Here is a 57,671-nt window from a genome sequence, read left to right as displayed (position 1 = left end):
ACGACTGATAAAAAACAGTTGTGTTTGTTCCGGGTCAGATAATAAAGCCGACCAATGAAAATCGGCAACCCCCACAGACATACTCAGAAGACTGAGAATTAAAAGCGAAAAAAAACTAAATTGAGTAAGCGAAAACATAGGCTAGTAAAAATTATCGCCCTCACATGAATGAGGGCGTGGTGAATTTATTTAGAAAATGCTTTTTTTATATTGATTAAATCGGTACGCATTTGCTCAATACCACCAGCAGCTAAATAGGCCGCACTGCTTAAATAAACAATTTGCCCGTTTTTCCAGGCTTTAGTTTGGTGCACAAGTTCATTATCTAAAATTTCTTGTGCTGTTTTACCTTCTTCACCAATAGCAGCCGTGCGGTCAAGAACAAATAACCAGTCAGGATTGATTTTTTGTAAAAATTCGTGCGAAATTGGTTCACCATGGTTTGTGCCTTTTTTATGTACATCGGCTTTTGCAAGTGGAATACCAAGTGCTGAGTGTACCCAACCTAAACGCCCTTTGTCACCAAATGCTGACATTTTTCCACCGTTAACAATGATAATCAAGCCGTTACCTTTACCTTTAACTGCGGCTTGAGTTTCTTTTAATAACGTTTCAATTTCAGTTTTATATTCGTTAGCTTTATCTTGCTTAGCAAATAATTTGCCTAAGCTGTCTAGATTTGCTAAACCGGCTTCAATTGTATTCAATTTAGGATTTGGCGTTAAATCAATGGCATTTGCAACCGTTTTCACATCATCTAATTTTTTGGCAGAGCGAGTAGCAACAATGATTAAATCTGGTTTTAAGCTGTTTAATGTTTCTAGATTAGGTTCAAAAACCGTACCGATATTGGTTGCTTGCGCTACTGCAGGTTTTAAGTATGGTAATGTTTTAGCAACATCAGGCGCACCAGCTACTTTGATTCCTAAATGTTGTAAAATATCAATGGTTGCTGCATCAAAAACTGCGACTTTGTGAGGCGTTTGTGTAAAGGTGACTTCTCCGCGAGCGGTTGGAATTGTCACATCTTTTGCAAATGCTGAGGTAGTTAATGCGGCTGCAAGAGTTAAAGTAAAGAATGCTTTTTTTAACATAGATCCTTCCTGTTTAAAAGTAGAGCTGTAAGTGAAAATTATTCTCAATGATTTTAACTGTATTTTCAATGATGTAAAGAGACTTTCATCAATAATCTGCTTGAATTTGATTAAAAATTGCAAATTTCAATTTAGATGAATTTCCGTTAAACTAATCTTTTATATCATTTGTCACGTAGAGTTTTAATAAAATGGCTGAGTACACTCCATCAAACAAAGAAAACGCAAGAGATAAACAAATCGAGCAAATTGCTATTTCACCTCATTCTATTGAGGCAGAGCAGGCAGTATTAGGTGGTATTATGCTAAGCAATGACCATTGGGATAATGTTGTCGAGCGTGTACAACCGACAGATTTTTATAACTATGCGCATCGGACTATTTTTGAGCAAATGGTGGAGTTGGTGCGTAATAATCAGCCGATTGATATCATCACCTTAGACCAAGCCTTAAAAGATAAAGGGGTACTACAGGACGTTGGTGGCTTCGCTTATTTAGCCGAACTCTCCAAAAATACTCCAAGTGCAGCCAATATTCTTGCTTATGCAGATATTGTGCGTGACCGTTCCGATTTGCGTGGTGTGATTACGGCAGGTAATCAAATTGCTGAGATGGCATATCATACGAAAGGCAGAAATGCGAAAGAAGTCTTAGATGAAGCGGAACGTATCGTATTTGAAATTGCCGAAAAACGTAATACCAGCAATGAAGGCCCGCAAAAAATTGATGACATCTTAATTAACACGCTTGCTCGTATTGAGATGCTTTCAAAAAACCGTAGCAATGGCGGGGTAACGGGGGTTTCAACTGGTTTCATCGATTTAAACAAAAAAACTGCAGGTTTGCAGCCATCGGATTTAATTATCGTTGCGGCACGTCCGTCTATGGGTAAAACCACTTTTGCAATGAACTTATGCGAAAATGCCTCGTTAGTAGATGTGGAAGATCCGAATGATTTAGATGAATACGGTAATCCTCGTAAAAAACCGGCAAAACCAGTATTGATTTTCAGCCTTGAAATGCCGGCAGACCAAATTATGATGCGTATGCTTGCTTCGCTTTCTCGCGTAGATCAAACCAAGATTCGAACCGGACAGATTCATGACGATGAAGATTGGGCGAAAATATCCAGCACGATGGCAATTTTGCAAGAGCGCAAAAATATCTATATCGATGATAGCTCAGGCTTAACACCGACAGAATTACGTTCGCGTGCAAGACGAGTGTATCGTGAGAATGGCGGGTTAAGTATGATCATGGTGGATTATTTGCAGTTAATGCGTGCGCCGGCGTTTTCTGATAACCGAACCCTTGAAATTGCAGAGATTTCCCGTTCTTTGAAAGCGTTAGCGAAAGAATTACAAGTGCCGGTGGTGGCGCTTTCGCAGTTAAACCGAAGCTTGGAACAACGTGCTGATAAACGTCCGGTAAACTCGGACTTACGTGAATCCGGCTCTATTGAGCAAGATGCAGACTTAATTATGTTTATTTATCGTGATGAGGTGTATAACGATAATTCTGATTTAAAAGGGATTGCCGAAATTATTATCGGTAAGCAGCGTAATGGTCCGATTGGACGAGTTCGTTTAACTTTCCAAGGTCAATATTCAAGATTTGATAACTATACAGGCGGAGCCTATGACGATGAGTACTAATCTTTGTGCAATTTATAAAAGCCCGAAAAGAGAAGAAATGTTTCTTTATGTGGCAAAACGCGATCAATTTGATAGCGTACCGGAGGAATTACGCCAAATGTTTGGTAAGCCACAATTTGTGATGCTATTTAATTTAAATGGTGAAAAGCAACTCAAGCGGTCAAAAAACGAAGAAGTTTTGCAAGCGATTCAAACACAAGGCTTTTTCTTACAAATGCCACCGCCACCAGAGAATTTGTTAAAAACATTTCTTGAACAAAATAGAGGAGAAACGTAATGCGTTGTCCGTTTTGTGCTGCAGAAGATACAAAAGTTGTTGATTCACGTTTAGCTGCAGATGGTTACCAAATTCGCCGTCGTCGTGAATGTATTAGCTGCAAAGAGCGTTTTACGACTTTTGAATCGGCTGAATTGGTTGTGCCTTATATTGTGAAAAATAACGGTAACCGAGTGCCGTTTGATGTGAATAAGTTACGAGTCAGTCTAAGCCGTGCGTTAGAAAAGCGTCCGGTAAGTGCCGATGATCTTGAACAAGCAATCAGCAAAATTATTATTCAGCTACAATCGACCGGCGAACGAGAAGTCCCAAGTAAATTGGTGGGGAATCTCGCGATGGATGCCTTAAAACAGTTGGATAAAGTCGCTTATATTCGCTTTGCTTCGGTTTACCTTAGCTTTGATGATATTGAAGAGTTTACCCAAGAAATTGAAAAACTCAGAGAGTAATAAAAATGCCACAATATTTGTTGTGGCATTTTTTATGGCATGAGTACAAGCGGTCGAATTTGTAAAAAATTTTGCAAATTTAACCGCTTGTTTAGTTGGGATTATTCGAATAAACCTGCGTGCAGTGAACGAACCACTTCATCCGCTTCTTCATTTTTCACGAGAGTACATACGTTATTTGTGCTTGCACCGTAGCTAATTAAACGGATATTGAAGTTTTCAATCGTATGGAATAATTGTTTCGCCACACCTGCTTGGGTATGTAAGTTGTTACCGATAATCGCAACAAGCGCTAGATCGTTTTCCACTTGTACGTGGCAATAAGCGTTTAATTCATCCAGAAGCTCTTTGGATAACATATCTGCGCCTGATGATGCCGAACCGGTTTTATCTAAAGTTAATGCAACGCTTACTTCAGATGTTGTAATCACATCTACTGAAATTTTGTGTTTTGCAAGAATTGCAAACACGTTAGCTAAAAAGCCTTGAGCGTGGAGCATTGAAAGGCTAGAAAGCGTTAATAAAGTTTGGTTACGACGTAACGCAATTGCACGGAAAGTCGGGCGAGGTTGTGGATCACGCGTTACCCAAGTACCGCCTTGTTCCGGCGCTTTGCTTGAACCGACATATACCGGAATGTTGCTACGCACAGCCGGTAATAAAGTTGCAGGGTGTAATACTTTAGCTCCAAAAGTTGCCATTTCCGCCGCTTCATTAAAGGCCATCGTATCAATGCGTTGTGCATTTGGTACGACACGTGGGTCAGTTGTGTAAATACCCGGTACGTCCGTCCAAATTAAAACATCATTGGCATTTAGTACTTCCGCTAATAATGCTGCTGAGTAGTCTGAACCGCCACGACCTAGTGTGGTTGTTTTACCTTCATCATCTCGACCGATAAAGCCTTGGGTGATCACGACGTTACCTGCAGCGATTAATGGCTTAATTACTTCGTCAGATTGTTGTTGAGTCTTCTCATCATTTGGTACAGCCTTGCCATAATTACTATTTGTTGCTACAACGTCACGCACGTCCACCCATACTGCCGGGAAATTACGTTCTTTTAATAATTGAGTGAAAATTTTGGTCGACATTATTTCACCGTGACAAATTAATTCATCGGTTAAAGCATTAGATGTCGCAAGGCTTGCAGATTCCGCTAATGCGCTGATATGTTGTAATAATTCGTCGATTTCAGCAGAAATTTCGCTTTGGTTTTGTAATTTTTCAATAATGTTATATTGAATTGTACGCACTGCATTTAAAATTTCGTCACGGCGTTCTTTTTCGCAACCGTTTGCCAATTCTATTAAATAATTAGTTACGCCCGCAGATGCAGAAAGTACCACAACACGTGTATTAGCGTCCGCTGTTACGATGTTTGCACAAGAAGTCATTGCTTCAAAATTAGCTACGCTAGTGCCACCAAATTTAGCAACCGAAAGATGAGACATAATAAGAATTTCCTATAAATCAAAAAATAATAGATGACGTTGTGTAGTGGATATTCGAAAGGAAATTTGAGTAGATTAGGCGGTTTGATTTAGGAACCAATTAATCAGAGCACTCCATTTAAACTTGTGTTAAATGACAGCTGATAGGATTCAACCTGACTCAGCCGATGTTCATTCCAGTCTAGTGAATTCACACCTCGGCAAGCACTCCCATCATTTAATCCTCAAACGGCCCTAGTTGCCTTGGATTAAACTGCCTGAGTGTTGCGCCTCTCCCGCAATGAATAAATTCATTACTTCTTTTCAATTCTGAAAAGCCTGTATAGAAATACCTTTTTATTAAAGTGGTGTCAAATGATATTTATTGCGAATGGAAGGAATGATTAAGGAATGGGCTAATTTAAGGATTATTTCAGATAAAAATAAAAGAGGTCAGATCTTTAAACTTAATTTGTAAAAACTTAAGTGGATCTGACCGCTTTCGGGGAGATTAATTATTTCTCGTCTTTTACCAGAGCAGCACTTTTATGTGCAGCCATTTTTTGACGAATTTCACGGCGTTGTTTTGATAGTTCCGCATTGCGAATCATGTAATCATCAACACGATTTTCGTAGTCGTCACGCATATTAGCGATAATTGCTCGGATCTCTTCAACGGTCATTGAATCATTGATGTATTGATTTAAGTTATCTAATAACAATACACGTTTTTGGTTATCACGGATTTTACGATCATTATCCGCTGTTTCACGATGTAATTTATTTTTTAAACGATAAAGATGAACATAATCCAACATATCTTGGAATGCTTGTTTTTTTACATCAGCCATTTGAGAGTCCTCTTGGTTAGTGAAAATAAATCTGTATAAATCCTAGACCTTTTAAACAAATTCGTCAAAATGTTTCTCAAGGGTTTGTTTATTTGCATAAATAAACATCAAATTTTTTAAAATAATGAAGAATTTGTCGATAGATTTGTATTAAAAGTGATAAAATCTTGATATTTATTCGCACGGTTTATAAGGATATTTTATGTCATCTTCAATGCAATCGCCAGTTAAACAGTCTGTGCCTAGAGAATTTGCCGCTATTGATTTGGGCTCGAACAGCTTTCATATGATTGTTGCGCGCATTGTAAATGGCTCGATCCAAATACTTTCGCGTTTGAAACGTCGAGTGCGTTTGGCGGACGGTTTAGATGAACACCGAATCTTGAGCCAAGAGGCTATTACGAGAGGCGTGGAATGTTTAGCGTTATTTGCAGACCGTTTACAAGGTTTTTCGGTGGAAAATGTGAAAGTGGTCGGAACTTATACCTTGCGCCGGGCGATCAATAACGATGAGTTTTTAAAACAAGCGGCGCAAGTGTTTCCTTACCCGATTCAAATTATTTCCGGGCAAGAAGAAGCACGTTTGATCTATTCCGGTGTGAGTCATACTCAGCCGGAAAAAGGCCGAAAATTAGTGGTTGATATTGGCGGCGGCTCAACGGAAATGACGATCGGTGATGATTTCACTCCATTAAGAGCGGAAAGCCGTCATATGGGTTGTGTAAGCTTCGCTAACAGCTTTTTCCCTCATGGCGAACTGACGATTGAGCGCTTTGATAATGCTTACCAAACAGCGATGGAGAAAATTGAAGATCTTGCGTGGGAATATCGTCAGTTAGGCTGGCAGAATGTGCTGGGATCTTCGGGTACGATTAAAACCGTACAAAAAGTGTTGATTGCCAACGGGTATCGAGACGGGTTAATTACGGAAGAAAGATTGCAAAATTTAATCGATATTTGCTTGCAATTTAATTCATTAAACGAGATCCACTTAAAAGGTTTAATTGAAGAACGAGCGGATGTACTGATTCCAGGTTTAGCGATTTTATTAGCGCTATTTCATACCTTTAGAATTGAATCGATGCGTTATTCAAACGGGGCGATTCGTGAAGGCGTTATGTATAGCTTAGAAAAGAGCTTCCAAGTTAGGGATATTCGCCAAAGAACGGCAGAAGCACTGGCAGAGCAATTTAACATTGATCAACAACAAGCCAATAGAGTGGAACACACGGCACTGATGCTATTTGAGCAAGTTAAAAGTTGGCGCAATCGCCGCCAAGTTGCCGAGCTATGTAGTATATTGAAATGGGCGAGTTTACTGCATGAAATCGGTATCGTGATTAATCATAATAGTGTACATCGTCATTCCGCTTATATTATTGCACATAGCGATTTACCGGGTTTTGATTCTGAGCAACAGTATTTATTGGCGATGTTGATGCGTTTTCATCTAAAGAGCTTCAAACGGAGTGAAATTCGCAGTACTAACCGCTATCAACACCGAGATATTATGACATTATTGCGTTTATTTCGTCTGGCGGTATTGCTTAATCGCCCTCGCCAAGCGACGGTAGAACCGAAATCGGTGAAATTAACGATCAATAATAATGAGTGGTTATTGCAGTTTGAACCCGGCTTTTTGACTCAAAACCCGCTGATTTTAGCTGAGCTGGAAGAAGAACAAAAATGCTTGATACAGCTTGATTTAGTATTAAAAACAGAATAAAAATATGATGAAGGCATAGACATAATAGGGTCTATGCCTTCATTTTTATAAAATTTGATCTAGTTCTCATTTTCTTATTTTCCCGCTTGTTATTTAGCGGATAAATCTTTACTCTATACATACTGGAGTATATCTTCATTTATGGAGTGGCTGTTGAACCAAAGCAGCATTGATAAATTTATTATTGTAAGGGAGCGATATGTTATTAGGTGATTTATCTCAAGCGGACTACGCTAAATCGTTACCGCCTGTATTTGTGCGTTTATGCGAAAAATTGAAGACGTTGGATTTAGTTAATCTTCCGCTAGGTTGGCAAGATCTTGAAGAGGGCGTTCGAATGAACGTGATGGAATTTGAAACCAGTCCGGCTGAAGAAAAGAAAGCGGAAATGCACCGCAAATTTATCGATATTCAATTATTAATTTCCGGCGAAGAAATGATTGAGTATGGCTTAGGCGAACCTAATTTAGCGAAATTTGATGAGTATCGTGACGAAGACGATTATCAGTTAACGGATGCGATTGAGCATAAAAATGAGCTTGTATTACAGCCAAATATGTTTGCCATCTTTTTACCTTATGAACCGCATAAACCGGGCAATGCAGTAAATGGTCAAAATAAATTATTGAAAAAATTAGTTGTTAAAGTCCCTGTCAGTTATTTGTAGGAGGCAGTTATGTCTGCTCGAGGAAAAATATTAGATACTATCGGCGCATTACAAACCAGTTTAACTAAAACAGAGAAGAAAATTGCTTCGGCGATTTTGGCTCAACCGGAGATCCTCAGTCAGAATTCATTATCTGAAGTGGCAAAGCAACTAGATGTTGGTGAAGCGACATTTATCCGATTTTGTCGTACTTTAGGTTTTAAAGGCTATACCGATTTTAAATTGGATTTAGCTATTGAATTGGCGACCCAAGAAAAGCAAAGTAACTCAATTTTTGATACGGATGTTTCGGAAACCGATACGCCGAAAGAAATTGCGATTAAATTGCAAAGTAGCTTGAACAATGTGATTGCCGAAACGATCAATCTACTTGATTTTCAAGAATTAGAAAATGTGGTGAAAGAATTGCAAGAAGCGCATCGCATTTTCTTGTTCGGGGTGGGTTCTTCGGGGTTAACCGCAGAAGATGCAAAACATAAATTGATGCGTATCGGCTTACAGACTGATGCGGTAACCAATAATCACTTTATGTATATGCAAGCCTCATTATTGCGTGAAGGTGATGTGGTGATTGGGATTAGCCATTCGGGTTATTCAGATGAGGTAATTAGTTCGTTGCGTATTGCGCGTAAAAATAATGCGAAAACCGTGGCGATTACTCACCATATTCGTTCACCCATTACCAATGTTGCCGATTATGTATTGATTAACGGCAATCGCCAAGGACATATGCAGGGCGATTCTATCGGCACTAAAATGTCACAATTGTTCGTGTTAGATCTTATCTACGCTTTATTAGTTAAAGCAGAGCCGGAAAAATCAATTCAACAAAAACAAAAAACTTTAGATGTGATTTTGGAACAACGTGTTCACGGCCGATAATTTTTGTTTTATAAGCGGTTAAATTTGCAGAATTTTTTGCAAATTTGACCGCTTTATTTTTTTATCTAAAAAAGTGCTTTCAAAATGACGAATGTTTTCGCTAGAATGATCGAATCCGTTTTAAAGAAACATAAGAGGCAAACACAATGACACAAGTTTATAATTTCAGTGCAGGTCCGGCAATGATGCCAAAAGCCGTGTTAGAACAAGCGCAACAAGAATTGTTAAATTGGCAAAACCAAGGTACTTCGGTAATGGAGGTTAGCCATCGCGGTAAGTTTTTTATGGAACTTGCAACGCAATCTGAGCAAGATTTTCGTGAGATTTATAACATTCCGCAAAATTATAAAATTCTGTTTTTGCAAGGCGGCGCACGTGGGCAATTTGCTGCGGTGCCAATGAACTTAATTGGTGCAAAGGGTAAAGCTCTTTATCTAAATAGCGGTCATTGGTCGGGGATGGCGGCAAAAGAAGCGCGTAATTTCTGTAAAATCGATGAAATTAATATCGTTGAAAAAGATAAAAATGGCGTGATTGCGGTAACCCGTACCGATTTTAGTGATATTGCCGAAAAGTATGATTATGTTCATTATTGCACAAATGAAACGATAACCGGTGTGCAAATTAAACAGATCCCAAATGTGGGTAATGCAGTGTTAGTGGCAGATATGTCGTCTGATATTCTTTCAACGCAAATTGATATCAGCAAATTCGGCTTAATTTACGCAGGTGCGCAAAAAAATCTGGGGCCGGCAGGTATTACGATTGTGATTGTACGTGAAGATCTGATTGGTAAAGCTCGCACGGCAACCCCTTCAATTTGGAATTACGAAACGCAAGTGAATGCTGATTCGATGATTAATACACCGCCTACATTCGCTTGGTATTTATGTTCACTAGTATTTAAACATTTAATTAAAGAGGGCGGTTTAAGTGAGGTTGAAAAACGTAATTCAGCAAAAGCTGAATTGCTCTATAACTACTTGAACAACAGTTCTTTCTATCGCAATTATATTGCGGAAGCGAATCGCTCGGTAATGAATGTGACATTTAGTACAGATAATGATGAATTAAATGCAAAATTTGTAGCAGAAGCGACCGCTTGTGGCTTGCATGCCTTAAAAGGACACAAAGTGTTAGGTGGTATGCGTGCCTCTATCTATAATGCGATGCCGATTGAAGGTGTAGAAGCATTAATCCAATTTATGGATAAATTTGCAAAAGAAAATGCATAATCTTTAAAAAATTACTGAGGCTATCCGATCGGATAGCCTTTTTTATACGGATATGATTTTACGGCAGCGAGCTGAAGAATTAACCATGTATTAATATCTTTCCATCTGTAACGTATTTTTTACTAGCAAAGATTAAAATTCTCTAATACAATCCAACAACAACTCAATAAAAATAATGTTACAGAGGTAAAAATGCAATTTCTCAACATCGCCAATCAGGGCGTGAAATTCCTTTCTCCTTACCAAGCAGGTAAACCGATTGAAGAATTGGAACGTGAGCTTGGTATCAGCAATATCATTAAACTAGCTTCCAATGAAAACCCGTTCGGATTTCCGGAAAGTGCAAAACAAGCGATTATTAATCAATTAAATGATCTTACTCGTTATCCGGATGCAAACGGCTTTGAATTAAAAGCGGCAATTTCAAAAAAATTCGGCGTACAAGCGAATCAAATTACCTTAGGTAACGGTTCAAATGATTTATTGGAGTTATTTGCACATACCTTTGCCGGTGAACAAGATGAAATTATTTATTCTCAATACGCATTTATCGTTTATCCATTAGTCACTAAAGCGATTAATGCAGTGGCTCGTGAAATTCCGGCAAAAAATTGGGGACACGATTTAGAGGCGTTTCTTGCTGCAATCAATGAAAAGACCAAATTGATTTTTATTGCCAATCCGAATAATCCGACCGGCAATTTCTTAACCGAAGCGGAAATTGATGCTTTCTTAGCAAAAGTACCGGCAAATGTGATTGTGGTATTAGATGAAGCATACACCGAATTTACAGATGCTTCCGAGCGTGTTGATTCATTCGGTTTATTGGCAAAATATCCGAATTTAATTGTTTCTCGTTCACTTTCCAAAGCTTATGGACTTGCCGGATTACGTATTGGTTATGCCGTATCTAATGCTGAAATTGCGGATTTACTCAACCGCGTACGCCAACCATTTAACTGTAACAGCCTTGCATTGGCCTCAGCGATTGCGATGATGAATGACGATGCTTTTGTGGAAAAAGTCGCGGAAAATAATCGCCAAGAAATGCAACGTTACGAAACATTCTGCCAAGCACAAGGATTGGACTATATTCCTTCCAAAGGCAACTTTATAACGATTGATTTCAAACGTCCGGCAGCACCGATTTATGAAGCTTTATTGTGTGAAGGCGTAATTGTTCGTCCGATTGCAGGTTATGGTATGCCGAATCATTTACGTATCAGTATCGGTTTACCGCAAGAAAATGACCGCTTGTTTGCCGCATTAGTAAAAGTATTAGGCTAATTTAAGAGAATACAGATGGAAAAAATTACATTAGCACCGATCAGCCGTGTTGAAGGCGAGATTAATTTACCCGGCTCAAAAAGCCTTTCAAATCGAGCGTTATTATTAGCTGCTTTAGCGAAAGGTACGACTAAAGTTACCAATTTATTAGACAGTGATGATATTCGCCATATGTTAAATGCTTTAAAGGCATTAGGCGTGAATTATTCATTATCGGAAGATAAGACCGTTTGTACTGTTGAAGGAATTGGCGGCGCATTTAATTGGCAAAATGGGTTATCGTTATTTTTAGGTAATGCAGGTACGGCAATGCGCCCGTTAACCGCTGCGTTGTGTTTAAAAGGTGCGGCTGAAGCGGAAGTTATTCTAACCGGCGAACCTCGTATGAAAGAACGCCCGATTAAACACTTGGTTGATGCCCTTCGCCAAGTGGGTGCAAGCGTTCAATATTTGGAAAATGAAGGTTATCCGCCGCTAGCTATCCGAAACAGTGGCCTAAAAGGCGGAAAAGTACAAATTGACGGTTCGATTTCCAGCCAATTTTTAACCGCTTTACTGATGGCGGCACCGCTTGCTGAAGGCGATATGGAAATTGAAATTATCGGTGAACTGGTATCAAAACCATATATTGATATTACTTTAGCGATGATGAAAGATTTCGGGGTAAATGTTGAGAACCAAAATTATCAGACCTTTGTGGTAAAAGGTAACCAAAGCTACATTTCGCCGGAGAAATACTTAGTGGAAGGTGACGCGTCATCCGCTTCTTATTTCTTAGCTGCTGGAGCAATTAAAGGTAAAGTGAAGGTAACCGGTATTGGTAAAAATTCGATCCAAGGTGACCGCTTGTTTGCTAATGTGTTGGAAGCAATGGGGGCTAAAATTACTTGGGGTGACGATTTTATCCAAGCGGAGCAAGGCGAGCTTAAAGGTGTAGATATGGATATGAATCATATTCCTGATGCAGCGATGACGATTGCGACTACCGCATTATTTGCTGAAGGGGAAACGGTGATTCGCAATATTTATAACTGGCGTGTCAAAGAAACCGATCGTTTAGCGGCGATGGCAACCGAATTGCACAAAGTAGGTGCAATAGTTGAGGAAGGTAAAGATTTTATTCGTATTCAACCTTTGCCACTCACGCAATTCCAACATGCAGAAATTGCCACTTATAATGATCACCGTATGGCGATGTGTTTCTCGTTGATTGCCTTGTCCGATACACCGGTGACGATTTTAGATCCGAAATGTACGGCGAAAACGTTCCCGACCTATTTCAATGAATTTGAGAAGTTGTCGGAAAGAACATAAAAAGCGATAATAAGCGGTTAAATTTGTAAAAAAATTTGCAAATTTAACCGCTTTTTTATGTGTAAATATAAGTGTTAATTCAATTAAATTGCATAAATATTCATTTCGATATACATTTGTCAGAAACAAAAAATAATGAGGAAGTTATGCGTAACACAGAATTAGTTCAATGGTTTAGACAATCCACGCCTTACGTAAATATGCACAGAGAGAAAACCTTTGTGATTATGTTAGACGGTAATGCGATTGCTCACCCGAATTTTATTAATATTACCAACGATATTGGATTGCTCCATAGCTTAGGCATCAAACTGGTCATCGTGTTTGGTGCTCGTTGCCAAATTGATGAACTACTGGCAAAAAATCAAATAGGTTCTGCTTATCATAATAATATTCGTATAACCGATAGCAAAACATTAGAAGTGGTGAAGCAAGCGGTTGGCGGATTGCATTATGATATTTTTTCTCGTTTGTCGCTGCGTTTACCGAATTCACCGGTATTGAATGTGGTGAGTAGCAATGCAGTATTGGCGCAGCCACTTGGTGTGATTGATGGTGTGGATTACGGTTTAAGCGGCAAGATTCGCCGAATTAATATCGAAGGGATTGAGCAGCAATTAGCACAGGATTCGATAGTGGTTATCGGCCCGATTGCCCCTTCAGTGACAGGTGAAATGTTTAATTTGCCGTTTGAGGAGATTGCAACGCAAATTACAATTAAGTTAAAAGCAGATAAGTTAATCGGCTTTTGTGATCAGCGAGGGATCTTAGATTCGGAAGGTAATGTGTTATCGGATTTACATCCACGTGAAGCTAAACGTTATTTAACGCAATTTATTGAATCCGGGCAATATCACAATTCTGCCGCTCGCTTTTTACAAGCGGCAATTGAAGCCTGCCATGCTGGCATTAAACGTTCGCATTTGCTGAGTTATAAAGAAGACGGTTCATTACTTCAAGAGTTATTCTCTCGTGACGGTATCGGTACGCAGTTATCGGAAGAGAGTTCGGAAAATATTCGTTTGGCTACTTCATTTGATATTCCGAGTTTGTTAAATCTGATTCGACCGCTTGAGGAACAGGGTATTTTAGTAAAACGTTCACGTGAACAGCTGGAAATGGAGATTAGTCATTATACGATTATTGAACGTGACGGTATTGTGATTGCCTGTGCGGCACTGAATCACTATCCGGAAGAAAAAATGGCGGAAATGGCGTGTGTGGCGGTGCATCCTGATTATCGAGATTCATCAAGAGGTGATGTGTTATTAGAGGCGATTAAACGTAGAGCTTATAAATTACAGGTCGAGAAATTGTTTGTATTAACCACTCGCACAACACAGTGGTTCCAAGAGCGAGGCTTTGTGGTATCTGGTACGGAAGATTTACCGAAAGAGAAACGAGAACATTACAATTACCAAAGAATGTCAAAGATTTTGATTTTAGATCTTAATCAATAAGCGATTAAATCTATCACCAATATAATGAAAGTGCGAGAGTTCTTCTCATGCCATTTTATCTCCTCAAAAATGGCAAAGGCACGAGTGAAGGCACTTGCGCCGGCAGGTGTAGATAGCCTCAATTTTGCAAAAAATTATATAAATATGACCGCTTGTTACTTCATTAAATATTGTTGTCTTTCTTGCATTAATTTACTAAGAAATTCAATTAATACTTTTACCTTTGGTGATAAGTAGCGGCGATGCGGATATAAAAGACTAATATCAATCGGATGTTGTTTGTACTGGGGCAAGATCTCGACTAATTGACCAGCACTTAGTTCTTCTTTGGCTAAAAAGAGCGGTAAATTGACAATACCTTGTCCGGCTTTTGCCATTTGTAGCAGTGCATAACCATTATTTGACATGATATGCGGCGTGGGCTTGAATTTTATTTTTTGATCATTCTCTTCAAATAGCCATTGTTGATGGTTTTCATAGAGTAAGCAAGTATGGTGCGCCAGATGTTCCAGCCTTTCGGGTGTGCCGTGTGTGGCTAAATATTCTGGTGATGCAAGCAAAACTAGCTCTGATTGCGCAATACGTTTTGCAACAATTGAACTGTCTTCAAGCAAACCGATTCTTAATACTAAGTCATAGCCTTCTGCGACAACATCAACACGGCGATCACTAAATTCAATATTAAGCTGAATATTGGGATAAGTAGCGATAAATTGACCTAAATAAGGTGCAACAAAGCGCGAACCGAAGTCCATCGGCAGGGAAATTGTGATTTTTCCTTGTAATGTAGAGGTAATATTGCTTACACTATTCTCCGCATCTTTTAATTCGTTCAGAATTGGCAGACAGCGCTGGTAATAAAGTAACCCTGCTTCTGTTGGGGTAATCTTACGAGTTGTACGGTGAAGTAATCTTACATTAAGATGCTCTTCAAGCTGAGCAATAAGTTTGCTTGCCATTGCCAACGAAATTTGTTCAAGCTGAGCGGCTTGAGTGAAACTTTGTGTTTCTATCACTCGGCAAAAAAGATTAATTGCGTTGAGTTTATCCATAATTTCTTTCTCTAGATATTGTCTTTTACTATTAGGCTTGCTATTGTCGGCATATTTTGGTTCAAGTAGCACCAAATATCAACCAGAAAGAAATAAACTATAATATATTTCTTTAATTATTTACATTTTAGGTAGTTATTAATGGGAAAATCATTGGTTATTGTGGAGTCGCCAGCGAAAGCTAAGACGATCAATAAATATTTAGGTAGTGATTATGTAGTGAAATCAAGTGTCGGTCATATTCGTGATTTACCTAAAAGCGGTAGTGAAAGCGAAAAAAACGAGAAAGTAAAACCGATTTCCACCAAAGGCATGACTGCAGAACAAAAAGCAAAATTAAAAGCAGAAAAAGATCGTGCCGCATTAGTTAAGCGTATGGGCATTGATCCTTACCATGACTGGAAAGCGAATTATCAAGTGCTACCGGATAAAGAAAAAGTCGTATCCGAATTAAAGTCCTTAGCAAAAAAAGCTGATCATATTTATCTCGCAACCGACTTGGATAGAGAAGGGGAGGCGATTGCTTGGCATTTACGAGAAGTTATTGGAGGCGATGAGGCTCGTTTCAGCCGAGTAGTGTTTAATGAAATCACCAAAAATGCGATTCAAAAAGCGTTTGAGAAGCCGGATCATTTAAATTTAGACCGTGTAAATGCTCAACAAACACGCCGCTTTTTAGATCGTGTGGTTGGCTTTATGGTATCGCCGTTACTTTGGAAAAAAGTGGCGCGAGGCTTATCTGCAGGGCGTGTACAGTCGGTTGCGGTTAAACTTTTAGTTGAACGTGAACGAGAAATTAAAGCATTCCAACCGGAAGAATATTGGGAGATCTTAGCCAATACGTTGACGGCTAAAGGGAAATTACCGCTAGATTTAATTGGCTATAAAGGTAAAAAATTCTCGGCAAAAAATCAAAAACAAGCAGATGAAGCGGTAAAAGCATTACAAGGTAGTGAATTTATTGTTTCAGAAATTGATAAAAAGCCGACTTCCTCGAAAGCCAGTCCGCCATTTATTACTTCGACATTACAACAAACGGCAAGTACCCGTTTGGGCTTTAGTGTGAAGAAAACTATGATGTTGGCGCAGCGCTTATATGAAGCGGGTTATATTACTTATATGCGTACCGATTCAACCAATTTAAGCCAAGACGCATTAGCGATGGCGCGTGGTTATATTGAAAATCAATTTGGGGTCGAGTACCTACCGGCTAAACCGAATTTCTATTCAAGTAAAGAAGGTGCACAAGAAGCACATGAAGCGATTCGCCCGTCAGATGTAAATGTGAAAATGTCTGATTTAAAAGGTATGGAAAAAGATGCCGGGCGTCTTTATGAACTTATTTGGCGTCGTTTCTTAGCTTGCCAGATGACACCAGCTCGTTATGATTCAACCAGCCTTACTGTTACGGCAGGCGACTATGAATTAAAAGCGAAAGGGCGTGTATTACGTTTTGACGGTTGGACGAAAGCGTTACCGATACAAGGCAAAACCGCTGAAGATCAAGTGTTACCGGAAGTCGCACTCAATGAAAAATTAATGTTAGAAGAAGTGCTACCTAGCCAGCACTTTACTAAACCGCCGGCACGTTTCTCTGAGGCGGCATTAGTCAAAGAATTGGAAAAACGTGGTATCGGCCGTCCGTCCACTTACGCCGCGATTATTTCGACTATTCAAGAGCGTGGTTACGTGCGTACTGAAAATCACCGTTTCTATGCAGAAAAAATGGGTGAAATCGTCACCGATCGTTTAGATGAATCATTTAGCGATCTAATGAATTACGACTTTACCGCCAATATGGAAGAAACGCTCGACCAAATTGCGGAAGGTAATAAAAATTGGAAGGAAGCGCTCAATAATTTCTTCAAGGATTTCTCGGAGCAGCTTACCAAAGCCGAATTAGACGATCTGGAAGGCGGAATGAAGCCGAATAGTCTTGTGCCAACGGAAATTGGCTGTCCGACTTGCGCAAGAAAAATGGCAATTCGCACCGCTTCTACCGGTGTATTCTTAGGCTGTACCGGTTATGCATTACCGCCGAAAGAACGTTGTAAAACCACAATGAATTTGATTCCGGAAGCGGAATTACTCAATGTGTTGGATGAAGAATCAGAAGCGAAAGCATTATTAGCCCGTAAACGTTGTCCGAAATGTGATTCGGCAATGGATAGCTATGTGATTGATCCGCAACGTAAATTACATATTTGTGGTAATAATCCGAATTGCGACGGATATGTGTTAGAACAAGGGACATTCAAAATTAAAGGCTATGATGGTCCGATTGTTGAGTGTGATAAATGCGGTGCAGATATGCATCTCAAACTTGGTCGTTTCGGTAAATATATGGGCTGTACTGCTTGCGATAACACCCGTAAGATTCTGAAAAACGGTGAAGTGGCTCCGCCTCGTGAAGAGCCGACTCATTTCCCGGAGCTCAAATGTGAGAAATCGGATGCGTATTTTGTGTTACGTGATGGCGCAAGCGGTGTATTTATGTCAGCACATAATTTCCCGAAATCACGTGAAACACGTGCGCCGAAAGTTGCCGAATTAGCACAATACCGTGATCGTTTGCCGGAAAAATTACAATATCTTGCTGATGCTCCTCAGCAAGATCCGGAAGGGAATGAAGCGATTATCCGCTTTAGCCGTAAAGAAAAACGTCAATATGTGACTTCTGAAAAAGACGGTAAGGCGACTAAATGGATCGTGGATTACGTGGATGGCAAATGGCTAGAACGTAAAAAATAAAATCTCTTAAACAAAAAAACACCGAACAAACGGTGTTTTTTTATAGCGATTTGCAACTAATTAGCGTGCGTATCGCAAGTAACTGGCAAGCAGGCTACGCAAGTTTTCCAACCATTCTTTTTTACCTTGAATACTCTCAAATTGTTGCCAGAGATTGGCTAACACGCCGTGATTGCGAGGATCTTGCCAGTAAAGGCGCGTTAGGCTGACATAACTTGCTGCCAGCGAACGTTGCGCTAATGCGAAACCTTCTATATTACGCCAATCTTGTTCGTTCATTTGCAGTCGCACAAGCGGTCGAATTGGCAAAATATTTTGCAATTCTGCATAAAAAGGCTGTAGCGCTAAATCTCGCTCAAATTGGGCAGTAGCTTGTTGTACAAATTGTTGACCTTGTTCCGAAATCGGGTAGAGCATCATTGCGCTGTGATAGCCGCTACTGGCTTCTTTAGTCGGGGTAATTTGCACTAACTGGAAACCACATTGTTGCCAAAAATGCAACAGATGTTCCGTGAGTCCGAAGCTGACCGAAATATAGTCTACAAGCGGTCGATTTTGCCGAATTTTTTGCAAAATAAAGTCAGAAATTAACCGCTTGCCAATCCCTTGCTTTTGCAATTCAGATTGCACCGCAATACGAGAGATTCGTACCGAACGTAGCTGACAGGCTTCGAGTAAGTTGCCTTGGAAACAAAGGTATTGTGCGACTAAATTGCCTTGTGGGCGGCGTTCTCCTCGCCAAATGGCTTCGGCTAATTCAGGTTCCAAACCACCTTCTGGTACAGCCCAAATACCACCGACTAAACGCTGATGCTCAGAGCGAGAATGTAGTAACTGATCTTGTGCATCAAATAATCGGCGTAAATCGCTCGGTGTCGTTTTGTAATGCGCTTCCGCCAGTAAATGATAAAATTCAGCATATTGATTGACTTCGCTTGGTGGCGACATAATCAATAATTCATCAATAAATTGTTCCAACGGATCATGTTCGTCCCAACGTAGCGGCTTACTCAGTTGCCATTCTCGATACGGCTTTGTGAGCTGTTGAGGGAGTTTCAGGCTAAAGCCTCGCCCAGTACCTTCATAATTATGTGTGGTAGTGGTTAACACCACTTTATCGAAGTAAGTACAGAGTTGATGTAACATCGGCAATGGTAAACTTGCTGCTTCATCAATAAATAGCCAACTCTTTGCTGCAATTTGGTTTGCCGAGATTTTTTGTAATAGATGATCGGGGGCAAAAAAAGGAATATGCTGCGCAGCAGACTTCCAAAAACTGGGTAAGACTGAGTGACTTCTTGCGGTAATTAGTACCGATTCCGTTTGGGCTAACTGCTGAGCTAATTTACCTGCAATGGTCGATTTGCCTCGCCCACGAGGTGCGGTAATCAAGTGAATAGCTGACGAATCAAGCGGTAATTTTTCAAAGATTTCTTGTTGCTGTAGCGTAAGATGTTCTGTAGTTGAGCTTTGATTTAGTGATGGTGGCAGACTAAAATCGGTTTGTTGCATCGTTTGAAATTGGAAACCGAATTTTTGTGCTAATACCTTAAAGTAGCGATAGAAATTCGGTGTGGTAATCACTTTACCGCTATTCCAACGTTGCGAATCAAAATCAAATTGCTGCTCAAGCGTATCCCAGTTTGGGCAAATGAGGTAGAGTGTGCCTTGTGCCTGAATCGTACCGGCAATAATCGCAAATGCGTCTAAGTTAAGACACACACCGCCTTCGGCGCGCATATCATAAATGGCATAGGGGTGTTCTTGCCCTAAATACTGTTTGGCTTGAGAGATATTGCCACTATGAATAACAATGCCTCCGTCAAGCGGAGGCATTTCAGCTAAAATCACCAGTTTACGCATTATTCTTCAATCACTTTTTCTGAAATATACGGATCTTCAAAACCTAAACTTTGCATAATCTCGGTTTCTAAGCCTTCCATTTCTTCCGCTTCCGCATCTTCAATATGATCATAACCGAGTAAGTGTAGCGTGCCGTGAATCGCTAAATGTGCCCAGTGCGATTCTAGTGAAATTTGTTGTTCTTGTGCTTCTTGTTCCACCACCTGACGACAAATAATCAAATCACCTAATAGTGGTAATTCAATGCCTTCTGGCACTTCAAATGGAAACGAAAGTACATTGGTCGGTTTGTCTTTATCACGATAAGTTAAATTTAACTCGTGGCTTTCCGCTTCATCCACGATACGAATCGTGATTTCCGTTTCAGGGAAATCTTCAGTTTGCGCTTCGTGCGCTAACGCACGTTGCACCCATTGGGTAAATTGTGCTAAAGACGGAAGATTTTCACTATTTTCAGCAGCAATTTGTAAATCAATAATTGGTGTTGTCATAAATTCTCAATATATAAAAAACGGAATGTTGTCGAATATTATAAACCTTCCGACACATTCCGTGAATCTAAGGGCGTGATTTATTGCCATTTATCCGCTTCAAGTTGGTCGCTTTCTCTGCCTTCTATCCAGCGGTCACCGTCTTGTGTGGTTTCACGTTTCCAAAACGGCGCACGGGTTTTAAGGTAATCCATGATAAATTCGTTAGCATGATAAGCATCGCCTCGGTGAGCGGAACTTACCCCAACCAACACAATTTCATCACCGGTATGAAGTTGCCCAATACGATGAATTACCGCTACACGTTGTAAATCCCAGCGGCTACGTGCCTCATCTACGATTTCTTGGAGTGCTTTTTTAGTCATTGCAGGGTAATGTTCCAGGTATAAACCTGACACATTATCACCTAAATTCATTTCTCGTACTTTGCCGACAAAAAGCGTGGTTGCTCCCACGCTATGATGCTCGCTTAGCCAGCGGTAAATCGCATTTTGATCAAAGGTTTCTTGTTGTACTTCGATTAATGTAGCGTGCATTTAGCCTCCTGTCACCGGTGGGAAGAATGCTACTTCATCGCCATCTTTGATTGCACTTTCCAACGGTGAAATGCTTTGGTTAATTGCCACTAATAACTTGCCTTTTTCTAATGCTAATTGCCATTTTTTACCTTGCTGGCTTAAATGTTCACGTAGCTGTTCGGCAGTTTCAAACTCAGCAGGAACGGTTAAAGCGTCAACGCCAACCAATTCGCGTACCTGTGCAAAAAATAAAACGTTAATCATATTTATCCCTAAATGTAATTCTTATTTCGCATTAAATTCGCCCGATTTACCGCCACTTTTGTGTAGTAAACGAACATTTTCAATTACCATATCTTTTTGCACCGCTTTGCACATATCGTAAATCGTGAGTGCAGCCACGCTGGCAGCAGTTAGCGCTTCCATTTCTACGCCGGTTTTACCGGTTAATTTACATAATGATTCGATTCGTACTTGATTGGTTTCCGGTAGGGCTTCAAGTTGCACTTCAACTTTTGAAAGGAGAAGTGGGTGACAAAGTGGAATGAGTTCCCACGTTCTTTTTGCCGCTTGAATACCTGCTATACGAGCAGTAGCAAATACATCACCTTTGTGATGGTTGCCGGAAATGATCATTTGTAATGTTTCGGTATTCATTGAAACGAATGCTTCGGCACGTGCAACACGGACAGTTTCTTGTTTCATCGAAACATCAACCATATTGGCTTCGCCGTTGGTGTTTATGTGAGTAAATTGAGTCATAAGAGTATCTTTTTAATTTTAAAGTATTTTGCAATAAATAAAGTAAAAATGACCGCTTGGGTTCCCTTCTGAACCGCCTGAGCGTGTTGCAATTTATAGGAACATTTTTCTTGAGCCGTAGGCGAATCTAAAATGTTCCGTTAAGCAAATTTCAACTAAGTAAAGAACAGCGGTGAAGTAGGGTTGCCTTTCTTTTGGTTACTTTTCTTTGGCAACGCAAAGAAAAGTAACAGAGAAACTAGCCGCCGATTGAGGCAAGATTATTCCGAACGCCGCTATTACCGATATGCAAATAATGATGTTCCCGCTTACCTTGTAATGCGGCTTTTAAACGTGCTTCCAATTGCGCTTGTTGGGTATCTTCCGAGAGTAAATCTCGCAAATTGATTCCTTCCTCACCGAATAAGCAGAGGTGTAATTTACCGAGTGCCGAAACACGTAGGCGATTGCAGCTGGCGCAGAAGTTTTTTTCATACGGCATAATCAAACCGATTTCGCCTTGGTAATCAGGGTGTGAAAGCACTTTTGCCGGACCGTCCGATAATGCTTTTGGCTGTAATTGCCAGCCTTCTTGTAACAAGCATTGCATCACCGACTGTCCGGATAAATGTTGCGCTTTGAAAAAACTGTCCATTTCACCGGTTTCCATCAGTTCAATAAAACGCATTTGAATCGGTTTATCTTTAATCCAAGCGAGGAATTTATCCAATTCCGAAGCAGTATATTGTTTCATTAACACCGCGTTTACTTTGATTTTGCGGTAGCCGATTTCAAATGCTCTATCAATGCCTTTTAGGATCGATTGTAGCTTATTTTCACCGGTGATTAACTGGAATTGGCGTGTGTCAAGGCTATCTACACTGACGTTAATATCGGTAATACCGGCTTGCTGCCATAAATCGATATCACGTTCCATGCGGTAGCCATTGGTAGTTAATGCCACTTTTTTAATGCCATTGGTTTGCGAAATGGTATGAGTAATTTCTAAAAAGTCTTTACGTAAAGTTGGTTCACCACCAGTAATACGCACTTTTTGCGTACCGAGATCGGCAAAAGTACGCACAATGCGCTGAATTTCAGACACGCTCAAAAATTGCTGCTTGTGGGAAGGCGGTTTATAGCCGTCTGGCAGACAATAATTACAGCGAAAATTGCAGACATCAGTCACGGATAAACGTAAATAAACATATTGTCGTTCGAAGCGATCAATAAGCTGAGAAACATTATCCGATCCAATGTTTTTAATTGGAATGGATTGCATTGGACACCTTTCTAAACACGAGAGGAACAACAATTTCTTGAAATTCCCTTGAATTAGCTACGTATAAGCTAATTACAGGCATTGCTACCATATTCTTACAGACAAGCGGTTAAATTTAACAAAAAATTTGCAAAACAAATCAGATAAGAAGTTAGGCTCACAAGCTCGGAGTCTGTTGATAAATATAAGTTATTGTAGAGGTCGGAGAGGTTTTTCGCAATAGTTAGAAAGTGGTATCGCATTCAGATGGCTAAATTTACATACAAAGCTGACCAAAATTGATTTGGCGCAAGTTAATCATTTGGAGACATGGTAATCTTCGCCCTACTCCTAAAGGAGTATTTTTTATTTATAAGTTGTGTGGGGTAAAAATGTCCAAATTTAAATTATCGCTAGTAAGTGGAGTGTTATGTGTTGTTTTAGGTGCTGCAGCATTGTTTGGCGTACAGTCAGTAATGAAAGCGACCAGTTCTACTGAGTTTTGCGTAAGTTGTCACTCTATGAGTCATCCGCAAGCGGAATGGGAAGGTAGTGTCCATTTTTCTAACCGAAAAGGGATTCGCGCCGAATGTTCCGATTGTCATGTTCCTCAAGACGGTTTGCATTATGTAAAAGCTAAAGTTGTTGCATTAAAAGATGTGTGGCATACCTTTGTAACCAATAAATTACCGGATCAAGAAGCCTATGAAGCGAATCGTTTAGAGATGGCGCAGCGTGTTTGGGCGGAAATGAAAGAAACGGATTCGGCAACTTGCCGTAGCTGCCATAGTTTTGATGCGATGATCATCAGTGAACAAAAAGAAACAGCGCAAAAAATGCACAATTTAGCGCAAGAAACCAACCAAACCTGTATTGACTGCCATAAAGGTATTGCACACTTTATGCCGGAAATGCAAGTAGATAACAGTGCGGCATTAGGTGAATTAACCAAACAAGCCGGACAATTTAGTGCGAGTGACAAAACATTGTATAACTTAGCGATGGCTCCGTCACAAGTCGCACAAGGCGGTGAAATTCGTTTATTACCGTTTGCAGAAGTCTCAAAATGGAAAGAATCCGGAGATAAAGTATCAGGTACGATTAAAGGCTGGCAACAAGTGGGGGCGGAAAGCATCATTTATATGGGGCTAGGTCAACGTATCATGGTGGGCTTAGTGGCAGATGAAGCGAAAGACAAATTAACCGTCCATCAAACTGTACATGATGATGTAACTAATTCAGATTGGAAAGATGTGAGCGCTGAAGTGACATTACCAAAAACAGCGTTAACAGCCGATATTCAAGCGCTTAATCGTTTTGGTGACAATTTAAATCAAACCCATTGTAGCGGTTGCCATGCACCGATCGGCGCAGATCATTATACGGCAAACCAATGGATCGGTGTAGTGAATTCAATGAAAGACCGTACTTCAATGACAGCAGATGATGTACGTGCGGTAACGATCTATCTACAACGTAACGCAAAAGATATTGCAGGTAGTTCACACTAATTTTATTTAACTTACAGAATACCGAGCTTGTATACCTAAGTCTTAGATAAGGTGTGCAAGCCTGTGGCAAGCGGTCAAAATTCACAAAATTTTTGCAAAATCAGACCGCTTACCACACCGGATAGTAAAGAAATGCGCTATCCCCTCGTGTTTAGAAAGGTGTCAAATTTAACTTAACTTTCAGAGGGTTATGTAGATGAAAACTCAAGAAAAAATTAATGCAAGTCGTCGTGGTTTTATTAAAAACACCTCTCTCGGTCTTGCAGGGGCATCTTTAGCGGGCGCTGGTGTAAATGCCTTAATTTCAACGGAAGCGGCAGCGGCAGAAATGCAAACTGTGATGACAGCGGCACACTGGGGGGCATTAGGTGTTGTTGTTGAAAACGGTAAAGTGGTTAAATCCGGCCCTGCGATGCCTTCGTCAATCGAGAATGAACTACAAACGGTTGTACCTGATCAAGTGCACGGTGAAACTCGTGTTAAATACCCAATGGTACGTAAAGGTTATTTAGAAGGTAATAAAGATACGACTTTACGTGGTCGTGATGAGTGGGTGCGTGTTTCTTGGGATAAAGCGTTTGAATTAGTTGCAAACGAAATGAAACGTGTGCGTGACGCACATGGTCCAAGTGCAATTTTCGGTGGTTCTTACGGTTGGTATAGTTCTGGTTCGTTACACGCTGCTCGCACATTATTACAACGTTATTTAAATATTACCGGCGGTTTTGTCGGCGTGAAAGGTGACTATTCAACCGGTGCGGCACAAGTGATTATGCCGCACGTATTAGGTACGATCGAAGTGTATGAACAGCAAACCAGCTGGGAAGTTGTTTTAGAAAGCACGGATGTTATTGTGTTATGGTCGGCGAACCCGTTAAATACATTACGTCTTGCTTGGACTTCAACCGATCAACAAGGTTTGGAATACTTTAAGAAATTCAAAGAAAGCGGCAAACGTATTATCTGTATTGACCCGGTAAGAAGCGAAAGTTGCGAATATTTAGGTGCGGAATGGATTCCGGTTCATACAGGTACTGATGTGGCATTAATGCTAGGTATGGCACATACTTTAGTAACTGAGGATAAACACGATAAAGAATTCCTCAAAAAGTACACTAAAGGTTATGAACAATTTGAGAAATATTTGCTAGGTACGGAAGATAAACAGCCGAAAGATGCGGAATGGGCAAGTAAAATCTGTGGCGTACCGGCAGAGACGATCAAAAAACTGGTATTAGAACTACAAAGTAAACGCACGATGCTAATGGCTGGTTGGGGTATTCAACGTCAACGCCACGGAGAGCAAGGTCACTGGATGTTAGTTACATTGGCGTCAATGCTGGGTCAAATCGGTTTACCGGGCGGCGGTTTCGGTTTTAGCTACCACTATTCAAACGGTGGTGCGCCGACTGCAACCGGTGGTATTTTAGGTTCAATTTCTGCTAATCCGGCTACGGAAGCGGGTGCAAAAACGTGGTTAGACGAAACCTCTAAATTCTCTTTCCCTCTTGCTCGCATTTCCGATGCGTTATTGAATCCGGGTAAAACAATTGACTATAACGGCACGCAAGTGACTTATCCGGATATTAAAGTGATTTGGTGGTCAGGCGGTAACCCGTTTACCCATCACCAAGACACCAATACCTTAGTTAAAGCATGGCAAAAACCGGACAGTGTATTTGTCACCGAATGTCACTGGACACCAACCGCACGTATGGCGGATATTGTTTTACCGGCAACCACAAGTTATGAACGTAATGACTTAACCATGTCGGGCGATTATTCAATGATGAATATTTTCCCAATGAAGCAAATTGTTCCGCCACAATTTGAAGCGAAAAATGACTACGATATTTTCGCAGAGCTTTCAAAACGTGCTGGTAAAGAACAAGAATTTACCGAAGGTAAATCGGAAATGGATTGGTTAAAAGGTTTCTATCAAACTGCATTTGATGCGGCACGTAAAAACCGTGTATTAATGCCTAAATTTGAACAGTTCTGGGCGGATAACAAGCCGATTACCTTTAAAGCGACTGAAAAAGCGAAAAAATGGGTACGTTATGAAGAATTCCGTAACGATCCGTTACTTAATCCATTAGGTACACCATCAGGCAAAATTGAGATTTTCTCAGACGTGGTGGCGAAAATGAATTACGATGACTGTAAAGGTCACCCGACTTGGATGGAACACGAAGAGTTCGCCGGTAATGCAACCGCAGAAGCACCGCTTGCATTAGTGACGCCACACTCAAAATATCGTTTACACAGCCAATTAGCTTACAGCTCATTACGCAAACTTTATGCAGTAAATGATCGTGAGCCGGTATTAATTAATACCGAAGATGCTGCCGCGCGTGGTATCGCAAACGGTGATATCGTGCGTATTTTCAATAAACGCGGTCAAGTGTTAGCGGGCGCAGTGGTAACAGACGGTATCATTAAAGGCACTGTCGCTTTACACGAAGGGGCTTGGTATGATCCGATGGATCTCGGTAAATCGGAACAACCGCTTTGTAAAAATGGTAACCCAAATGTGCTCACTCGTGATGAAGGTACCTCAAAATTAGCGCAAGGTAACTCACCGAATACGGCAACAGTACAAGTAGAGAAATTTACTGGCGTTGCACCGGAAGTAATGGTATTTAAAGAACCAAAATATACACAAGCATAGTGTTATAGAATAAGTAAACAAAACGCACTAAAGTGAAAGGCTCTAGTGCGTTTTTTATTTATACGATAATCAGTAAAAACAAGCGGTCATTTTCTCAAAATTTTTTGCAAAAAATTGCTTAAAATCGACCGCTTAGCCAGATTACCCTCCCGAGGTGACAGAATAACTGTTATAGTTAGCAAACATTTTAAGGAGAAATGATGAAAAATAAATTTATCTTATTTGCGGCAATCAGTGGTTTTTTCTGTATTGCTTTTGGTGCTTTCGCTTCGCACGGCTTGGCAAAAACATTAGATGCAAAAGCGTTAAGTTGGATTGATACTGGTCTTCAATATCAAATGTTTCATACATTAGCGCTATTGGCTTTAGGTCTGTTCCAATTGGTAAATTCCGCTCAAAATCCGCCCGCTTGCAGAGCGAAAGCCTTGAATATTATCGGTGGGAGTTGGATATTAGGTATTTTGTTATTTAGCGGTAGTTTGTACGCTTTGTCATTATTCGGTCAGCGATTGTTTGTGTGGAGTACACCGCTTGGCGGCGTATTTTTTATGATCGGTTGGGCAGCATTAATCTTTGTGAGTTTATGTGCTAAAAAAACCGCCTAATCGGTTAGAATAGGCGGAAAACATGGTTTTTTGTTTTATGGTGTCAGGTATTGACTTGCCAACGCAATCAAGGCTAGAATGATTCCGACATCAATTTTGATTGACAATTGCAATTTACCTTCGTTACAGGTTAATTTAAATTGCATTTTATAATTCCTGTCTAATGAGTTAATCAAAAGCAGGTCAAACGCAAAATCCCTGTTCCCGCAGGGATTTTTGCATTCTCCCTGCCACCTATTGTTTTCACATCACTGTAAAAACAATACCTGTTATTATATCCATGTTGTGTTTTTAATCAATTACTTGTTTTTCCTATCAAAATAGTGCGTAAAACGCTATACTAATTACATTTTTCACCAATTAGAAAACCTATGAATAAACTAGCATTATATTGTCGGGCGGGCTTTGAAAAAGAGACTGCCGGTGAGGTTACCGATAAAGCGGCACAACTTGGTGTGTTTGGCTTTGTGAATTTAAAAGAAAATAGTGGTTATATCATTTTTGAATGTTATCAAGCTGGTGATGCAGATCGCTTAGCCAGAGAATTAAAATTTGAACAATTGATTTTTGCTCGTCAAATGATTGTAGTCGGCGATATGCTACAAGATCTGCCTGTTGAAGATCGCATTTTACCGATTTTAGCCCAATACCAAGCGCTAAATCCTCGCCATAGTTCAGATATTTTTGTTGAAACACCGGATACTAACGAAGCAAAAGAATTACTGACCTTTTGTCGTAAATTTACCGTGCCACTCCGTAATAGCCTGAAAAAGCAAGGTTGGCTAACCAAATCGGATCGCGCAAAAGGCAGTATCAGCTTACATATTTTATTTGTTCGTCCGAGCTGTTGCTATGTCGGTTATGCCTATAACGCTAATAAATCGCCGTTTTTTATGGGAATTCCTCGTTTGAAATTCCCAGTGGGAGCCCCAAGCCGTTCGACCTTAAAATTAGAAGAAGCGATCCTCACTTTTATTCCGGAAGCGGAAGAGAAAAAACGTTTTACCGATGAAATGACCGGTGTGGATTTAGGGGCTTGCCCGGGCGGTTGGACCTATCAACTAGTTAAACGTGGTGTATTCGTGTATGCGGTGGATCACGGCAAAATGGCAGCAAGTTTGCATGAAACCGGACGTATTGAGCATTGTCCTGAAGATGGTTTCAAATTCCAACCGCCTAAACGTAAAACCATTGACTGGTTGGTGTGCGATATGGTGGAACAGCCAATGCGGATAAGCAAATTAATCGGTAAATGGTTAATTAACGGTTGGTGTCGAGAAACGATTTTCAACTTAAAATTACCGATGAAAAAACGTTATCAAGAAGTGCAATTATGTTTAGCGTATCTTGAAGAAGAACTCGAGAAACAAGGTTTTTGGTTTAAGATTCAGGCAAAACATCTTTATCACGATAGAGAAGAAATCACCGTACATATTGCGGTAATGGGACGTAAACCCCAATAAGCAAAATCAACATAAATAAGCGGTAAAATTTTCACAAAATTTTGCAAATTTATGGCAAAATCAGACCGCTTATTTTAATAAGAACAAGACGTTATAGAGGTAGACACAATGACATTAAAAATCGGAATCGTCGGTGCCGGCGGTCGTATGGGACGCAATCTGATTACTGCGGTACAAAATGCGGAAGGCGTGGAGTTAGGTGCGGCATTTGAACGTAAAGGCTCAAGTTTAGTCGGTTCGGACGCTGGTGAAGTGGCGGGCATTGGTGCAACAGGGGTAAAAATTAGCGATGAGTTAAGCCAAAATACCAATTTTGACGTATTAATTGATTTTACTCGCCCGGAAGGCACGCTCGAGCATATTAAATTTTGTGTGGTAAACGGCAAAAAAATGGTGATTGGTACGACCGGTTTTGATGATGCAGGTAAACAAGCGATTCAAGCGGCGGCAGAGCAAATTTCGATTGTGTTTGCCTCAAACTATAGCGTAGGTGTGAACCTTGTATTCAAATTATTAGAAAAAGCCACAAAAGTGATGGGCGATTATTGCGATATCGAAGTGATTGAAGCTCACCACCGTCATAAAGTGGACGCACCGTCTGGTACGGCACTTTCAATGGGCGAACATATCGCTAAAACGCTTGGACGTGATCTTAAAACACACGGTGTATTTGTTCGAGAAGGTATTACCAGCGAACGTAAACGTGATGAGATCGGTTTTGCAACCATTCGTGCCGGTGATGTGGTCGGCGAACACTCAGTATGGTTTGCTGATGAAGGCGAACGTGTTGAAATTGCCCATAAAGCTTCAAGCCGAATGACTTTCGCCAACGGTGCAGTGCGTGCTGCTAAATGGTTGAATACAAAAGAAAATGGTCTGTTTGATATGACGGATGTTTTGGACCTGAATAATTTATAGTTCGGATTGAATGTAGGGATGCACCGAGTGCGTTTAAAATGAATAATGAAAGGAATGAAAAATGACCAAATACAACAACATTGAAACCACGTTAGTACAGTTAGGTAACCGTACTGATCCTCGTACGGGTGCGGTAGCAACACCTATTATTTTATCGACCGCTTATGGTCGTGATGGTTTAGGTGAATCAACAGGTTGGGATTACACCCGTACTAAAAACCCGACCCGTGCCGTGTTAGAGCAAGGTATTGCAGATTTAGAAGGCGGTGATGCTGGTTTTGCAATGGCATCAGGTATGGCAGCAATTCAGTTAGTGATGTCGCTTTTCAAAGCACCGGATGAATGGATTATTTCAAGCGATGTATATGGCGGTTCTTATCGTTTATTCGATTTTAGCCATAAACACCATAATACGGTAAAACCGGTTTATGTAAATACTGCGGATTTGGCGGCGATTGAAGCGGCAATTACACCAAACACCAAAGCGATTTTTGTGGAAACGCCGTCAAACCCGTTAATGGAAGAGTGTGATGTTGATGCCATTTCTAAAATTGCGAAAAAACATAACTTAATGTTAATTGTGGATAATACTTTCTTAACTCCGATTTTATTCCGTCCGATCGAACACGGTGCGGATATTGTTATTCATAGCGCAACGAAATACCTTTCTGGTCATAACGATGTGTTAGCCGGTTTAATCGTTGCAAAAGATTCGGAAGCAACCAAAAACGAAGCGGGTCAAAATCTTTCGGAACGCTTATTCTACTTCCAAAACTGTGCCGGCGCGGTGCTTTCGCCGTTTGATTCTTATCTTGCGGTGCGTGGCTTAAAAACCCTTGCGTTACGTATGGAACGCCACCAGTCAAATGCGACCGAATTAGCGAAATTCTTAAGCGAACAGCCTGAGATTGATAGCGTACTTTATTCAGGTAAGAGCGGTATGCTTTCATTCCGTTTACAAAAAGAAGAGTGGGTGCCGAAATTCTTAAAAGCGATCAATTTGATTACCTTTGCGGAGAGCTTAGGCGGTACGGAAAGCTTTATCACTTACCCGTCAACTCAAACGCATATGGATATTCCGGAAGCGGAGCGTATTGCACGTGGTATCACCAATAACTTATTGCGTTTCTCAGTTGGCTTGGAACACGTTGAAGACCTAAAAGCGGATTTACGCCAAGCATTCGAGCAATTAAAATAAGTAAATTGGCATAACATTTTGGTATTATACCAAATTTACTTTGATTTTAGTATTAATTGTCATTATCATTACCCTCTATCTTTATTAAGAGAGCTTAAACATTATGAAAAAACATCACGTTGAAACCCTTATTTCTCGCGAAGAAGTTCAATCTCGTATTATGGAACTTGCTAAAGAAATTAATCATCACTATGCACACTCACATTGCGAGAATTTGGTTGTGGTAGGGTTATTACGTGGCTCATTTATGTTTATGGCGGATTTAGTGCGTTTAATTGATGTACCGGTTGAAGTTGATTTTATGACTGCATCCAGCTATGGTTCAGGTACGGAATCAAGCCGTGATGTTAAGATCTTAAAAGATCTTGATGGTGAAATTCACGGTAAAGACGTTTTAATTGTTGAAGATATTATTGATACCGGTTTTACCTTAAGCAAAGTGCGCGATATATTGAACTTACGTGACCCTCGTTCGCTGGCAATTTGTACTTTGCTCGATAAACCTTCACGTCGTGAAGTGGATGTACCGGTTGAATGGGTCGGTTTTGCAATTCCGGATGAATTCGTAGTTGGATATGGCATTGACTATGCTCAAAAATATCGCAATCTTGATTTTATCGGCAAAGTTGTGATGGACGAATAAACCATCAAAATAATATAACTAACCGCTTGCAGGAAACTTCAAGCGGTTTTTTGTGCCTAACTTGCTTAAGTAAAGAAAAAAGGGGAAGAAATAATGTGGAAAAAAACAGTTTTAGCTTTATTGGTTGCAGCTTCAGTAAATATAACTGTTGCAGCAAAGCCTAAAGCAAAAGTATACAGTGAAACAGAGGTCGTTCAACTACAAGCTGGACTGGAAAAATTAACTGACAAATGGCAAAAAGAGCAACAAGACGTAGCGGAACTCGTTAAGCAAAGAGCTTATTTTGAGCAATTAGAAGCAATTTTAAAAGCGGCACAAACAAAGAAAACATTAACGCCGAATGCATTACAGTTAAGTAATGTGTTACTCAAGGCATTAGCCGGCTATCCGCTGGAAATGGAAGCGGAATGGGAATTGCTGAAGACTAAGCTTGCAGTTAAGCAAATTTCAGAACAAGAAATGGCAGCGTTCTCCGAAAAATATCCGAATTCGATTTATCAGAAACGCTTAAATCAGCTCACATTTGAACAATTATATCAAGCGTCAAAATGGGCCGAGTTACTTGAGTATGCAAAGAAAGTGACTCCGGAGGGTAATGAAAATCAGTGTCGAGTCTTTTCGGCTCATTACCAACTATTTGCTAACCAAGCACAGCTCAATCCAGAAGCTGAACAGGCTGCAAAAGCAAACGTTTCAGCGAATACGGCAGCCAATAATGTCATGACGGATTTACTCGGACAGTTTGAAAAGTTTTGGCTAAAAACGGCAGAATTACCACAAAGTTGTGTGGATCTTGAGGCTTATTGGCGTGATCAAGGTGGTAAAACAGCGGAAAACATTCGTTTAAAAGCGGTTGAATTATTTAAACAAAATGCAGCTAAAGGCTTAGAAACTTTGAGTTTAAATACTCAAGATTCAGACCTTGCTTTATGGCTTAGCGAAGTAAGCAAATTACAGAGTAACGTAAATTATTTGCAAAATTTTATCCGAAATCAACCGCTTACCGAACATAATAAAGCATTAGTTATGCTTACTTTTCCTAAGCTATTGAAATCATTAGCCGAAGATATGCTGTCTCCAAATTTTGCGCCTTATCAAACTTGGGCAGAAAAATGGCAACTGACACCGGCAGAACTAAAAGAATGGAAAACGACTTTTATCAGCCGCTTTTTTGATAACCAATCCGGCGAATGGCAAATTTGGCGTGATAATGAGCTTCAAACATTAAAAGCGGATAATCTAACCGAGCGACGCCTACGTATGGCGCTATGGAAAAAAGAGAAGTTAGATACGTGGCTCGTGTTATTATCGGATGAGGCTAAACAAAAAGCAGAATGGCGGTATTGGTTAGCAAAAACAGAAAAAGATCCACAAAAGCGTACTCAACAGTTTACAAGTTTGGCGAAAGAGCGTGGTTTTTATCCGATGTTAGCCGCTCAGCAATTAGATACGAGGTATCAGTTTAATCAGCCTGAAGTTAAATCGTTAACAGATGAGCAGATAGCGCAATTTACCCCACAATTTATGCGTATTAAAGAATGGCGTGCGCTTAATCGTTTCGAATCCGCTAGAGGATTATGGGTTGAATGGCTGAAGACTCTATCGTTTGAAGAGCAATTAGGCCTAAGTGAATATGCTAAACAGCAAGAATGGTATGATTTAGCCGTTGAAGCTACAATTCAGGCAAAAGCATGGGATTATATCGATCTACGTCTACCGAATGCTTATGCACAATGGTTTGATTTAAATCTTACTGAAAAAGGCGTGTCTAAAAGTTTTGCGATGGCAATTGCTCGCCAAGAAAGTGCTTGGAACAACCAAGCTAAGTCACACGTAAATGCGATGGGGCTAATGCAGATGTTACCGAGTACAGCAGCATTAACGGCGAAAAATATGGGATTGCCGTTTGGGAACGATAAAGATTTGTTTGATCCGCTTAGAAATATTATGTTAGGTACAGCGCATTTAAATGAGTTAAATGTGAAGTATCCGAATAATCGCATTTTGATTGCTGCGGCTTATAACGCAGGTGCAAGTCGAGTAGATAAATGGTTAGCACGTAGTAGCGGCACGTTAGCAATGGATGAATTTATTGCTTCGATTCCGTTTTATGAAACAAGAGGATATGTGCAAAATGTAGTAACTTATGATTATTACTATCAAATGTTACAGGGTAAAACAAGCAAACAAATGTTTTATAAAGAGGAATGGCAGAAGCAGTATTAATCAGCTGATTAATCTCTTATTCCAATAAAATAAGCGGTTAAATTCTCAGAAGATTTTTTGCAAAAAATCCGAAGAATTTAACCGCTTGTTTATATATGAAGCTGTTAGTTTAATGAAAACTCTTTACTGGTTGATTCGTATTTAATGCCAGAATTCGAGCCTTCCGCACCGTTAAAATAAATGTTTTTAGATTGTGAACAAGCACTGATCACTAAAATGCTTGCCACTAAGAAGATAACTTTTTTCATATCTGTCCTCGAGTATGTAAAAAAGCGGTCATATTTGACTGCTTATCATTAAAATTAAGCTGTAAAACCTTCTTTTAAACTTACAGTTAAGTTAAATACTAAGTTTTCAGCCGAACCGTCTTTACTGTCTAAACAGTAATAGCCTTCACGTTCAAATTGGTAGCCTTGTTCCGCTTTCGCATTACCTAGGCTTTGTTCTACGAAACCATGTTTGATTACTAATGATTCCGGATTTAATACTGTATTAATATCGTCTTCTGCACCTGGGTTAGCTACCGTGAATAAACGGTTGTAAATACGGAATTCAGCCGGTTTATTATCTTCCGCTGATACCCAGTGTATTACGCCTTTTACTTTACGACCGTCTGCCGGATTTTTACCTAAAGTTTCCGGATCGTAAGTACAGAAAATGGTAGTGATTTTACCGTTTTCGTCTTTTTCTACTCGCTTAGCTTTAATTACATAAGCATTACGTAAGCGCACTTCTTTGCCTAATACTAAACGTTTGTATTGCTTGTTTGCTTCTTCACGGAAGTCCGCTTCATCGATATAAAGTTCACGAGTAAACGATAAATCACGCTCGCCCAATTCCGGACGATTCGGATGATTCGGTGCTTTTAAGATTTCTTTATCACCAAAGTTTTCAATCACAACACGAACAGGGTTGATTACTGCCATTGCACGTGGTGCGTTTTCGTTTAAATCTTCACGAATACAGGCTTCAAGTGCAGAGTATTCGACTACGTTATCTTGTTTGGTTACACCGATACGGCGACAGAATTCACGTAATGAAGCCGGTGTATAACCACGACGACGTAAACCTGAAATAGTCGGCATACGAGGGTCATTCCAACCGTCCACCGTACCATCTGTCACTAATTTCAATAACTTACGTTTAGAAGTGAGAGTGCCTTCTAAGTTTAAACGAGAAAATTCGTATTGGTGCGGTAGTGGATGCTCGATAGAAATATTTTCAAGTACCCAATCGTATAAACGGCGGTTATCTTGGAATTCAAGCGTACATAACGAGTGAGTAATGCGCTCAATCGCATCCGAAATACAGTGTGTAAAATCGTACATCGGATAGATGCACCATTTATCACCAGTTTGGTGATGGTGAGCAAATTTGACACGGTAGATTACCGGGTCACGCATTACGATAAACGGTGATGCCATATCAATTTTGGCGCGTAAACACGCTTTACCTTCTTCAAACTCACCATTTTTCATTTTTTCAAATAACGCTAAGTTTTCTTCCACGCTACGGTCACGGTACGGGCTGTTTTTGCCCGGCTCGGTTAATGTGCCGCGATATTCACGCATTTCATCCGGCGAAAGTTCGTCAACATAAGCTAAACCTTTGTTGATTAACTCAATTGCGTAGCCATAAAGTTGATCAAAATAGTCAGATGCATAACGTGGTTCACCTTCCCATTTAAAACCTAACCATTCTACGTCTTGTTTGATTGAATCAACGTATTCAACATCTTCTTTTACCGGGTTGGTATCATCAAAACGAAGGTTACATAGGCCTTTATATTCTTGGGCAATACCGAAGTTTAAGCAGATTGATTTTGCGTGACCGATATGTAAATAACCGTTCGGCTCAGGTGGGAAACGAGTGTAAACGTTATTGTGTTTACCGCTTTTTAAATCTTCATCAATAATATGAGTAATAAAATTCGCACGGGTTTCCGGCGCATTTTCTAAAATTTCTTCTGTCATCATTGTTCTCTGTTGCCTTTAAATAAAAATAACAGGGTATTCTACACTGTATTGTGAGCTTCATAAAGCAGCAAACGGCGAGAAATAAAAAAGCGGTCGAATTGTTTGCAAAATTTGCAAGAAATTCGACCGCTTGTACTCTTATCAGAGATTATTTTACACGTGAAACGTATTCGCCTGAACGAGTGTCAACACGGATTACTTCACCTATTTGTACGAATAATGGTACACGAACAACCGCCCCTGTGCTTAATGTAGCCGGTTTACCACCAGTACCTGCTGTATCACCTTTTAAGCCCGGATCTGTTTCAACTACTTCTAATTCAACGAAGTTTGGTGGAGTTACAGAAATTGCAGAACCGTTCCATAATGTGATGATACATTCAGCCTGGTCAACTAACCATTTGTCGTTATCGCCTAATGCTTTTTGGTCTACAGAGATTTGTTCGAATGTTTCCGGGTGCATAAAGTACCAGAAATCTTCATCTTTATATGAGTAAGTGTAGTTGTAATCTACAACGTCCGCCGCTTCAACAGAAGTACCTGATTTGAAGTTAATCTCTAATACTTTACCAGAGATTAATTTGCGGATTTTAGTACGGGTAAATGCTTGACCTTTACCCGGTTTAACGAATTCGTTTTCAACGATTACACAAGGTTCGCCATCTTGGATGAATTTTAAACCCGGTTTGAAATCATTAGTGCTGTAACTAGCCATTGTTTCCTCAATTATTTAACAATAAATTAACAAAAGTTGAAAACCCACTATTGGATTTGTCAAAAAGACCCATATAATACAGTAATTAGCGAAAGATCTCTAAAAGTTTTTACGCTATACTTCAAAAATCGTATGAATAAGGGAAACTCAATGAAAAAAGTTATTACTCTTTCTGCAATCATTGCTTTATCTATTGCAACAGTTGCGGAAGCAAAGCGTGGTGGTTCATCTCGTTCGGTAACAGGTAAACCGATTGCGGCACAAAAAACACAATCTATTCATTCAAATACGCAAAGAGATGCGACATTCGATAATACGCAAAACCGTGCGATCCCGAATCAACAGCCTCAAGCAAATGGTGGAAACCGTTTAGCGAGCTTTGCAACCGGTGCGGCAGCAGGTTATGTATTAAGTGAAATGCTTGCACCGACTCCAGCTCAAGCTCAAACACAGCAAGCAGCGGCGCCAGCGCAACCACAAGCGGTTGAAAATGCAAAAAATATTGCAAATAGTGTACCGACTACAGTGGCAACGTTTAAGAGCATTGGTGGTCAAGTTGATCCGTTTTTAGTGGAGAAAACCGATGGTTACCGCCGTTATTGTATTTCTGGCGTGCAATATTTAATTGCAGCACAAGGTAGTCCATCTGCACCTGTTGTAATGGTTAATCCAAATGGTTCACCACTTGCGTGTAATTTAGTACAATAATTTCTTATTTTGCGGAGGGGCGTAGCATTACGCCCTTTTTGTTTTTCTATCAATATTAGGGCGTACGTAGCACGCCTCTACGAATTATGCAACTAGTCCAAATTGAATCTTCCAACCCCCAATGGCTTATTGATTTAGCACAAGCATTCAATGATCCTATCGCTTTATTAGAACATCTAGAGCTTAATCCGAAAGAGTTTGAAACGGCGATAACGGCACGTAAATTATTCGCGTTGCGTGTTCCTCGTCCGTTTGTAGAAAAAATGCGAAAAGGTGATAAAAATGATCCGCTTTTTTTACAGGCAATGTCAGCGGCGGAAGAGTTTTTACAGGTGGAAGGCTTTGTGAAAGATCCGTTGGAAGAGCAATATAGCCCCGCACCGAATATTTTGCATAAGTACCATAATCGTTTGCTGTTTATGATTAAGAACAGTTGTGCGATCAATTGCCGTTATTGTTTCCGCCGTCATTTCCCTTATGATGAAGTAAAAAGCGGTAAAGCGGTTTGGCAGCAGGGATTGGACTATATTGCGGCGCATACGGAATTAGAAGAAGTTATTTTCTCTGGCGGCGATCCGTTAATGGCAAAAGACAGCGAATTGGATTGGTTGATTTCCGCTTTGGAACAGCTTCCGCATATCAAAACCTTACGTATTCATACCCGTTTGCCGGTAGTGATTCCAAGTCGTATCACCGAGCAATTATGTGACCGATTATCAAAATCTCGTTTAAAAGTTGTGATAGTGACCCATATCAATCATCCTAATGAAGTAGATGAGGTTTTAGCTGAAAGGCTCAATCAATTGCGCCAAGCAAATGTTGTGTTACTCAATCAATCCGTTTTATTGAAAGGGGTGAATGATAATGCACAAACATTGAAAGCATTAAGTGATAAATTATTTGATAGCGGTGTATTGCCGTATTATTTACATTTGTTGGATAGAGTGGAAGGCGCAAGCCATTTCTTTATCGAAGATCGACACGCAGCGGAAATTTATAAAGAATTGCAACGCATTAGTTCGGGTTATTTAGTACCGAAATTGGCCAGAGAAATTGCGAGAGAACCCAATAAAACCTTGATGGGGTAGATAGCGATACGGCATAAACAAGCGGTTAAATTTTGCTGATTTTTTGCAAATTTTGACTGCTTATATGCAAAAGGGCGAATAAGATTATTCGCCCTTTTTTGTTAGTTTCGATTAGAAATTCGCATTACGTGGTGCACGTGGGAACGGAATTACTTCACGAATATTTTGTAAACCGGTTACATAAACGATTAAACGTTCAAAACCTAAGCCGAAACCGGAGTGTGGAACTGTACCGTATTTACGTAAATCACGATACCACCAGTAATCTTCCGGATTTAAGCCCATTTCAACCATACGAGCGTCTAATACGTCTAAACGTTCTTCACGTTGTGAACCACCGATAATTTCACCAATTCCCGGCGCTAATACATCCATTGCAGCTACAGTTTTACCGTCATCGTTTAAACGCATATAGAATGCTTTAATGTCTTTCGGATAGTTTTTCACAACCACCGGTGATTTGAAATATTCTTCCGCTAAGAAGCGCTCATGTTCAGAAGAAAGATCGATACCCCAAGAAACCGGGAATTCGAATTCTTTACCTGATTTTAATAAGATTTCAATCGCATCGGTGTAATCAACTTGTGCGAATGGTGAAGCGATAAAGTTTTCTAAGCGAGTAATAACATCTTTATCAATGTGTTTTGCGAAGAATTGCATATCGTCTTTACGCTCTTCAAGTACCGCTTTAAATACATATTTGAGCATATCTTCCGCTAATTTTGCATTGTCCGCTAAGGTTGCGAATGCAAATTCAGGCTCAACCATCCAGAACTCCGCTAAGTGGCGAGTGGTATTTGAGTTTTCTGCACGGAATGTCGGACCAAACGTATAAACTTTGCTTAATGCACAAGCGTAAGTTTCGCCGTTTAACTGACCTGATACGGTTAAGAAAGACTCTTTACCAAAGAAGTCTTGGCTAAAATCGACTTTACCTTCCTCTGTGCGTGGTAAGTTTTCTAAATCTAATGTTGAAACACGGAACATTTCGCCCGCACCTTCAGTATCTGATGCTGTGATAAGCGGTGTAGCAACCCAGTAGAAACCTTGCTCATTAAAGAAACGGTGAATCGCCTGAGCTAAACAGTGACGAACACGTGCTACCGCACCGATTAAGTTAGTGCGAGGGCGTAAGTGTGCCACTTCACGTAAATATTCGATAGAGTGACGTTTTGCCGCCATCGGATAAGTGTCCGGATCTTCAACCCACCCCACCACTTCTACGTGCGTTGCGTGTAATTCAACTGCTTGACCTTCTGCCGGAGATTCAACCACTTTACCGGTTACGATAACGGAACAACCTGCGGTTAAACGTAAAACTTCATCATTATAATTTGCTAAATCGTTATTAATGATCGCTTGGATCGGATCAAAACAAGAACCGTCATAAACGGCTAAAAATGATAAACCTGCTTTTGAGTCACGGCGGGTACGTACCCAACCACGCACCGCAACTTCTTCGCCTACCGCAACTTTGCCCGATAGGATTTCCGAAACTGTTGGAAATTTAGACATTGAATACCTCAATTTTTATTGTGAGTTTTATAGAACATAATCATTCGGTATTTTACAAGAATAAGTAAGGAAATAAAGGAAATTGTCGATTTTTTTATATTTTCCATTGCTAGAACAAGAATTTGCTAAAAATGCTTGCTGTATTTATTCAGATTGTAATTTATTGATGCTTAAAAATAAGGCAACGTGAGAAAAAATTTAAAGAATCCACCACATTATGAGACAAAGTATAGATTTTACACAGGAGAGGTGGTGATAACTTATTGATATATAAAAAGAATAAAATAAATTCAAAAAAAATTAAAATTTTTTAATATTTTTATGAACTTTCTGAAATCCGTCCAGTCATACTTAACGCTAACTGAACAGAATTTATGTAAGTTTTTTTCATTTCCTTAGGTAAGACCTCCCCCGGCATCGCTTTCTTGGTGTCGGGTTTTTTTATGCTCGCAATTCTCGCATTTGTAAAATTTCCTGCAAATTTAACCGCTTAGCTATGTTACAATATGGCTAATTTTTCCTAAATTTGAAGCGATCAATGAATAAGAATCTTACTTTTTTCTTTTATGATTACGAAAGTTTCGGTGTGAGTCCGGCGCTAGATCGTCCGGCACAGTTTGCTGGTATTCGTACCGATAGTGATTTTAATATCATCGGTGAGCCGGTGATGTTCTATTGCAAGCAAACACCAGATTATTTACCTTCGCCCGAAGCTGTGATGGTAACCGGCATTACTCCGCAACAGTGTAACGCTGAAGGTGTGCCGGAACCGGAATTTGCTGCACGTATTCATGCTGAATTCAGCCAGCCGAACACTTGCATTTTAGGTTATAATAATATTCGTTATGATGATGAAATGACCCGTTATACCTTTTTCCGCAATTTCTTTGACCCGTATGAATATAGTTGGAAAAACGGCAATTCACGCTGGGATCTATTAGATCTTGTTCGAGCTTGTTACGCCCTACGCCCGGACGGAATTGAATGGGTAACAGATGAAAACGGTGTGCCGAATTTCAAATTAGAGAATCTCACCAAAGCTAACGGCATTGCTCATGAAAATGCACACGATGCAATGGCGGACGTTTATGCCACCATTGCGATGGCAAAATTAATTAAACAGAAACAGCCGAAACTTTTCCAATTTTTCTTTGAAAATCGTGGTAAGAAAGAAATCGAGAAAATGATTGATACCGGTGAAATGACCCCGTTAGTACACGTTTCCGGTATGTTTGGTAACGCACGTGGCAATACCGCATGGATTGCGCCGATTGCATGGCATCCAACCAATCAAAATAAAGTGTTATGTTGTGATTTATCAGGGGATGTTAGCGTATTATTGACAGATTCGGCGGAAGAATTACGTACCCGCTTATACACTAAAAAAGAAGAGTTAGCTGAAGATGTTGCACCCGTACCATTAAAAGGTGTGCATATCAATCGTTGCCCTATTATTGCACCAGCAAAAGTGTTGTTGCCAGAAAATGCGGCTCGCTTAGGCATTGATCGCGAGCGTTGTTTAGAAAATCTGAAATTACTGAAAGCGAATAAAAGTTTAGTACGTGAAAAAGTCACCGAAATTTTTATGGAAGAGCGTAGTTTCGAACCTTCAACTAATGTAGAAACCACGCTGTATGATGGATTTTTCTCGCCGGCAGATAAAAATAATATGGCGATCTTACGTACGTTACTTCCGCAAGAATTGGCGCATCACGGCTTACAATTTGCCGATGAACGAGTAGAGGCGTTATTATTTCAGTATCGGGCCAAACATTATCCCGAAACATTGAGTCGAGCCGAGCAAATTAAATGGCAGAAATATTGTCATCAGCAGATAGATGCCAAATCGGCACAATTTGCCGAAGCGATTGATAACTTATTCCAAATTTATCACGATAATCCGGAAAAGGTAAAATTATTAGAAAATTTGGCCGCTTACGCGGCACAAGTTGCTGAATTTCAAGTGATTAAACACACCGCTAATGCACAGAGTGATGAACAGCTGGTTTCAGCCTTAAATCAAGTGGCAGAACAAGGTGTGGATAAAGTAGCGAAGTTGGAAATGCTCAAAGCACTGATTAAATAAGTTGGAGAGAATGGTTATGCAACAACCTTTAGAACATCACCCATTTCAACCGGTGTTACCGGAATCTGCTACAGTAGTGATGATGGGGACTTTTCCACCAACAGGTGAAAAACGCTGTATGGAATTTCATTACCCAAATTTTCAAAACGATATGTGGCGTATTATGGGCGCTGTTTTCTACGATGATACTGACTATTTCCGTGTCGGTGATGAGAAACGTTTTGATCCCATAAAAATCGAAGCGTTTTTACGAGAAAAGGGTATTGCGTTGTGTTCCTCAGCGCAAACGGCAATCCGCTTAAAGGGTAACGCTTCGGATAAGGATCTAAAAATCGTTGCTCCGGTAGATATGACGCAATTGTTAAAAACGTTACCCCATGTAAAATGGATTTTTACCACCGGTGGTTTGGCAACAGATACACTACTCGGTTTATTAAGTGAGAAAACTAAAGCACCGAAAACGAACGAATGGATTAATTATCCGTATTGTGAAGAGCGTGAACTTTTCCTTTACCGTTTACCTTCCACATCTCGGGCTTATCCATTGAGTTTAGCCAAGAAAATCGAGGCGTATCGACAATTTTTTATTCAAGCAGGACTACTTTAACACATGAAATATGATTTACATTCACACAGTACCATATCGGACGGTATGTTTAGTCCGACCGAGCTGGTTCAGCGTGCGTTAGAGCAACAAATCGAAATGCTTGCTTTAACCGATCACGATACTGTAGCAGGGATCCAAGAAGCAAAACACGCAGCACAAGGGCAGCCGATTCGCTTTATTGCCGGCGTAGAAATTTCTATCGTTTGGGAGGGCAAAAGCATTCACCTTGCCGCTTTAAACGTGGATGAGACGCATCCTGCATTAGTGGCATTGTTAGATAAGCAAGCGTTACTTCGTGAGCAAAGAGCGGTCGAAATCGGCGAAAAACTTGCAAAAGCCGGTATTCCAAATGCTTATGAAGAGGCAAAGGCGTTAGCAAGCGGAGAGGTAACTCGCGCACATTACGGGCGTTTTTTACACGAAAACGGTCATGTACGAAATATTGAACACGCCTTTAAAAAATATCTCGGTGGTGGTAAATCGGCTTACGTTAAGCCAATGTGGTGTAGTTTGGAAGAGGCGATTGAAGTAACGCATCAAGCGGGCGGCGTTATTTGTATTGCTCATCCGTTACGTTATAAATTAACTGGACGTTGGATTCGCCGTTTAATCGCTGACTTTAAATTATTCAGGGGTGACGGTATTGAGGTTGCCGGTTGCGGACAAACGCCTGACCAACGTCAATTGATCGCACGTTGGGCAAAAGAGTTTGATTTATACGCTTCGGTCGGATCGGATTTTCATTACCCGACCAGTTGGATTGAACTTGGCAGAGGTCTAACACTGCCGGCAGATTGCAAACCAATTTGGGATTTGTTTTAGGAAAAAGGGCGTGTTAAACGCCCTTTGCTTTATCTGAAATTATTGTACTTTAAATTGGCTAAATTCAGCCATTACCTCGCCGAGTGCTGCCACTCGTTGTTCAATTTTAGCCATATTCGGTTTTTCAGCGGTGATTGCAATCCGCATTAAGCCAAGTGTACGCTCAAATTTGCCATAGTGAGTTAAACTCATTTCACGCACTGGTTTTTCATATTTTGCCCAATTCTTACCAAAATGACGTGCCGCTATTCTGATTTGCTTAATATCTTTGGTTTGCACTGCAAGTTGCAAATTTTGATAAAGTGGTGTCATTTGTTTAACGAAAGTTTGATGTTTAGCCTCATAGTCCACTGGGTTTTGTTCTTTTTCAAAACGATATAGATGTTTAGCGACATTTTCCAAGTGAGCTAGATCCGTAGTTTTAATTGCTTGGTTTAAAGCGTCCGTTACGTCTTTGCTCGCTTCCGAATCTACTTGAAACTGATTAAATGCTTGCTGTAAAGCGGTTAAATTTTGCTGAGATTTTGCAATTTCACCTTTTTTAAGTTCTGCCATTGCTTCGGAAAGCTGCACAAATAACGAGCTAACATCCACTTTCGCTAACGTTACTGAACTCGCAAAGAATAAAGGAATGATGATCAATTTTTTAAATGCCATTTGCTATTCCTTAGAGTAAATCAAACAAGGCTTTGCCTAGATAGTCGTTTTCGTCTTTTACGCCAGCAAAACAGGCAAATAAGCCACTACCGATATGGGTAATATATTCGTTCATTTTATCGAGATTGCCCAAGGCGTTTTGTACTTTAATAAATTGAGCGGGGCTTTGTTGGAACGAAATAAACAGTAAGCCCGAGTCAAATTGCCCTTTATCATCAATACCGCTGGCGTAAGAGAACGAACGTCTGAGCATTTTTACTCCCGTTTTATGGGCAAGATGTGTATGAGAAATTTCCGGTATGACCGGATTACCTTTGTCGTCTTTTTTCGCCAGATCGAATTTTTCAAATTCGTGCTTATAGCCGAGAGCTGCACCAGAATCGCGATAACGACCGAAGGTTTCTTCCTGTGATTTTAAATGCGTGCGATCCCAGGTTTCTAAGAACATTTTGATACGGCGAACCGCTAAATAGGAACCGCCTTTTAGCCACCCGTCCTGTATCCAGACCACATTGTCCTGATCTTTTAAACTTTCGGCATTTGCCGTACCATCTTTAAATGCAAATAAGTTACGCGGCGTTTCATTATTTAAAAATGAGTTAAAGCCCATTTGCGACCATTTCATTTTGACTTCACCACGAGCCGCTCGCACTAAATTACGCACTGCATGGAAGGTAACTTGAGGATCATCGGCACAGGCTTGAATACATATATCGCCACCGCTAAATTCGGCTTGTAATTGGTCGCGAGGGAAGTGCGGTAAATCTTGTAATTCGGTCGGCTTATGTTTTTCAATACCTAACTTTTTAAAGAAAGCGGCACTGACGCCAAAAGTGAGTGTAAGATGTTGTGGATCTAAGCTATCCGCTTCACCGGTATCCGCAGGCGGAACATAGGCATTATTGCTATAGGGTTTTACATTTTTACCTTGTGTCAAATTACGGCTATAACTTGTCCAAGTCTGAAAAATCGCTTTCACTTTTGCAATATCGGTCGTATCTAAATCTAAGACGAGGAAATAGATATGTTTTTGTGCAGGGGTGACGATACCGGCTTGATGTTGACCGTAAAAAAGATATTGATTCTGTGCGTGTGAGCTAAGTTGTTGTGATTCTAAAGCAAAAGTAGGAGCGGACAATAAGCCTGCTCCTACCAATGCGGTATTTTTTAGAAAATCACGGCGAGAATGTGTGTCTGCCATAATTTATTCCTACCTTATTTCTCTAATAGAACGCCTAATTGGGCTAATGGTTCGCCCAGTTGGTTTACCGCTTCGGCTAGTGCTTTAACATCCGCTTTTGACAGAGTGTTATAAGCTACGTAATCGTAACCGTTTTTCGCTTTATTGTGTTTTGCCAGTAAAGTATTAACCGCAGCAAAGCGAGCGGTAATTTCCGCTGAAAGTTTCGCATCCGTTTTATCTAATTGCGGTTTAAAGATTTCATAGATTTTTTCTGCCCCTTCAATATTGGCTTTGAAATCGTAAAGGTCGGTTTTAGAGAAAATTTCTTCCTCACCGGTTACTTTAGTGGTGGATACTTCATTTAATAAATCTACTGCACCGGTGATCATTAATTCAGGCGTAACTTCTGCTGTTGGAATTTTGGCTCGTAGTTCTTTAACGTCTTTTAACAGTTGTTCTGCAGCAGCTTTTGTACCTTGAGTGGTATTTTTCTCCCATAACACTTTTTCAATTTTATGGAAACCGGACCAATCTTTTTCTGTTTTGCCTTCTTCGGTTAAATCGGCAAGACGTGCATCAATGCGAGGATCTAAATCACCAAAACTTTCGGCAATTGGTTCGGAACGTTCAAAATACATTCGTGCAAGTGGGTAAATTTGCTTTGCTTTTTCCACATCTCCTTGGTTTAAGTAATCGACAAACTTTTCCGTATCCGCTACTAATTGATCAATCTGTTCAACCACAAATTGCTTATATGTTGCGGTTTCTTTCGTTAAATCTAAAGCAAAAGATTGAGTTGTGAGTAGTAAACCTGAAAGTAAAGCTGCTAATTTTGTTAACTGCATAAAAATATCCTTTTAGCTAAATATAATGTGGTAACTATATTCTTATTAATAATCATTATCAAATTAATACTGGTGATTTTGTGAACCAATTCACATTTTTATTGCAAATTTTCTTAAAAAATTCACCGCTTGCTTATGTTAAAATAACGATAAATTTTCTTGGATAGGATGTTATATGAGCAAGCAAGGCAAACCTTTTATTTTACACAGCCCATTTAAACCTTCAGGCGATCAGCCGTCAGCGATTGCCAAATTGACCGAAGGGTTAAATGACGGATTGGCGCATCAAACTCTACTTGGGGTAACCGGTTCGGGTAAAACCTTTACCATTGCCAATGTTATCGCCCAACTTAATCGCCCAGCGATGTTGCTTGCGCCGAACAAAACGCTTGCCGCCCAGCTGTATGCCGAAATGAAAGCATTCTTCCCTGAAAATGCGGTGGAATACTTCGTGTCTTACTACGATTATTACCAACCGGAAGCCTATGTGCCGAGTAGCGATACCTTTATCGAAAAAGATGCCTCAATCAACGAACAAATCGAACAAATGCGACTCTCGGCAACCAAATCTTTCCTTGAACGTCGCGATACGATTGTAGTTGCTTCGGTTTCCGCTATTTACGGCTTAGGGGACGTGGATGCCTATATGCAAATGATGTTGCATTTGCAAGTGGGAGCGATTATTGATCAACGTGAGATCCTCTTTCGTCTTGCCGAATTGCAATACACTCGTAATGACCAAGCATTTCAGCGTTCGACTTTCCGTGTACGTGGCGAAGTGATTGATATTTTTCCGGCTGAATCGGATGAAATTGCATTACGTGTCGAGTTGTTTGATGATGAAATCGAAAGCCTCTCATTATTCGATCCGCTTACTGGGCATAGTTTGGGTAAAGTACCTCGCTACACCATTTATCCAAAAACTCACTACGTTACCCCTCGTGAACGTATTTTGAATGCGATTGAAGAAATCAAGCAAGAGCTGGTGGAACGCCGTGAGTATTTCATCAAAGAAAATAAATTGCTGGAAGAACAACGCATTACTCAACGTACGCAATTTGATATCGAAATGATGAATGAGCTGGGCTATTGCTCGGGCATTGAAAATTATTCACGCTACTTGTCAGGCAGAAAAGAGGGCGAACCACCACCGACCTTGTTTGATTATATGCCAGCGGATGGTTTGTTGATTATTGACGAAAGCCACGTGACCGTACCACAAATTGGCGGTATGTATCGAGGCGATCGGGCGAGAAAAGAAACGCTGGTGCAATACGGCTTCCGTTTGCCATCTGCATTGGATAACCGCCCGTTACGCTTTGAAGAATTTGAACATCTTGCGCCACAAACGATTTATGTATCAGCAACACCGGGTAATTACGAACTAGAAAAATCCAATGGCGATGTGGTGGATCAGGTGGTTCGTCCAACGGGCTTATTAGATCCGATCATCGAAGTTCGCCCAGTCGCTACGCAGGTTGATGATGTGTTATCTGAAATTCATAAACGAGTGGCGCTAGATGAACGTGTGCTAATTACTACGCTAACCAAAAAAATGGCGGAAGATTTAACCGATTATCTCGATGAACACGGCGTGCGTGTGCGTTACTTGCATAGTGATATTGATACAGTAGAGCGGGTAGAAATTATTCACGACTTGCGGATGGGCATGTTTGACGTATTGGTCGGCATCAACTTATTACGTGAGGGCTTGGATATGCCGGAAGTGTCGCTAGTGGCGATTTTAGATGCAGATAAAGAAGGCTTTTTGCGTTCCGAACGTTCATTAATTCAGACCATCGGACGTGCCGCTCGTAACCTTAACGGCAAAGCGATTCTTTACGGCGACCACATTACCAACTCTATGCAAAAAGCGATTACCGAAACTGAACGCCGCCGAGAAAAACAACAAAAATACAACGAAGAACACGGTATTACCCCACAAGCTCTCAATAAGAAAGTAGGCGAATTGCTCGACATTGGACAAACCGACAAGCCGAAACGAGGTAAACAAGCGGTTAAAATCGAAGAAAAATCTGCAAATACCTACAAACCAAAATCCCGCAAAGAGCTGGAAAAAGAACTCAAACAACTTGAACAACAAATGCGAGATTTCGCTAAGGATTTAGAGTTTGAAAAAGCGGCGGCAGTAAGGGATAAAATTGGGCAATTGAGGGCGGTTTTGCTTGAGATATAGAAAATCTTTAGGGGCTGTTCTAGTTATCTAGGACTGCCCCAAAAATTTTGTTGACTATGCCTAATTTTCTTTTAATTCGCCCCAAGCTCTGAAAATAATCTCTTTGCCGGCCTGTAAAGCTAAAAATGCCAAAATAAAAGCCACAATTAAATCAGGATATTTTGACTGAAAAAAATAAACCGCTATACCAGCCAAAATAACCGCTACATTACCAATCGCATCATTGCGAGAACAGAGCCAAACGCCACGCATATTGCTATCTCCATCACGAAAATTCAACAGAATCAATAATGCCATTAAATTCACCAATAACGCCAATATACCAACCACACTCATTTCACTATAACTGGGCATTTCTCCATAAAACATACGGTAAATGGTTGTAATTAAAATAAATACGCCAAATCCACTCATTGTTAAGCCTTTAATTAAAGACGCTTTGGCACGATAGCTTAATGCCATTGGCAACACAATTAAGCTAATCATATAGTTAGCACTATCGCCCAAAAAATCCAAACTGTCCGACAACAGCGAAGTTGAACCTGATTTGAACCCCATTACGACTTCCACAAAAAACATCGTCAAATTCATCGCAAACACAATCCACAAGGCTTTTTTGTACTTGGGGGATTGATGAATGGGCTGATTTGAATCACAACAATTTTGGCACGCCATTTTTTACTCCTATTTTAAGATGAAATTTGCTACATTATAAACTCCGTAGTTATTACAGGGTCAAGCTAAAATGTCAAAATTTATTAAAATAAAACAAGCCAGTGAGCAAACAGGCGTGCATTTGGAAACTATTCGTTATTATGAAAAACAGGGCTTAATCGCCCCCATACATCAACAAAATGGCTATCGTGTGTTTGATGAACAAACACTTGCTCAATTATGCTTTATCAAAGCCTGTCGCAATATCGGTTTTTCTTTAAAAGACATTAAGGTTTTATTGGCATTTCAAAAAAAACCTAATCATCAATGTGATGGTGTTGATGAATTAACCAGAAGGCATTTATCATATATCAATGAACAAATTAAACAGTTACAAGGAGTTAAATCATTTTTGGAACAAATTATTGGTTGTCGAAATGAAAAGATTGAAAATTGCCAAATTATTCAAAGTATTAAAGATAAAGAATAAAATTTGCAAGAAATCAGACCGCTTGCTTGTGTTAGAATAAATACACATTTGAAGAGGAGAATAGTATGGATCTTGCCTACCTAGCCGAATTGCCGAGAGAAGAATTTGTTGAGCGTAGAAATCGAGTGTTTGAGCAAATGCAGGATAATTCTGCGTTGGTGGTGTTTACCGAAACCGAGAAACGCCGCAATAGCGATTGCGATTATTTGTTCCGTCCGGATAGTTATTTCTGGTATTTAACCGGTTTTGCCGAGCCGAAATCAGCGTTGTTGCTGATTAAAAAAGCGGGCAAAAATGAGAGCGTGATTTTTGTGCGTAAAAAGGATCCGCTAATGGAAACGTGGAACGGTCGCCGTTTGGGTATTGAAAAAGCGCCTGAAACCTTGAACGTGGATTTGGCGTTTGATATTGAGGATATTTCTCGTATTTTTGCAGGAAAAATGCAAAATTTGACCGCTTGTTACTATGCGAAAGGCTTACAGGAATGGGGCGATAGCATAGTGACGGAGCAGTTTTCCGAAGTGATTGACTGGCAGCCGATGTTGTCGGAAATGCGTTTGATTAAATCAACAGCGGAAATTTCTCTCATTCAGCAAGCATGTCATATTTCAGGCTTAGCACATATTCGTGCGATGAAGCAAACTCGCCCCAATCGTTATGAATTGGAAATTGAGGGCGAAATCCAGCACGAATTTACCCGCTTTGGGGCGAGATTTCCTGCTTATAATTCGATTGTAGCAAGCGGTGAAAATGCCTGTATTTTGCACTACAATGAAAATGATCAGGTACTAAAAGACGGCGATTTATTGCTGATTGATGCCGGGGCGGAATTTGCTCACTATGCCGGCGATATTACCCGTACCTTCCCAATTAACGGTAAGTTCTCCGAACCTCAGCGAGAAATTTATCAACTGGTGCTAGACGCAATGAAAGAAGCAGCTAAATGGCTAGTGCCACAAAGTTCGATTAAAATTGCTAATGAAAAAGCGGTGCAGGTGCTGACTGACGGTTTGGTTCGCTTAGGGATTTTGAAGGGCGAAGTGGAGCAGTTAATCACTGAGAAAGCCTATCGTCAATTTTATATGCACGGTTTAGGGCATTGGCTTGGTTTAGATGTTCACGATGTGGGCAATTATGGTACGGAGCGAGATCGACCGCTTGAAATCGGCATGGTGCTAACCCTTGAACCGGGTCTATATATTTCAAGTGAAGCGGACGTGCCGGAGCAATATAAAGGCATTGGCGTGCGAATTGAGGATAACTTATTGATTACCGAATATGGCAATAAAAATCTGACAAGCGGCTGCCCGAAAGAAATTGCTGATATTGAAGCGATTATGAATGTTCAATAGATAGGAAAGATTAAATAATCACAGAACGGAATACACAGAAATTTTTCGTATGACGTGAGAACTGTGGTTTTTTATTAACTAAAAGCATGAATACATAAAAATAACCACGAAATACATAAATTCATAGAATAAATTTTCCGTGTATTCAGTGTAGTCCGTGGTTTTACAAAATAGTGATTAAAGCACTTTTACAATCGCTTCACAAAGTACGTCAATGTTTTGGTCGGTGATACCTGCAACATTGATACGGCCGGAACGTACCACATAGATTGCGAACTCTTCACGTAAGCGATCCACTTGTTCCGGTGTTAAACCACTAAATGAGAACATACCGTTTTGTTGTGCGATAAAGTCGAAATCTTGTTTTGCACCCTTCTCTTTTAATAATTGCACCATACGGTTACGCATATCTTTAATACGATCACGCATTTCATCTAATTCCGCTACCCATTTCGCACGTAACACTTCATCACCTAATACACGAGCAACCGCATTTGCACCGTGTGATGCCGGGTTAGAGTAGAGCACACGAATAATTGATTTAATTTGGGTGAAGGCTTTATTTGCCACTTCGGCATTTTCTGCAACAATCGTGAATGCACCAACACGTTCATTATATAAGCCAAAGTTTTTCGAGTATGAACTTGCGATTAATAATTCTTTGTGGTTTTTCACAAACGCACGTAAGCCGTATGCGTCTTGATCTAAACCGTTGCCGAAGCCTTGGTAAGCAAAGTCAAATAACGGTAACCAGCCTTTTTCCGCAGAAAGTTTCGCTAATGCGTCCCACTGTTCAGGAGTTGGGTCGATGCCGGTCGGGTTATGGCAGCAGCCATGTAATAACACCACATCGCCGGCTTCCGCTTGGCTTAAATCGGCAAGTAAATTATCCCAATCTAAACCGTGCGTATCTTTATTGTAATAACGATAGCCTTTCACATTTAAACCGACCGCTTCTGCAATTGCATTATGGTTTGGCCAAGTTGGGTTTGAAATCCAGATATTTTTTGCTGACGTTTGGCGTTTGATAAATTCTGCCGCAATACGTAACGCGCCCGTACCACCCAAACTTTGTGCGGTTTTTGCACGACCTGATGCGATAATTTCTGCCCCTTTACCGAATAAAAGTTCTTGTGTATAAGCGTTAAATGCTTGTACACCGTCAATCGTAAGGTAGTTTTTATTCGTTTCTTGTTCTAACAATAACGCTTCGGCTTTTTTAACTGCTTTCACGATAGGCGTTTTACCTTCCGCATTCATATAAACACCGATACCAAGATTGATTTTCCCCGCACGTTGTTCCGCTTTAAACGCTTCACCTAAACCTAAGATTGGATCTGCCGGAGCAGCCTGAATATGGTTGAACATTGACATATGATTCCTCTATAAAGTTGTGTTTGAAATTAGAAATACTTATACAGTCCATTAGCTATTTTAGCAATAGAAAAGCGGTCTGTTTTCCTAAATTTTTTGCAAATTTCAGAAGAAAACAGACCGCTTGCACTTATTTGAGTTTATTAATCGCCCAATCTAACCCCGAATGGAAATCGTCGGTTAAATGCGGACGAAGCTGTTCGAGTAATTGAATCAACTGAGTTTGTTCCGGATGACATAAATTAATATGTCCGACTTTACGACCGGCACGTACTTCTTTACCATACCAATGTAATTGTGAGAACGGTACTTCCAGCCACGCGTTATTGTGTTCAATACCAATCAGATTCACCATCACACTAGGTGCAATTTGTTTGAGTTGCGGTGTTGGCAAGTCAAGCAATGCGCGTAAATGCAATTCAAACTGGTTGATTGAGCAACCTAATTGCGTCCAATGTCCGCTGTTATGTACACGAGGAGCAAGTTCATTAATTAATAATTTCTCTCCCACCACAAAACATTCCATTGCCATTACGCCGATATAATCTAAGTCTTGCATAATCGTGCCGAGCATTTGTTCCGCTTGGGTTTGATAAGTTTGTTGATTCGGTAAATTCACATTACAAACGGAGTAACGCAAGATGCCGTTTTGTTGCAAGTTATGATTAATCGGATAAAAACGGGTGGAGCCGTCACGGAAACGCGCACCGACAATTGAAATCTCGCCGTCAAACGGAATAAATTTTTCCGCAATGACTTCACCGAACAGATCCGGTGTGATTTGGTCAATGCTGTCTTGTGTCACAATCCATTGACCTCTGCCGTCATAGCCGCCGGTACGACGTTTTACCACCACTTTTTCGCCTACATTGCTGAATACGCTTTGCCATTGCTCGGCAGATTCCAATAATTGCCATGGCGAAGTGGAAAGCTGAAGTTTGTCTAACAGTGATTTTTGCGTGAAACGATCCGCCGTTGTGCCGAATACGTTTAAATTGACAAAATTTTTATGATTGCCGAGTAATTGTGTGAGTGGCGTTTCTGCCCAACGCTCGATTTCTGCGGTAATGATACTGTTTTGTTCAAGTTCAAAAACTGGCGCATCAAAAGCAAGCGGTTTTACTTCAATATCAAGTGGTGCGCCGGCATAGCGTAACATTCTGCCGAGCTGACCGTTACCAAGCACATAAACTGGAGGATAAATGGCACTTTTTTGCATTTTTTATGATTCCGTTTGACAAGCTCAAGGTCTGATTTGCAATTTTTTCGGCAAATTTGACCGCTTGTTCAGCAGTCTGACTTTGAACTTTTTCATTAATAAAAAGATTAAAAATATTCGGAGAGCGGTTTATTCAAACTTTGATTTAATAACACCAATAATTTAATGCGGGCTTTTTGACCACTTAAACCGGTAGTAAAAATCACGTTTTGTTGTTTAAGTTGTTTGCCGCCGCCTAAATAGTCATACACATCTTGGGTTACGCCATTAAAGGCACGAGAAACTAATACAACAGGAATATCAGCGCGTAATAACGCATCTAAACCAGCTAAACAGCTTGGCGGCAAATTACCTGCACCGAGCGCCTCAATCACGACACCGTCACAGCCGTGGAGGGCTAATTGTTCTAATAAGAAACTATCCATTCCGGCGTAGCTCTTGACGAGCTGCACGTTGGTACGTGTAATTGTTTGAGCTGGGAAGCGTTCATATTCGATTAATTGTTGGAAATATAACACGCGGTTTTTCGCAATTAATCCGCAAGGACCGAATGTTGGCGTTTGGAATGTCGCTACGTTGGTCGTATGCGTTTTAGTCACAAATTTAGCGTTATGAATTTCATCATTCATAACCACTAATACGCCTTTGCCTTGGCTTTCCGGACAAAGTGCAACCAAAATCGCACTTTGTAAGTTAATTAAACCGTCTGAACCTAATTCGTTGCTTGAACGCATAGCACCGGTAATTGCGACCGGCACGTTTACATCAAGGGCTAAATCAAGAAAATAAGCGGTTTCTTCTAACGTATCCGTACCGTGGGTAATTACGATACCATCATAGAGTTCTTCATTTACCGCTTTTTCAATACGTGCTTTCAATAGTAACCAATGTTGTAGCGTAATATGCGGTGAAGGCACATTAAGCACCGATTCTTGGCTAAGCTGAGCAGGGTGGTTTAAACGTTCTAACGCGGTAAGTAGCGGATTTTTTTCGGAAGGTGAAACTTTGCCGTCTTCACCTTCGCTCATGGAAATTGTACCGCCTGTATGTAGGATTAAAAGTTTCTTTGTCATGAGAAATAGATTAATTACGTGGATCTGGATTATCTAATACCAATTGCGTTTGTTCATTGCGGAATACGTGTAATTTTTTCGCTAATTCAGGATCAAAAGCTGCTAAAATTTGCATGGCTAATAAACCTGCATTGGCTGCTCCCGCAGGGCCAATCGCAAGGGTACCGACTGGAATACCTTTCGGCATTTGAACAATAGAATATAAACTATCTACACCACTTAGCATCGAACTTTTTACCGGAACACCTAACACTGGTACGATAGTTTTTGCCGCAATCATACCCGGCAAGTGCGCCGCACCGCCTGCACCTGCGATAATCACCTTATAACCGTTTTGTTCCGCACTTTCCGCAAATGAGAAAAGTTTATCCGGTGTGCGGTGTGCCGAAACCACTTCGACATGATAAGCAAGATTAAATTGATCTAAGATTTGTGTTGCTTCCGACATGGTCGCCCAGTCGCTTTTTGAACCCATAACAATCGCAATTTCAGGTTTTTGTGACATAGCTGTTCCTTTAGAAATGAATGGAGGAAATATTATTTTAAGTATAACACGCCAGGCAAACGATTGCTTGCGAAATTACGCTATACACTAACTGAAAATAATCTGAACAATGTAAAGAATTATTCACAAATCACAATTTAGCGCTATTAAATGGAAGATGAAATGTGTTACTATATACGACCATTTTTTTCAAATTCATGTAGTTAGTTGCAATCAGAATCGGAGATAGAATATATATGACGAGTAGTGCGAATAAACGTTCAGTAATGACCCTTTTTTCAGATAAAAATGATGTATACAGTCATCAAGTACGTATTGTATTAGCGGAAAAAGGCGTTCCTTACGAGATTGAAAATATTGGTTCCGATACGATTTCTGAAGATTTAATGGAAGTAAATCCTTACGGTAACGTACCCACATTAGTTGATCGTGATTTAGTGTTATTCAATTCACGTATCATTATGGAGTATCTGGACGAACGTTTTCCTCATCCACCGTTAATGCCTGTATATCCGGTATTACGTGGTAAATGTCGCTTAACTATGCACCGTATTGAGCAAGATTGGTATTCACTGATTAATATCGTGAATAAAGACCCTGCCTCAAAGGAGGCAAAAAAAGCTTTACTTCAATTACGTGATGAAATGTTAGCTTTAGGTCCGGTATTTGCAGCAACGCCTTATTTCATGAATGAAGAGTTTAGTTTAGTGGATTGCTATGTTGCACCATTGCTTTGGAAAATGCACAACTTAGGTGTTGAGTTTACTGGTGCTGGTAGTAAAGCTATCAAAGCATATATGACTCGAGTTTTCCAACGTGAAAGTTTTGTACAATCAATTGGTGGGGCAGCGCCTAAACACTTAATGGATGAAAAAGACTAATGAAACCTTTACGCCCTTATCTTTATCATGCTTATTACAGCTGGATTATTGATAATGACAATACGCCATACTTGCTAGTCAATACGGATTATCCGGATGTAGATGTGCCAACAGAATTTATTCGTGACGGTAAGATTATCTTAAATATTGCACCTCGTTCTATTGGACAATATGTTGTAACCGATGAAGCAATTCGTTTTAATGCGCGCTTCCAAGGAATGTTACGAGACGTATATATTCCACTTGGTGCATTAGAAGCGATTTATGCACAAGAGACGGGTGATGGTGTCATGTTCCAAGATGAGTCTTATTATAGTGAACAAGCCTACCATGAACGTAATACGGTTTTACATGAAGAAGTAAAGCCTAAAGTTGTGAAGAAAAAGGCAACCCATTTAAAACTCGTCAAATAATTTATTTTTTACTTTATTAAGCGGTTAAATTTCAGCAAACTTTTGCAAGTTTTGAGAGAAATTTGACCGTTTGTTTTTTATTAAAAGAGTTACTAGAGTTTATCGAATGTAATAAAAAAAAGCTACCGTTGAATGATCTGACCCCAAAAAGTTAGACTGTTTAATTTAAGGACTGAGTTCTGTATTGTACAGGGCTGAGTCCTTTTAATTTCACTTGAATACGCTCATTGTTGTAATAATGAATGTACGCATGAATCACTTTCTCAAGCTGTTCGAAGGTTTCAAATCGCTTACCAAAGTAACATTCCGTTTTCAGTCGCCCAAAGAAACTTTCCATTGCTCCATTATCCAAGCAATTCCCTTTTCTCGACATACTTTGTCTAATATTATGTTTCCTCAGCATGTCTTGATAGCCTGCCATCTGATATTGCCAGCCTTGGTCGGAATGTAAAATCGGTTTAGCATCCTGAGGCAGTTTTGTTACCGCTTGCTTTATCATTCGCATGACTTGCTCAAAGTTCGGGCTTCTTGCTAAATCATAAGTCAGAATTTCACCATGAAATAAGTCCTTAATCGGCGATAAATAGAGCTTGCACATTTAAACTCGGTAATATCCGTGACTAATTTTTCATTTGGCGCCGTTGCGTGAAAATCCTGTTGCAATACATTCTCGGCAATTTCACCTACTTCACCTTTATAAGAACGATATTTCTTCTGCTTACATTTTCCTTTTAAATCAAGCTGTTGCATTATCCTTTGAACTCGCTTATGGTTAATCGCATCAAAGAAATCGCGTAACTTTAACGTAATACGACGATAGCCATAATTGCCATCATTATCCTGATAAATCTCAACCACTTTCTGCCTCATCACTGCATTTTTATCAACTTTAGGCGGTAAGTGATAAAAGAACGTACTGCGTTTTAAACCTATCAAAGGGAGGAGGATGTCTAAGGGGAAATCTTCCCGCAACGTGTTCACGATGGCTGCTTTTGCCGCATTTTTTGTTGGTTGTATTCCCGCAACTTTTTTAGGTAAGCATTCTCCGCTTCCAGCTCTAAAATACGAT

52 protein-coding genes, 1 pseudogene and 3 riboswitches (1 of these 56 running past the window's edge) are annotated in these 57,671 nt (G+C 40.2%); of the genes and pseudogenes, 29 read left to right on the top strand and 24 right to left on the bottom strand.

Features of this window, described 5'->3' with window-relative positions; all coding sequences use genetic code 11:
* Both C228_RS0106960 and C228_RS0106955 read right to left on the bottom strand, forming a co-directional pair.
* Window positions 1–138, bottom strand: the 5' portion of a protein-coding gene (locus tag C228_RS0106960) for an ABC transporter permease (protein ID WP_018651950.1). Its footprint begins 816 nt before the window's first position; the window shows 138 of its 954 coding nt (coding positions 1–138); it begins with the start codon at window positions 136–138; the stop codon falls past the left edge of the window.
* Between the two features lie 47 nt (window positions 139–185).
* A complete protein-coding gene (locus C228_RS0106955) occupies window positions 186–1,094 on the bottom strand; it encodes a siderophore ABC transporter substrate-binding protein (protein WP_018651949.1) in 909 nt (302 codons plus the stop codon).
* A 191-nt stretch (window positions 1,095–1,285) separates the two neighbouring features.
* Between C228_RS0106955 and C228_RS0106950 the strand changes: the two genes are divergently transcribed.
* From C228_RS0106950 to nrdR, 3 genes are read left to right on the top strand one after another with little or no spacing between them, the layout of a single operon-like run.
* A complete protein-coding gene (locus C228_RS0106950; RefSeq protein WP_018651948.1) occupies window positions 1,286–2,749 on the top strand; it encodes a replicative DNA helicase in 1,464 nt (487 codons plus the stop codon).
* Window positions 2,739–3,026, top strand: coding sequence for a YcgL domain-containing protein (locus C228_RS0106945; RefSeq protein WP_018651947.1), 288 nt, complete (start codon window positions 2,739–2,741; stop codon window positions 3,024–3,026). Before C228_RS0106950 ends, C228_RS0106945 begins: the two co-directional genes overlap by 11 nt.
* Window positions 3,026–3,475, top strand: a complete 450-nt coding sequence (gene nrdR / locus C228_RS0106940; protein ID WP_018651946.1) for a transcriptional regulator NrdR — start codon at window positions 3,026–3,028, stop codon at window positions 3,473–3,475. The genes C228_RS0106945 and nrdR overlap by 1 nt, the downstream gene beginning before the upstream one ends.
* Window positions 3,476–3,576: 101 nt before the next feature.
* Here nrdR and lysC read toward each other — a convergent pair whose 3' ends face one another.
* Together lysC and C228_RS0106930 are read right to left on the bottom strand one after the other, a co-directional pair.
* Entirely contained in the window at window positions 3,577–4,929 is a 1,353-nt protein-coding gene (gene lysC, locus C228_RS0106935) for a lysine-sensitive aspartokinase 3 (RefSeq protein WP_018651945.1), read from the bottom strand.
* A 99-nt stretch (window positions 4,930–5,028) separates the two neighbouring features.
* Window positions 5,029–5,212, bottom strand: a riboswitch (Lysine riboswitch).
* A 211-nt stretch (window positions 5,213–5,423) separates the two neighbouring features.
* On the bottom strand, window positions 5,424–5,759 hold the full coding sequence (locus tag C228_RS0106930) for a DUF496 family protein (protein WP_018651944.1): 336 nt from the start codon (window positions 5,757–5,759) through the stop codon (window positions 5,424–5,426).
* 202 nt (window positions 5,760–5,961) lie between these two features.
* Here C228_RS0106930 and ppx point away from each other — a divergent pair, with 202 nt between their 5' ends.
* From ppx to argA, 7 genes are all read left to right on the top strand, one after another.
* Window positions 5,962–7,485: an exopolyphosphatase gene (gene ppx / locus C228_RS0106925; RefSeq protein ID WP_018651943.1), complete on the top strand. Its 1,524-nt coding sequence runs from the start codon at window positions 5,962–5,964 to the stop codon at window positions 7,483–7,485.
* A gap of 199 nt (window positions 7,486–7,684) precedes the next feature.
* The gene (gene nanQ / locus C228_RS0106920; RefSeq protein WP_018651942.1) at window positions 7,685–8,152 is read left to right on the top strand and encodes an N-acetylneuraminate anomerase; all 468 of its coding nucleotides are present in this window, start codon (window positions 7,685–7,687) and stop codon (window positions 8,150–8,152) included.
* A 9-nt stretch (window positions 8,153–8,161) separates the two neighbouring features.
* The gene (locus tag C228_RS0106915; RefSeq protein WP_018651941.1) at window positions 8,162–9,034 is read left to right on the top strand and encodes a MurR/RpiR family transcriptional regulator; all 873 of its coding nucleotides are present in this window, start codon (window positions 8,162–8,164) and stop codon (window positions 9,032–9,034) included.
* A 146-nt stretch (window positions 9,035–9,180) separates the two neighbouring features.
* Window positions 9,181–10,269, top strand: a complete 1,089-nt coding sequence (gene serC / locus C228_RS0106910) for a 3-phosphoserine/phosphohydroxythreonine transaminase (protein WP_018651940.1) — start codon at window positions 9,181–9,183, stop codon at window positions 10,267–10,269.
* Window positions 10,270–10,461: 192 nt separating this feature from the next.
* Window positions 10,462–11,556 carry a histidinol-phosphate transaminase gene (gene hisC, locus C228_RS0106905; protein ID WP_018651939.1) on the top strand — a complete coding sequence of 365 codons (1,095 nt, stop codon included), beginning with the start codon at window positions 10,462–10,464 and terminating at the stop codon, window positions 11,554–11,556.
* A 15-nt stretch (window positions 11,557–11,571) separates the two neighbouring features.
* Window positions 11,572–12,870 carry a 3-phosphoshikimate 1-carboxyvinyltransferase gene (gene aroA / locus C228_RS0106900; RefSeq protein ID WP_018651938.1) on the top strand — a complete coding sequence of 433 codons (1,299 nt, stop codon included), beginning with the start codon at window positions 11,572–11,574 and terminating at the stop codon, window positions 12,868–12,870.
* Window positions 12,871–13,016: 146 nt separating this feature from the next.
* The gene (gene argA / locus C228_RS0106895) at window positions 13,017–14,330 is read left to right on the top strand and encodes an amino-acid N-acetyltransferase (protein ID WP_018651937.1); all 1,314 of its coding nucleotides are present in this window, start codon (window positions 13,017–13,019) and stop codon (window positions 14,328–14,330) included.
* Window positions 14,331–14,485: 155 nt separating this feature from the next.
* On the opposite strand, the gene C228_RS0106890 is transcribed toward argA, so the two are convergent.
* On the bottom strand, window positions 14,486–15,382 hold the full coding sequence (locus C228_RS0106890) for a LysR family transcriptional regulator (protein ID WP_018651936.1): 897 nt from the start codon (window positions 15,380–15,382) through the stop codon (window positions 14,486–14,488).
* Between the two features lie 141 nt (window positions 15,383–15,523).
* Between C228_RS0106890 and topA the strand changes: the two genes are divergently transcribed.
* The gene (topA, locus tag C228_RS0106885) at window positions 15,524–18,133 is read left to right on the top strand and encodes a type I DNA topoisomerase (protein WP_018651935.1); all 2,610 of its coding nucleotides are present in this window, start codon (window positions 15,524–15,526) and stop codon (window positions 18,131–18,133) included.
* Between the two features lie 60 nt (window positions 18,134–18,193).
* On the opposite strand, the gene C228_RS0106880 is transcribed toward topA, so the two are convergent.
* The 6 genes from C228_RS0106880 to moaA form a co-directional block, all read right to left on the bottom strand.
* Complete coding sequence (locus tag C228_RS0106880; protein ID WP_018651934.1) at window positions 18,194–19,996, bottom strand: tRNA(Met) cytidine acetyltransferase TmcA domain-containing protein; 1,803 nt, start codon at window positions 19,994–19,996, stop codon at window positions 18,194–18,196.
* The gene (gene ybeY, locus C228_RS0106875) at window positions 19,996–20,487 is read right to left on the bottom strand and encodes an rRNA maturation RNase YbeY (RefSeq protein WP_018651933.1); all 492 of its coding nucleotides are present in this window, start codon (window positions 20,485–20,487) and stop codon (window positions 19,996–19,998) included. The genes C228_RS0106880 and ybeY overlap by 1 nt, the downstream gene beginning before the upstream one ends.
* Before the next feature lie 80 nt (window positions 20,488–20,567).
* A complete protein-coding gene (moaE, locus tag C228_RS0106870; RefSeq protein WP_018651932.1) occupies window positions 20,568–21,023 on the bottom strand; it encodes a molybdopterin synthase catalytic subunit MoaE in 456 nt (151 codons plus the stop codon).
* Window positions 21,024–21,269 (bottom strand): molybdopterin synthase sulfur carrier subunit, encoded by a 246-nt coding sequence (gene moaD / locus C228_RS0106865; RefSeq protein WP_005597031.1) that lies wholly within the window; start codon window positions 21,267–21,269, stop codon window positions 21,024–21,026.
* A gap of 21 nt (window positions 21,270–21,290) precedes the next feature.
* Entirely contained in the window at window positions 21,291–21,767 is a 477-nt protein-coding gene (gene moaC, locus C228_RS0106860) for a cyclic pyranopterin monophosphate synthase MoaC (protein ID WP_018651931.1), read from the bottom strand.
* A 238-nt stretch (window positions 21,768–22,005) separates the two neighbouring features.
* Window positions 22,006–23,028, bottom strand: coding sequence for a GTP 3',8-cyclase MoaA (gene moaA, locus C228_RS0106855; protein WP_018651930.1), 1,023 nt, complete (start codon window positions 23,026–23,028; stop codon window positions 22,006–22,008).
* Window positions 23,017–23,211, bottom strand: a riboswitch (molybdenum cofactor riboswitch). It overlaps the preceding gene by 12 nt.
* 188 nt (window positions 23,212–23,399) lie before the next feature.
* Between moaA and C228_RS0106850 the strand changes: the two genes are divergently transcribed.
* The 8 genes from C228_RS0106850 (at window position 23,400) to C228_RS0106810 (ending at window position 34,242) form a co-directional block, all read left to right on the top strand.
* The gene (locus C228_RS0106850; protein ID WP_018651929.1) at window positions 23,400–24,518 is read left to right on the top strand and encodes a NapC/NirT family cytochrome c; all 1,119 of its coding nucleotides are present in this window, start codon (window positions 23,400–23,402) and stop codon (window positions 24,516–24,518) included.
* 7 nt (window positions 24,519–24,525) lie between these two features.
* Window positions 24,526–24,696, top strand: a riboswitch (molybdenum cofactor riboswitch).
* A gap of 18 nt (window positions 24,697–24,714) precedes the next feature.
* The gene (gene torA / locus C228_RS0106845) at window positions 24,715–27,189 is read left to right on the top strand and encodes a trimethylamine-N-oxide reductase TorA (RefSeq protein ID WP_018651928.1); all 2,475 of its coding nucleotides are present in this window, start codon (window positions 24,715–24,717) and stop codon (window positions 27,187–27,189) included.
* A 200-nt stretch (window positions 27,190–27,389) separates the two neighbouring features.
* Complete coding sequence (locus C228_RS0106840) at window positions 27,390–27,794, top strand: DUF423 domain-containing protein (protein ID WP_018651927.1); 405 nt, start codon at window positions 27,390–27,392, stop codon at window positions 27,792–27,794.
* 371 nt (window positions 27,795–28,165) lie between these two features.
* Entirely contained in the window at window positions 28,166–29,257 is a 1,092-nt protein-coding gene (gene rlmM, locus C228_RS0106830; RefSeq protein WP_018651926.1) for a 23S rRNA (cytidine(2498)-2'-O)-methyltransferase RlmM, read from the top strand.
* A 108-nt stretch (window positions 29,258–29,365) separates the two neighbouring features.
* Window positions 29,366–30,175, top strand: coding sequence for a 4-hydroxy-tetrahydrodipicolinate reductase (gene dapB, locus C228_RS0106825; protein WP_018651925.1), 810 nt, complete (start codon window positions 29,366–29,368; stop codon window positions 30,173–30,175).
* Between the two features lie 61 nt (window positions 30,176–30,236).
* Entirely contained in the window at window positions 30,237–31,373 is a 1,137-nt protein-coding gene (locus C228_RS0106820) for a methionine biosynthesis PLP-dependent protein (protein WP_018651924.1), read from the top strand.
* Window positions 31,374–31,476: 103 nt separating this feature from the next.
* Complete coding sequence (hpt, locus tag C228_RS0106815) at window positions 31,477–32,016, top strand: hypoxanthine phosphoribosyltransferase (RefSeq protein ID WP_018651923.1); 540 nt, start codon at window positions 31,477–31,479, stop codon at window positions 32,014–32,016.
* Window positions 32,017–32,109: 93 nt separating this feature from the next.
* Entirely contained in the window at window positions 32,110–34,242 is a 2,133-nt protein-coding gene (locus C228_RS0106810) for a transglycosylase SLT domain-containing protein (protein WP_018651922.1), read from the top strand.
* Window positions 34,243–34,346: 104 nt separating this feature from the next.
* On the opposite strand, the gene C228_RS14455 is transcribed toward C228_RS0106810, so the two are convergent.
* From C228_RS14455 to efp, 3 genes are all read right to left on the bottom strand, one after another.
* Window positions 34,347–34,490, bottom strand: a complete 144-nt coding sequence (locus tag C228_RS14455; protein ID WP_018651921.1) for a hypothetical protein — start codon at window positions 34,488–34,490, stop codon at window positions 34,347–34,349.
* A 54-nt stretch (window positions 34,491–34,544) separates the two neighbouring features.
* A complete protein-coding gene (gene glnS, locus C228_RS0106800; protein ID WP_026313231.1) occupies window positions 34,545–36,215 on the bottom strand; it encodes a glutamine--tRNA ligase in 1,671 nt (556 codons plus the stop codon).
* Window positions 36,216–36,366: 151 nt separating this feature from the next.
* Complete coding sequence (efp, locus tag C228_RS0106795) at window positions 36,367–36,933, bottom strand: elongation factor P (protein WP_014991472.1); 567 nt, start codon at window positions 36,931–36,933, stop codon at window positions 36,367–36,369.
* 150 nt (window positions 36,934–37,083) lie between these two features.
* Here efp and C228_RS0106790 point away from each other — a divergent pair, with 150 nt between their 5' ends.
* Complete coding sequence (locus tag C228_RS0106790; protein ID WP_018651919.1) at window positions 37,084–37,641, top strand: hypothetical protein; 558 nt, start codon at window positions 37,084–37,086, stop codon at window positions 37,639–37,641.
* 86 nt (window positions 37,642–37,727) lie between these two features.
* The gene (epmB, locus tag C228_RS0106785; protein WP_018651918.1) at window positions 37,728–38,729 is read left to right on the top strand and encodes an EF-P beta-lysylation protein EpmB; all 1,002 of its coding nucleotides are present in this window, start codon (window positions 37,728–37,730) and stop codon (window positions 38,727–38,729) included.
* A gap of 111 nt (window positions 38,730–38,840) precedes the next feature.
* Here the strand turns inward: epmB and asnS are convergent, their stop codons facing one another.
* Window positions 38,841–40,244, bottom strand: a complete 1,404-nt coding sequence (asnS, locus tag C228_RS0106780) for an asparagine--tRNA ligase (RefSeq protein ID WP_018651917.1) — start codon at window positions 40,242–40,244, stop codon at window positions 38,841–38,843.
* A gap of 538 nt (window positions 40,245–40,782) precedes the next feature.
* On the opposite strand from asnS, the gene sbcB reads away from it, so the two are divergent.
* From sbcB to C228_RS0106765, 3 genes are read left to right on the top strand one after another with little or no spacing between them, the layout of a single operon-like run.
* Window positions 40,783–42,330, top strand: a complete 1,548-nt coding sequence (gene sbcB, locus C228_RS0106775) for an exodeoxyribonuclease I (RefSeq protein WP_018651916.1) — start codon at window positions 40,783–40,785, stop codon at window positions 42,328–42,330.
* Window positions 42,331–42,346: 16 nt separating this feature from the next.
* Entirely contained in the window at window positions 42,347–42,937 is a 591-nt protein-coding gene (locus C228_RS0106770) for a DNA glycosylase (RefSeq protein WP_026313230.1), read from the top strand.
* Window positions 42,938–42,940: 3 nt separating this feature from the next.
* Window positions 42,941–43,759 carry a PHP domain-containing protein gene (locus C228_RS0106765; protein ID WP_018651914.1) on the top strand — a complete coding sequence of 273 codons (819 nt, stop codon included), beginning with the start codon at window positions 42,941–42,943 and terminating at the stop codon, window positions 43,757–43,759.
* A gap of 39 nt (window positions 43,760–43,798) precedes the next feature.
* On the opposite strand, the gene C228_RS0106760 is transcribed toward C228_RS0106765, so the two are convergent.
* From C228_RS0106760 to efeO, 3 genes are read right to left on the bottom strand one after another with little or no spacing between them, the layout of a single operon-like run.
* Complete coding sequence (locus tag C228_RS0106760; protein WP_018651913.1) at window positions 43,799–44,416, bottom strand: hypothetical protein; 618 nt, start codon at window positions 44,414–44,416, stop codon at window positions 43,799–43,801.
* A gap of 10 nt (window positions 44,417–44,426) precedes the next feature.
* Complete coding sequence (gene efeB, locus C228_RS0106755) at window positions 44,427–45,617, bottom strand: iron uptake transporter deferrochelatase/peroxidase subunit (protein WP_018651912.1); 1,191 nt, start codon at window positions 45,615–45,617, stop codon at window positions 44,427–44,429.
* Between the two features lie 14 nt (window positions 45,618–45,631).
* A complete protein-coding gene (gene efeO / locus C228_RS0106750; protein ID WP_018651911.1) occupies window positions 45,632–46,444 on the bottom strand; it encodes an iron uptake system protein EfeO in 813 nt (270 codons plus the stop codon).
* A 175-nt stretch (window positions 46,445–46,619) separates the two neighbouring features.
* On the opposite strand from efeO, the gene uvrB reads away from it, so the two are divergent.
* Entirely contained in the window at window positions 46,620–48,641 is a 2,022-nt protein-coding gene (uvrB, locus tag C228_RS0106745) for an excinuclease ABC subunit UvrB (RefSeq protein ID WP_018651910.1), read from the top strand.
* A 60-nt stretch (window positions 48,642–48,701) separates the two neighbouring features.
* Here the strand turns inward: uvrB and C228_RS0106740 are convergent, their stop codons facing one another.
* The gene (locus C228_RS0106740) at window positions 48,702–49,316 is read right to left on the bottom strand and encodes a cation diffusion facilitator family transporter (RefSeq protein WP_018651909.1); all 615 of its coding nucleotides are present in this window, start codon (window positions 49,314–49,316) and stop codon (window positions 48,702–48,704) included.
* Between the two features lie 70 nt (window positions 49,317–49,386).
* Here C228_RS0106740 and C228_RS0106735 point away from each other — a divergent pair, with 70 nt between their 5' ends.
* Together C228_RS0106735 and pepP are read left to right on the top strand one after the other, a co-directional pair.
* Window positions 49,387–49,785: a MerR family transcriptional regulator gene (locus C228_RS0106735; RefSeq protein ID WP_018651908.1), complete on the top strand. Its 399-nt coding sequence runs from the start codon at window positions 49,387–49,389 to the stop codon at window positions 49,783–49,785.
* Between the two features lie 65 nt (window positions 49,786–49,850).
* Window positions 49,851–51,137: a Xaa-Pro aminopeptidase gene (gene pepP, locus C228_RS0106730; RefSeq protein ID WP_018651907.1), complete on the top strand. Its 1,287-nt coding sequence runs from the start codon at window positions 49,851–49,853 to the stop codon at window positions 51,135–51,137.
* A gap of 177 nt (window positions 51,138–51,314) precedes the next feature.
* On the opposite strand, the gene C228_RS0106725 is transcribed toward pepP, so the two are convergent.
* The 4 genes from C228_RS0106725 to purE all read right to left on the bottom strand — a co-directional run bounded on the left by C228_RS0106725 (window position 51,315) and on the right by purE (window position 55,308).
* Entirely contained in the window at window positions 51,315–52,511 is a 1,197-nt protein-coding gene (locus C228_RS0106725) for an amino acid aminotransferase (RefSeq protein ID WP_018651906.1), read from the bottom strand.
* A gap of 130 nt (window positions 52,512–52,641) precedes the next feature.
* Entirely contained in the window at window positions 52,642–53,730 is a 1,089-nt protein-coding gene (gene purK / locus C228_RS0106720) for a 5-(carboxyamino)imidazole ribonucleotide synthase (RefSeq protein ID WP_018651905.1), read from the bottom strand.
* A gap of 107 nt (window positions 53,731–53,837) precedes the next feature.
* A complete protein-coding gene (locus C228_RS0106715) occupies window positions 53,838–54,803 on the bottom strand; it encodes an asparaginase (protein WP_026313228.1) in 966 nt (321 codons plus the stop codon).
* Between the two features lie 10 nt (window positions 54,804–54,813).
* A complete protein-coding gene (gene purE / locus C228_RS0106710; RefSeq protein ID WP_018651903.1) occupies window positions 54,814–55,308 on the bottom strand; it encodes a 5-(carboxyamino)imidazole ribonucleotide mutase in 495 nt (164 codons plus the stop codon).
* A gap of 236 nt (window positions 55,309–55,544) precedes the next feature.
* Here purE and sspA point away from each other — a divergent pair, with 236 nt between their 5' ends.
* Entirely contained in the window at window positions 55,545–56,189 is a 645-nt protein-coding gene (sspA, locus tag C228_RS0106705; protein ID WP_018651902.1) for a stringent starvation protein SspA, read from the top strand.
* The gene (locus tag C228_RS0106700; RefSeq protein WP_018651901.1) at window positions 56,189–56,602 is read left to right on the top strand and encodes a ClpXP protease specificity-enhancing factor; all 414 of its coding nucleotides are present in this window, start codon (window positions 56,189–56,191) and stop codon (window positions 56,600–56,602) included. The genes sspA and C228_RS0106700 overlap by 1 nt, the downstream gene beginning before the upstream one ends.
* A 160-nt stretch (window positions 56,603–56,762) precedes the next feature.
* On the opposite strand, the pseudogene C228_RS13390 reads toward C228_RS0106700, so the two are convergent.
* Window positions 56,763–57,671 (bottom strand): annotated as a pseudogene (locus tag C228_RS13390) (IS3 family transposase); the annotation flags it as partial.

It is taken from the genome of Actinobacillus capsulatus DSM 19761, from assembly GCF_000374285.1.
GTDB lineage: Bacteria > Pseudomonadota > Gammaproteobacteria > Enterobacterales > Pasteurellaceae > Actinobacillus > Actinobacillus capsulatus.
This window is presented reverse-complemented; position numbering and strand designations above follow the sequence as displayed.

What these genes read in the sequence shown, in the direction of transcription:
- C228_RS0106955 (WP_018651949.1), bottom strand. Translation starts at nt 1,094, where the DNA reads ATGTTAAAAAAAGCATTCTTTACTTTAACTCTTGCAGCCGCATTAACT.
- C228_RS0106950 (WP_018651948.1), top strand. Translation starts at nt 1,286, where the DNA reads ATGGCTGAGTACACTCCATCAAACAAAGAAAACGCAAGAGATAAACAA.
- C228_RS0106945 (WP_018651947.1), top strand. Translation starts at nt 2,739, where the DNA reads ATGAGTACTAATCTTTGTGCAATTTATAAAAGCCCGAAAAGAGAAGAA.
- nrdR (WP_018651946.1), top strand. Translation starts at nt 3,026, where the DNA reads ATGCGTTGTCCGTTTTGTGCTGCAGAAGATACAAAAGTTGTTGATTCA.
- lysC (WP_018651945.1), bottom strand. Translation starts at nt 4,929, where the DNA reads ATGTCTCATCTTTCGGTTGCTAAATTTGGTGGCACTAGCGTAGCTAAT.
- C228_RS0106930 (WP_018651944.1), bottom strand. Translation starts at nt 5,759, where the DNA reads ATGGCTGATGTAAAAAAACAAGCATTCCAAGATATGTTGGATTATGTT.
- ppx (WP_018651943.1), top strand. Translation starts at nt 5,962, where the DNA reads ATGTCATCTTCAATGCAATCGCCAGTTAAACAGTCTGTGCCTAGAGAA.
- nanQ (WP_018651942.1), top strand. Translation starts at nt 7,685, where the DNA reads ATGTTATTAGGTGATTTATCTCAAGCGGACTACGCTAAATCGTTACCG.
- C228_RS0106915 (WP_018651941.1), top strand. Translation starts at nt 8,162, where the DNA reads ATGTCTGCTCGAGGAAAAATATTAGATACTATCGGCGCATTACAAACC.
- serC (WP_018651940.1), top strand. Translation starts at nt 9,181, where the DNA reads ATGACACAAGTTTATAATTTCAGTGCAGGTCCGGCAATGATGCCAAAA.
- hisC (WP_018651939.1), top strand. Translation starts at nt 10,462, where the DNA reads ATGCAATTTCTCAACATCGCCAATCAGGGCGTGAAATTCCTTTCTCCT.
- aroA (WP_018651938.1), top strand. Translation starts at nt 11,572, where the DNA reads ATGGAAAAAATTACATTAGCACCGATCAGCCGTGTTGAAGGCGAGATT.
- argA (WP_018651937.1), top strand. Translation starts at nt 13,017, where the DNA reads ATGCGTAACACAGAATTAGTTCAATGGTTTAGACAATCCACGCCTTAC.
- C228_RS0106890 (WP_018651936.1), bottom strand. Translation starts at nt 15,382, where the DNA reads ATGGATAAACTCAACGCAATTAATCTTTTTTGCCGAGTGATAGAAACA.
- topA (WP_018651935.1), top strand. Translation starts at nt 15,524, where the DNA reads ATGGGAAAATCATTGGTTATTGTGGAGTCGCCAGCGAAAGCTAAGACG.
- C228_RS0106880 (WP_018651934.1), bottom strand. Translation starts at nt 19,996, where the DNA reads ATGCGTAAACTGGTGATTTTAGCTGAAATGCCTCCGCTTGACGGAGGC.
- ybeY (WP_018651933.1), bottom strand. Translation starts at nt 20,487, where the DNA reads ATGACAACACCAATTATTGATTTACAAATTGCTGCTGAAAATAGTGAA.
- moaE (WP_018651932.1), bottom strand. Translation starts at nt 21,023, where the DNA reads ATGCACGCTACATTAATCGAAGTACAACAAGAAACCTTTGATCAAAAT.
- moaD (WP_005597031.1), bottom strand. Translation starts at nt 21,269, where the DNA reads ATGATTAACGTTTTATTTTTTGCACAGGTACGCGAATTGGTTGGCGTT.
- moaC (WP_018651931.1), bottom strand. Translation starts at nt 21,767, where the DNA reads ATGACTCAATTTACTCACATAAACACCAACGGCGAAGCCAATATGGTT.
- moaA (WP_018651930.1), bottom strand. Translation starts at nt 23,028, where the DNA reads ATGCAATCCATTCCAATTAAAAACATTGGATCGGATAATGTTTCTCAG.
- C228_RS0106850 (WP_018651929.1), top strand. Translation starts at nt 23,400, where the DNA reads ATGTCCAAATTTAAATTATCGCTAGTAAGTGGAGTGTTATGTGTTGTT.
- torA (WP_018651928.1), top strand. Translation starts at nt 24,715, where the DNA reads ATGAAAACTCAAGAAAAAATTAATGCAAGTCGTCGTGGTTTTATTAAA.
- C228_RS0106840 (WP_018651927.1), top strand. Translation starts at nt 27,390, where the DNA reads ATGAAAAATAAATTTATCTTATTTGCGGCAATCAGTGGTTTTTTCTGT.
- rlmM (WP_018651926.1), top strand. Translation starts at nt 28,166, where the DNA reads ATGAATAAACTAGCATTATATTGTCGGGCGGGCTTTGAAAAAGAGACT.
- dapB (WP_018651925.1), top strand. Translation starts at nt 29,366, where the DNA reads ATGACATTAAAAATCGGAATCGTCGGTGCCGGCGGTCGTATGGGACGC.
- C228_RS0106820 (WP_018651924.1), top strand. Translation starts at nt 30,237, where the DNA reads ATGACCAAATACAACAACATTGAAACCACGTTAGTACAGTTAGGTAAC.
- hpt (WP_018651923.1), top strand. Translation starts at nt 31,477, where the DNA reads ATGAAAAAACATCACGTTGAAACCCTTATTTCTCGCGAAGAAGTTCAA.
- C228_RS0106810 (WP_018651922.1), top strand. Translation starts at nt 32,110, where the DNA reads ATGTGGAAAAAAACAGTTTTAGCTTTATTGGTTGCAGCTTCAGTAAAT.
- C228_RS14455 (WP_018651921.1), bottom strand. Translation starts at nt 34,490, where the DNA reads ATGAAAAAAGTTATCTTCTTAGTGGCAAGCATTTTAGTGATCAGTGCT.
- glnS (WP_026313231.1), bottom strand. Translation starts at nt 36,215, where the DNA reads ATGACAGAAGAAATTTTAGAAAATGCGCCGGAAACCCGTGCGAATTTT.
- efp (WP_014991472.1), bottom strand. Translation starts at nt 36,933, where the DNA reads ATGGCTAGTTACAGCACTAATGATTTCAAACCGGGTTTAAAATTCATC.
- C228_RS0106790 (WP_018651919.1), top strand. Translation starts at nt 37,084, where the DNA reads ATGAAAAAAGTTATTACTCTTTCTGCAATCATTGCTTTATCTATTGCA.
- epmB (WP_018651918.1), top strand. Translation starts at nt 37,728, where the DNA reads ATGCAACTAGTCCAAATTGAATCTTCCAACCCCCAATGGCTTATTGAT.
- asnS (WP_018651917.1), bottom strand. Translation starts at nt 40,244, where the DNA reads ATGTCTAAATTTCCAACAGTTTCGGAAATCCTATCGGGCAAAGTTGCG.
- sbcB (WP_018651916.1), top strand. Translation starts at nt 40,783, where the DNA reads ATGAATAAGAATCTTACTTTTTTCTTTTATGATTACGAAAGTTTCGGT.
- C228_RS0106770 (WP_026313230.1), top strand. Translation starts at nt 42,347, where the DNA reads ATGCAACAACCTTTAGAACATCACCCATTTCAACCGGTGTTACCGGAA.
- C228_RS0106765 (WP_018651914.1), top strand. Translation starts at nt 42,941, where the DNA reads ATGAAATATGATTTACATTCACACAGTACCATATCGGACGGTATGTTT.
- C228_RS0106760 (WP_018651913.1), bottom strand. Translation starts at nt 44,416, where the DNA reads ATGGCATTTAAAAAATTGATCATCATTCCTTTATTCTTTGCGAGTTCA.
- efeB (WP_018651912.1), bottom strand. Translation starts at nt 45,617, where the DNA reads ATGGCAGACACACATTCTCGCCGTGATTTTCTAAAAAATACCGCATTG.
- efeO (WP_018651911.1), bottom strand. Translation starts at nt 46,444, where the DNA reads ATGCAGTTAACAAAATTAGCAGCTTTACTTTCAGGTTTACTACTCACA.
- uvrB (WP_018651910.1), top strand. Translation starts at nt 46,620, where the DNA reads ATGAGCAAGCAAGGCAAACCTTTTATTTTACACAGCCCATTTAAACCT.
- C228_RS0106740 (WP_018651909.1), bottom strand. Translation starts at nt 49,316, where the DNA reads ATGGCGTGCCAAAATTGTTGTGATTCAAATCAGCCCATTCATCAATCC.
- C228_RS0106735 (WP_018651908.1), top strand. Translation starts at nt 49,387, where the DNA reads ATGTCAAAATTTATTAAAATAAAACAAGCCAGTGAGCAAACAGGCGTG.
- pepP (WP_018651907.1), top strand. Translation starts at nt 49,851, where the DNA reads ATGGATCTTGCCTACCTAGCCGAATTGCCGAGAGAAGAATTTGTTGAG.
- C228_RS0106725 (WP_018651906.1), bottom strand. Translation starts at nt 52,511, where the DNA reads ATGTCAATGTTCAACCATATTCAGGCTGCTCCGGCAGATCCAATCTTA.
- purK (WP_018651905.1), bottom strand. Translation starts at nt 53,730, where the DNA reads ATGCAAAAAAGTGCCATTTATCCTCCAGTTTATGTGCTTGGTAACGGT.
- C228_RS0106715 (WP_026313228.1), bottom strand. Translation starts at nt 54,803, where the DNA reads ATGACAAAGAAACTTTTAATCCTACATACAGGCGGTACAATTTCCATG.
- purE (WP_018651903.1), bottom strand. Translation starts at nt 55,308, where the DNA reads ATGTCACAAAAACCTGAAATTGCGATTGTTATGGGTTCAAAAAGCGAC.
- sspA (WP_018651902.1), top strand. Translation starts at nt 55,545, where the DNA reads ATGACGAGTAGTGCGAATAAACGTTCAGTAATGACCCTTTTTTCAGAT.
- C228_RS0106700 (WP_018651901.1), top strand. Translation starts at nt 56,189, where the DNA reads ATGAAACCTTTACGCCCTTATCTTTATCATGCTTATTACAGCTGGATT.